General features: G+C 58.4%; 50 protein-coding genes and 10 pseudogenes (1 of these 60 only partly in view). 30 read left to right on the top strand and 30 right to left on the bottom strand.

All coding sequences use genetic code 11. The annotated features are described in order from the left end of the window. A protein-coding gene (locus tag QDY28_RS23560) for an aminotransferase (protein ID WP_331383993.1) crosses the window boundary here: on the top strand, positions 1-310 show its 3' end. Its footprint begins 854 nt before the window's first position; the window shows 310 of its 1,164 coding nt (coding positions 855-1,164); the start codon falls outside the window, past its left edge; its stop codon occupies positions 308-310. A 382-nt stretch (positions 311-692) separates the two neighbouring features. On the opposite strand, the pseudogene QDY28_RS23555 reads toward QDY28_RS23560, so the two are convergent. Further along, positions 693-976 (bottom strand): annotated as a pseudogene (locus QDY28_RS23555) (cation diffusion facilitator family transporter); the annotation flags it as partial. A gap of 137 nt (positions 977-1,113) precedes the next feature. On the opposite strand from QDY28_RS23555, the gene QDY28_RS23550 reads away from it, so the two are divergent. From QDY28_RS23550 to QDY28_RS23510, 9 genes are all read left to right on the top strand, one after another. Further along, complete coding sequence (locus tag QDY28_RS23550; protein WP_331383992.1) at positions 1,114-1,389, top strand: type II toxin-antitoxin system ParD family antitoxin; 276 nt, start codon at positions 1,114-1,116, stop codon at positions 1,387-1,389. Next, complete coding sequence (locus tag QDY28_RS23545) at positions 1,376-1,720, top strand: type II toxin-antitoxin system RelE/ParE family toxin (protein WP_331383991.1); 345 nt, start codon at positions 1,376-1,378, stop codon at positions 1,718-1,720. Before QDY28_RS23550 ends, QDY28_RS23545 begins: the two co-directional genes overlap by 14 nt. Positions 1,721-2,060: 340 nt before the next feature. After that, positions 2,061-2,690 (top strand): sigma 54-interacting transcriptional regulator, encoded by a 630-nt coding sequence (locus QDY28_RS23540; protein WP_331383990.1) that lies wholly within the window; start codon positions 2,061-2,063, stop codon positions 2,688-2,690. Positions 2,691-2,890: 200 nt separating this feature from the next. Then, a complete protein-coding gene (locus QDY28_RS23535) occupies positions 2,891-3,928 on the top strand; it encodes a LacI family DNA-binding transcriptional regulator (RefSeq protein ID WP_331383989.1) in 1,038 nt (345 codons plus the stop codon). A 19-nt stretch (positions 3,929-3,947) separates the two neighbouring features. After that, positions 3,948-4,898, top strand: coding sequence for an ABC transporter substrate-binding protein (locus QDY28_RS23530; protein ID WP_331383988.1), 951 nt, complete (start codon positions 3,948-3,950; stop codon positions 4,896-4,898). Next, positions 4,895-5,704, top strand: coding sequence for an ATP-binding cassette domain-containing protein (locus QDY28_RS23525; protein WP_331383987.1), 810 nt, complete (start codon positions 4,895-4,897; stop codon positions 5,702-5,704). Before QDY28_RS23530 ends, QDY28_RS23525 begins: the two co-directional genes overlap by 4 nt. Continuing rightward, entirely contained in the window at positions 5,701-6,705 is a 1,005-nt protein-coding gene (locus tag QDY28_RS23520) for an ABC transporter permease (RefSeq protein WP_331383986.1), read from the top strand. The genes QDY28_RS23525 and QDY28_RS23520 overlap by 4 nt, the downstream gene beginning before the upstream one ends. Beyond that, a complete protein-coding gene (locus QDY28_RS23515; protein WP_331383985.1) occupies positions 6,705-7,775 on the top strand; it encodes a phosphotriesterase family protein in 1,071 nt (356 codons plus the stop codon). Before QDY28_RS23520 ends, QDY28_RS23515 begins: the two co-directional genes overlap by 1 nt. A gap of 28 nt (positions 7,776-7,803) precedes the next feature. Continuing rightward, complete coding sequence (locus QDY28_RS23510) at positions 7,804-8,574, top strand: glutamine amidotransferase (protein ID WP_331383984.1); 771 nt, start codon at positions 7,804-7,806, stop codon at positions 8,572-8,574. A 2-nt stretch (positions 8,575-8,576) separates the two neighbouring features. Here the strand turns inward: QDY28_RS23510 and QDY28_RS23505 are convergent, their stop codons facing one another. Beyond that, entirely contained in the window at positions 8,577-9,479 is a 903-nt protein-coding gene (locus tag QDY28_RS23505) for a ribokinase (protein ID WP_331383983.1), read from the bottom strand. Positions 9,480-9,505: 26 nt separating this feature from the next. On the opposite strand from QDY28_RS23505, the gene QDY28_RS23500 reads away from it, so the two are divergent. Together QDY28_RS23500 and QDY28_RS23495 are read left to right on the top strand one after the other, a co-directional pair. Then, positions 9,506-10,348 (top strand): BtpA/SgcQ family protein, encoded by an 843-nt coding sequence (locus QDY28_RS23500; protein ID WP_331383982.1) that lies wholly within the window; start codon positions 9,506-9,508, stop codon positions 10,346-10,348. 5 nt (positions 10,349-10,353) lie between these two features. After that, positions 10,354-10,995, top strand: coding sequence for a TenA family protein (locus QDY28_RS23495; RefSeq protein ID WP_331383981.1), 642 nt, complete (start codon positions 10,354-10,356; stop codon positions 10,993-10,995). Between the two features lie 200 nt (positions 10,996-11,195). Here QDY28_RS23495 and QDY28_RS23490 read toward each other — a convergent pair whose 3' ends face one another. The 4 genes from QDY28_RS23490 to QDY28_RS23475 form a co-directional block, all read right to left on the bottom strand. Further along, positions 11,196-11,753 carry a hypothetical protein gene (locus QDY28_RS23490; RefSeq protein ID WP_331383980.1) on the bottom strand — a complete coding sequence of 186 codons (558 nt, stop codon included), beginning with the start codon at positions 11,751-11,753 and terminating at the stop codon, positions 11,196-11,198. 228 nt (positions 11,754-11,981) lie between these two features. Then, positions 11,982-12,506, bottom strand: coding sequence for a hypothetical protein (locus QDY28_RS23485; protein ID WP_331383979.1), 525 nt, complete (start codon positions 12,504-12,506; stop codon positions 11,982-11,984). 115 nt (positions 12,507-12,621) lie between these two features. Next, positions 12,622-13,026: a hypothetical protein gene (locus tag QDY28_RS23480; RefSeq protein WP_331383978.1), complete on the bottom strand. Its 405-nt coding sequence runs from the start codon at positions 13,024-13,026 to the stop codon at positions 12,622-12,624. A 40-nt stretch (positions 13,027-13,066) separates the two neighbouring features. Beyond that, positions 13,067-13,696: an alpha/beta fold hydrolase gene (locus tag QDY28_RS23475; protein WP_331383977.1), complete on the bottom strand. Its 630-nt coding sequence runs from the start codon at positions 13,694-13,696 to the stop codon at positions 13,067-13,069. 625 nt (positions 13,697-14,321) lie between these two features. On the opposite strand from QDY28_RS23475, the gene QDY28_RS23470 reads away from it, so the two are divergent. The 5 genes and pseudogenes from QDY28_RS23470 (at position 14,322) to QDY28_RS23455 (ending at position 16,865) form a co-directional block, all read left to right on the top strand. Beyond that, positions 14,322-15,533 carry a serine hydrolase domain-containing protein gene (locus QDY28_RS23470; protein WP_331383976.1) on the top strand — a complete coding sequence of 404 codons (1,212 nt, stop codon included), beginning with the start codon at positions 14,322-14,324 and terminating at the stop codon, positions 15,531-15,533. 131 nt (positions 15,534-15,664) lie between these two features. Further along, positions 15,665-15,922, top strand: a complete 258-nt coding sequence (locus tag QDY28_RS23465) for a type II toxin-antitoxin system VapB family antitoxin (RefSeq protein WP_331383975.1) — start codon at positions 15,665-15,667, stop codon at positions 15,920-15,922. 67 nt (positions 15,923-15,989) lie between these two features. After that, positions 15,990-16,043 (top strand): annotated as a pseudogene (locus QDY28_RS31045) (hypothetical protein); the annotation flags it as partial. 2 nt (positions 16,044-16,045) lie between these two features. After that, positions 16,046-16,273, top strand: a pseudogene (locus tag QDY28_RS23460) (integrase); the annotation flags it as partial. A gap of 388 nt (positions 16,274-16,661) precedes the next feature. Next, positions 16,662-16,865 (top strand): annotated as a pseudogene (locus tag QDY28_RS23455) (cold-shock protein). A 760-nt stretch (positions 16,866-17,625) separates the two neighbouring features. On the opposite strand, the gene QDY28_RS23450 reads toward QDY28_RS23455, so the two are convergent. The 7 genes and pseudogenes from QDY28_RS23450 to groES all read right to left on the bottom strand — a co-directional run bounded on the left by QDY28_RS23450 (position 17,626) and on the right by groES (position 27,664). Continuing rightward, positions 17,626-19,965, bottom strand: a complete 2,340-nt coding sequence (locus QDY28_RS23450; protein WP_331383974.1) for a PBP1A family penicillin-binding protein — start codon at positions 19,963-19,965, stop codon at positions 17,626-17,628. A gap of 547 nt (positions 19,966-20,512) precedes the next feature. Then, a pseudogene (tnpC, locus tag QDY28_RS23445) lies at positions 20,513-22,079 on the bottom strand (IS66 family transposase). A gap of 389 nt (positions 22,080-22,468) precedes the next feature. Beyond that, positions 22,469-23,725: an IS1182 family transposase gene (locus QDY28_RS23435; protein ID WP_331383972.1), complete on the bottom strand. Its 1,257-nt coding sequence runs from the start codon at positions 23,723-23,725 to the stop codon at positions 22,469-22,471. A gap of 234 nt (positions 23,726-23,959) precedes the next feature. Beyond that, on the bottom strand, positions 23,960-25,054 hold the full coding sequence (locus QDY28_RS23430; protein WP_331384000.1) for a glycosyltransferase family 4 protein: 1,095 nt from the start codon (positions 25,052-25,054) through the stop codon (positions 23,960-23,962). Positions 25,055-25,140: 86 nt separating this feature from the next. Then, positions 25,141-25,566, bottom strand: coding sequence for a hypothetical protein (locus QDY28_RS23425; RefSeq protein ID WP_331383971.1), 426 nt, complete (start codon positions 25,564-25,566; stop codon positions 25,141-25,143). 96 nt (positions 25,567-25,662) lie between these two features. Beyond that, entirely contained in the window at positions 25,663-27,291 is a 1,629-nt protein-coding gene (gene groL / locus QDY28_RS23420; RefSeq protein WP_331383970.1) for a chaperonin GroEL, read from the bottom strand. A 58-nt stretch (positions 27,292-27,349) separates the two neighbouring features. Beyond that, entirely contained in the window at positions 27,350-27,664 is a 315-nt protein-coding gene (groES, locus tag QDY28_RS23415) for a co-chaperone GroES (protein WP_331383969.1), read from the bottom strand. Positions 27,665-28,121: 457 nt separating this feature from the next. On the opposite strand from groES, the gene QDY28_RS23410 reads away from it, so the two are divergent. Both QDY28_RS23410 and QDY28_RS23405 read left to right on the top strand, forming a co-directional pair. Next, complete coding sequence (locus tag QDY28_RS23410) at positions 28,122-28,412, top strand: hypothetical protein (RefSeq protein WP_331383968.1); 291 nt, start codon at positions 28,122-28,124, stop codon at positions 28,410-28,412. A gap of 215 nt (positions 28,413-28,627) precedes the next feature. Then, positions 28,628-28,939 (top strand): DUF982 domain-containing protein, encoded by a 312-nt coding sequence (locus QDY28_RS23405; protein WP_331383967.1) that lies wholly within the window; start codon positions 28,628-28,630, stop codon positions 28,937-28,939. Positions 28,940-29,273: 334 nt separating this feature from the next. On the opposite strand, the gene QDY28_RS23400 is transcribed toward QDY28_RS23405, so the two are convergent. The 5 genes and pseudogenes from QDY28_RS23400 to QDY28_RS23380 all read right to left on the bottom strand — a co-directional run. Further along, positions 29,274-29,639, bottom strand: a complete 366-nt coding sequence (locus tag QDY28_RS23400; protein ID WP_331383966.1) for an SPW repeat protein — start codon at positions 29,637-29,639, stop codon at positions 29,274-29,276. An 82-nt stretch (positions 29,640-29,721) separates the two neighbouring features. Beyond that, positions 29,722-30,225 (bottom strand): Hsp20/alpha crystallin family protein, encoded by a 504-nt coding sequence (locus QDY28_RS23395; RefSeq protein ID WP_331383965.1) that lies wholly within the window; start codon positions 30,223-30,225, stop codon positions 29,722-29,724. A 98-nt stretch (positions 30,226-30,323) separates the two neighbouring features. Next, on the bottom strand, positions 30,324-30,794 hold the full coding sequence (locus QDY28_RS23390; protein ID WP_331383964.1) for an Hsp20 family protein: 471 nt from the start codon (positions 30,792-30,794) through the stop codon (positions 30,324-30,326). A 784-nt stretch (positions 30,795-31,578) separates the two neighbouring features. Then, positions 31,579-31,761 carry a hypothetical protein gene (locus QDY28_RS23385; protein ID WP_331383963.1) on the bottom strand — a complete coding sequence of 61 codons (183 nt, stop codon included), beginning with the start codon at positions 31,759-31,761 and terminating at the stop codon, positions 31,579-31,581. Then, a pseudogene (locus QDY28_RS23380) lies at positions 31,755-32,166 on the bottom strand (IS110 family transposase); the annotation flags it as partial. The pseudogene QDY28_RS23380 and the gene QDY28_RS23385, both read right to left, overlap by 7 nt. Before the next feature lie 407 nt (positions 32,167-32,573). Between QDY28_RS23380 and QDY28_RS23375 the strand changes: the two are divergent. From QDY28_RS23375 to aqpZ, 6 genes and pseudogenes are all read left to right on the top strand, one after another. Then, positions 32,574-33,656 carry a substrate-binding domain-containing protein gene (locus tag QDY28_RS23375; RefSeq protein ID WP_331383962.1) on the top strand — a complete coding sequence of 361 codons (1,083 nt, stop codon included), beginning with the start codon at positions 32,574-32,576 and terminating at the stop codon, positions 33,654-33,656. Between the two features lie 74 nt (positions 33,657-33,730). Continuing rightward, on the top strand, positions 33,731-35,986 hold the full coding sequence (locus tag QDY28_RS23370) for an ABC transporter permease (protein WP_331383961.1): 2,256 nt from the start codon (positions 33,731-33,733) through the stop codon (positions 35,984-35,986). Then, positions 35,979-36,761, top strand: coding sequence for an ATP-binding cassette domain-containing protein (locus tag QDY28_RS23365; RefSeq protein WP_331383960.1), 783 nt, complete (start codon positions 35,979-35,981; stop codon positions 36,759-36,761). The genes QDY28_RS23370 and QDY28_RS23365 overlap by 8 nt, the downstream gene beginning before the upstream one ends. A gap of 383 nt (positions 36,762-37,144) precedes the next feature. Further along, a pseudogene (locus tag QDY28_RS31040) lies at positions 37,145-37,771 on the top strand (autotransporter outer membrane beta-barrel domain-containing protein); the annotation flags it as partial. A gap of 58 nt (positions 37,772-37,829) precedes the next feature. After that, a complete protein-coding gene (locus tag QDY28_RS23355; protein ID WP_331383958.1) occupies positions 37,830-38,312 on the top strand; it encodes an invasion associated locus B family protein in 483 nt (160 codons plus the stop codon). Between the two features lie 142 nt (positions 38,313-38,454). Further along, positions 38,455-39,180: an aquaporin Z gene (gene aqpZ, locus QDY28_RS23350; protein WP_331383957.1), complete on the top strand. Its 726-nt coding sequence runs from the start codon at positions 38,455-38,457 to the stop codon at positions 39,178-39,180. A gap of 974 nt (positions 39,181-40,154) precedes the next feature. On the opposite strand, the gene QDY28_RS23345 is transcribed toward aqpZ, so the two are convergent. Further along, the gene (locus QDY28_RS23345; RefSeq protein WP_331383956.1) at positions 40,155-40,619 is read right to left on the bottom strand and encodes a BA14K family protein; all 465 of its coding nucleotides are present in this window, start codon (positions 40,617-40,619) and stop codon (positions 40,155-40,157) included. 338 nt (positions 40,620-40,957) lie between these two features. Between QDY28_RS23345 and QDY28_RS23340 the strand changes: the two are divergent. Beyond that, a pseudogene (locus QDY28_RS23340) lies at positions 40,958-41,212 on the top strand (two-component sensor histidine kinase); the annotation flags it as partial. A 230-nt stretch (positions 41,213-41,442) separates the two neighbouring features. Here QDY28_RS23340 and QDY28_RS23335 read toward each other — a convergent pair. The 9 genes from QDY28_RS23335 to QDY28_RS23295 all read right to left on the bottom strand — a co-directional run bounded on the left by QDY28_RS23335 (position 41,443) and on the right by QDY28_RS23295 (position 49,684). Further along, complete coding sequence (locus QDY28_RS23335; RefSeq protein WP_331383955.1) at positions 41,443-43,224, bottom strand: adenylate/guanylate cyclase domain-containing protein; 1,782 nt, start codon at positions 43,222-43,224, stop codon at positions 41,443-41,445. Between the two features lie 472 nt (positions 43,225-43,696). Next, positions 43,697-44,461 (bottom strand): bestrophin-like domain, encoded by a 765-nt coding sequence (locus QDY28_RS23330; protein ID WP_331383954.1) that lies wholly within the window; start codon positions 44,459-44,461, stop codon positions 43,697-43,699. Continuing rightward, on the bottom strand, positions 44,458-45,735 hold the full coding sequence (locus QDY28_RS23325) for an alpha/beta fold hydrolase (RefSeq protein ID WP_331383953.1): 1,278 nt from the start codon (positions 45,733-45,735) through the stop codon (positions 44,458-44,460). The genes QDY28_RS23330 and QDY28_RS23325 overlap by 4 nt, the downstream gene beginning before the upstream one ends. Positions 45,736-45,815: 80 nt before the next feature. Beyond that, positions 45,816-46,532 carry a hypothetical protein gene (locus tag QDY28_RS23320; RefSeq protein ID WP_331383952.1) on the bottom strand — a complete coding sequence of 239 codons (717 nt, stop codon included), beginning with the start codon at positions 46,530-46,532 and terminating at the stop codon, positions 45,816-45,818. A 55-nt stretch (positions 46,533-46,587) separates the two neighbouring features. Then, entirely contained in the window at positions 46,588-46,866 is a 279-nt protein-coding gene (locus QDY28_RS23315; RefSeq protein ID WP_331383951.1) for a hypothetical protein, read from the bottom strand. Positions 46,867-47,324: 458 nt separating this feature from the next. After that, positions 47,325-47,957, bottom strand: coding sequence for a TetR/AcrR family transcriptional regulator (locus tag QDY28_RS23310; RefSeq protein ID WP_331383950.1), 633 nt, complete (start codon positions 47,955-47,957; stop codon positions 47,325-47,327). Then, the gene (locus QDY28_RS23305) at positions 47,954-48,493 is read right to left on the bottom strand and encodes a hypothetical protein (protein WP_331383949.1); all 540 of its coding nucleotides are present in this window, start codon (positions 48,491-48,493) and stop codon (positions 47,954-47,956) included. The genes QDY28_RS23310 and QDY28_RS23305 overlap by 4 nt, the downstream gene beginning before the upstream one ends. Before the next feature lie 148 nt (positions 48,494-48,641). Next, entirely contained in the window at positions 48,642-49,166 is a 525-nt protein-coding gene (locus QDY28_RS23300) for a hypothetical protein (RefSeq protein ID WP_331383948.1), read from the bottom strand. Beyond that, on the bottom strand, positions 49,166-49,684 hold the full coding sequence (locus QDY28_RS23295; RefSeq protein ID WP_331383947.1) for an MFS transporter: 519 nt from the start codon (positions 49,682-49,684) through the stop codon (positions 49,166-49,168). The genes QDY28_RS23300 and QDY28_RS23295 overlap by 1 nt, the downstream gene beginning before the upstream one ends. 570 nt (positions 49,685-50,254) lie before the next feature. Here QDY28_RS23295 and QDY28_RS23290 point away from each other — a divergent pair. The 4 genes and pseudogenes from QDY28_RS23290 to QDY28_RS23275 all read left to right on the top strand — a co-directional run. Beyond that, positions 50,255-51,379, top strand: coding sequence for a calcium:proton antiporter (locus QDY28_RS23290; protein ID WP_331383946.1), 1,125 nt, complete (start codon positions 50,255-50,257; stop codon positions 51,377-51,379). A 182-nt stretch (positions 51,380-51,561) separates the two neighbouring features. After that, positions 51,562-52,800 (top strand): MFS transporter, encoded by a 1,239-nt coding sequence (locus QDY28_RS23285; protein ID WP_331383945.1) that lies wholly within the window; start codon positions 51,562-51,564, stop codon positions 52,798-52,800. Positions 52,801-52,871: 71 nt separating this feature from the next. Next, positions 52,872-53,981: an FUSC family protein gene (locus QDY28_RS23280; RefSeq protein WP_331383944.1), complete on the top strand. Its 1,110-nt coding sequence runs from the start codon at positions 52,872-52,874 to the stop codon at positions 53,979-53,981. Between the two features lie 450 nt (positions 53,982-54,431). Beyond that, positions 54,432-54,844, top strand: a pseudogene (locus QDY28_RS23275) (ABC transporter permease subunit); the annotation flags it as partial. Positions 54,845-55,196: 352 nt separating this feature from the next. On the opposite strand, the gene QDY28_RS23270 reads toward QDY28_RS23275, so the two are convergent. Both QDY28_RS23270 and QDY28_RS23265 read right to left on the bottom strand, forming a co-directional pair. Next, positions 55,197-55,814 (bottom strand): hypothetical protein, encoded by a 618-nt coding sequence (locus QDY28_RS23270; protein ID WP_331383943.1) that lies wholly within the window; start codon positions 55,812-55,814, stop codon positions 55,197-55,199. A gap of 697 nt (positions 55,815-56,511) precedes the next feature. After that, positions 56,512-56,673, bottom strand: a pseudogene (locus tag QDY28_RS23265) (IS5/IS1182 family transposase); the annotation flags it as partial.

The following is a 56,673-nucleotide window of genomic DNA, read 5'->3' as shown; positions in this document are numbered from 1 at the left end:
GCGCTTAGCCGCATGGCGGGAGGAAAACCGGCGGGAGATTGCATTGCGGGCGGAAACCCTTCGGCTCACGATGGCACAGGTGACGAAATGGAAGCTTGGTGCGGTTGGCGCCTATTTCGCTTTCGTACGTCATCCCTTCAACCGGCGTGATTCGACCGAAGTCGCCGAAACGCTCGCGCGCGACGCCGGCATTCTCTGTGTGCCTGGTGCCTATTTCGGGGAGGGCCAGGAAGCCTATCTCCGTTTTGCCTTTGCCAATGCGGATGCTCAAACCATCCGCATGCTCAGTGGCCGCCTCTCGCGATTTTGACCGGGCTCCGAATGGACAGGCTTGTCGCGCGTGAGTGTGATGAAGCCCGTGCCCTTGCCGGTTTCGGGGCCGACCCCGGTGTCTGAGATCGTCAGCGAGGAACCCGCCGATAGAAGATCATCAATTGCGGCGCGATGATTCAAGTGCGCGCGCAGTTTCATCGTAGACGAAGGAGCTTTCCCGGCTGGTGATGCCGAGCCGCTTCATCGAGTCCTTCGACGGTCTATTCGCAAGAGTGACGCTGTACCATTCTGCCCTTCCTGCGGCCGTGTCCATCGAATGGAGCGTCGGAAATGCGTGCCGAGCGGCATTTGCGGGTCGGCAATGCCACTTCTTCGCAACGGAAAGCTCGGCCTGAAGCTTGCCATCAAGATCCCGTTCTGGCCGTAGCGGCGTCGCCGACGTTATGAATAGTGTCGGCGAGAAGCGCGACACTACCCGAACAGAAGACGACAACGAGCTGTGGCGCTGCGGTGATCGCCAGAATGACGAAAGACGACTTGGTCGCCCAGATGCCGCGCTCCGAGGAGGCGATGCTCGGATCGACGACGCCGTGCGTGTGGCCATGTCCGCCCTCACCATGCGAGTGCCCGTGCGCGCCGTGGTGTGCGAATGCGCCTGGCCTGCCTTACCGAAGCTGAACAATTCCTTGAGAGTCGAAAGCACCAGCTTCCGGCATGCAACATCGTCGCGTCCTCGGCAACAAAGCCATCTAGCTGCCGGGCCCGAGCCTGCGCATCTATCTCGTCAGATTGACAAATATGCTACTGAGTAGCAAACTTAGACACAAAGGAGTTAAACCGATGAGTGTCAAGTCGTCGATCTCGCTGACCGCCCAGCAGGATGCGTTTGCCCGTTCGCTGGTGGAGAGCGGCCGGTATTCCAGCATGAGTTCGGTTCTGCAGCAGGGCCTAGAACTTCTTCGCCAAAAGACGGAAACTGAGACCCTCGAAACGGCAGCGCTTCGCGAATTGGTCCAGCGGCGATTGAACGGAGCGATGATTTCTGCGACGGAAATGGAAAGCCGCGTCGCGGCCATGATTGAGCGGAAGCGACGGATCGTTCGTGTGGACCCTTGAATATTCTGAGGATGCCGAACGCGATTTCGAGTTGATCTTCGACCACCTGTTCGACGCCTATGTCGAATTCGGGGACGCGCCTCACCAGGCCGTGGAGCGTACCGCTGAACGAATCCACAAATTGCGTGCCGCAATCGATCGACTCGTCGAAACGCCTTGTAGTGGGACTCTGCGGCCCGACATTCATCCCGGAATCCGGTTTCTTCGGCGGGACAAGGCGGCTATTTGGTTTCTACCGTTGGAACATCGTCGCACAATCATTGTCGCGGCAATTTTTTACGGCGCGCAGGACCACATTAGAAATATGCTCGCACGCATGCTGGCGGGATGAGGTCCTACAGCCCCGAGGCCTTCGTCAGATTAGTCCGGAAGCGGGCTCGCCGACGCTGGCATTTGCGGGTCCTTGACCTCAACACCCGAATATAGAATGCCTCATCAGGTCCGCTAGGTGAAGCTGCCTCTATCGAAATCTAAGGTCTCTTATCACAGTTCTAGCTACTGCCGCCGCCGCCGCTCGACGGCGCCGTTTCTTTTGACCGGCCGGCAAATCCCAACTCGCCCGACCGCATCTACGAGCTGAAAAAAAGCCAGCGCAAAATCAGCGGTCCCTTCATCGAGGTGAACTGCGCGACCCTACGCGGCGACCAGGCCATGTCCACCTTGTTCGGTCATTGAAGGGGGCGTTCACCGGTGCTGCCGGCGAGCGCGCCGGCCTGCTCAAGTCCGCCGACAAAGGCGTTCTATTCCTCGATGAAATTGGCGAGCTCGGCCTTGACGAACAGGCGATGTGTCTGCGCGCAATCGAGGAAAAGAAGTTTCTGCCCGTGGGCTCCGACCGTGAGGTGGCCGCCGACTTTCAGCTGCTGGCCGGCACCAATCGCGATCTCGGCGAGGACGTTCGCAAGGGAAGGTTCCGCGAGGATCTCTATGCCCGCCTCAAGCTTTGGACGTTCCAGCTGCCGGCGTTGCGCGAACGCAAAGAGGACATAGAGCCCAATCTCGATTTCGAGCTGAAGCGCCATCTGGAACGGGAAGGGAAAAACATCACCTTCAACAAAGAAGCTCGCGAACGCTACCTGACCTTTGCCACCAGCCCGCAAGTCATCTGGAGCGCGAACTTTCGTGATCTGTCGGCCTCGGTGACACGCATGGCGACCCTTGCGCCGCATGGGCGCATCACGACCGACGTCGTTGATGGCGAAGTCCGGCGCCTGAAGACCTTTTGGCGAGCACGCCACGGCAAGTGCTGCCGGCAGAGCCCTATTTGCAAACTCGCGGCTAGAGAAGAAGAGCAGCAATGATGCCGATCGCCTAAGCAAATATCTCGCTCGCTTCGGTCTTCGGTTCGAGGATGTTCGAAAACAAGGATAGCTTCTTCAATGTTGCTGAGCCACATGTAGTTTGGCTCCCTTAGAAGCTGTGCGATCATTGCTCTTGACAGCTCATGCTCTGCCGAGGAAAGTAAACCGCTTTACTAAAGCGCTTTACAAGAGTCAGCTCGATGGCGCAGGAACGAACCCCAGGGCTAAAGGACGTTGCGAAAGCCGCCGGTGTATCGGTGACGACGGTCTCGCGCATGCTGAATGGCTCACTGGATCTGCCAGCTCTTACCAAGCAGCGCATCGAAAATGCCATTGCCTTGCTCAAGTACCAGCCGAACCCGCACGCTCGGCGGCTAAGCCGCGGCCGCTCCGACATGATCGGGCTGGTCGTGCCCGATATCGCCAACCCGTTCTTCGCGACCATGGTGGCGGCGGTCGAAGAGGAGGCAAACGATCGGGGGCTGGCCGTTTCGCTCTACGCGACACTCAACCGAACCGGCCGTGAAGTTACCTATCTTCGGCTCCTCGAGCACAATCACGTCGACGGCCTGGTTTTCGTCACCAACCATCCCGACAACGGAGATCTCGCAGCTCTCATCAATCGAACAGGCAAAGTCATCGTCGTAGACGAAGACGTTCCGCTTGCCAGTGTCCCGAAGCTCTTCTGCGACAACTTTCAGGGCGGCCATCTGGCGGGGCGCCATCTGGCGGAGTTCGGCCATCGGACCGTGCTCTATGTGGGCGGTCCCAATGCCATGATCAGCACGCAGCGCCGTTTCAACGGATTGCATAGGGGCCTTCAGGATCATTTCGGCGGCGATGCCTCGATCAGGCGCTACAGCGGCGAATATACGGTCGCCTGCGGGCGAGACATGGCACGCCGCTTCCTGGAAGAGGGCAGGCCTGCGACAGCAATCTTCGCGAGCTCCGACGAAATCGCCATCGGCATGATCGAAATCTTCAGAGAGAAGGGAATATCGATCCCTGAAGATCTTTCGATCATCGGCTTTGACGATGTCAGTCCGCTACGTCTTTTTGCGCCGCCTTTAACGGCGATCCGTCAGCCGGTGCGCGCCATCGGCCGGCGTGCCCTGTCCCTTCTTCTTGAAACAAACTGGCAGGAAGGCAAATCGCTCGCCAGCGAGGAACTCGTGCCAGTCGAAATCGTCGTGCGGAACTCCGTTGCGCCGCCGGCGACCCATAAAAAGCAACGATAACGAACCAGAGGACGAGAACATGAAACAGATCAGACGTCGGGCGTTTACAGCCGCTCTTGCCTTCACCGCGCTCGCCAGCGCCACACTCGGCGCATCTCTTGCGCAGGCGGCCGGCAAGACCTATGCGCTTGTGCAGATCAACCAGCAGGCGCTTTTCTTCAACCAGATCAACGAAGGTGCCCAGAAGGCGGCCGATGCATCCGGCGACAAGCTGGTCATCTTCAACGCCAACAATGACGCCTCCGCCCAGAACAGCGCCATCGAAAACTACATCCAGCAGAAGGTCGACGGGCTCATCGTCGTGGCGATCGACGTCAACGGCATCATGCCGGCCGTCAAGCAGGCATCGGATGCCGGCATCCCGGTCGTTGCCATCGACGCTGTCCTGCCGGAAGGTCCTCAGAAGTCACAGATCGGCGTCGACAACGCCAAGGCCGGCGCTGACATGGGCGCCTATTTCCTCGACTATGTGAAGAAAAATATGGGCGGCAAGTCCAAGGTCGGCATTGTCGGTGCCTTGAACTCCTATATACAGAACCTTCGCCAGAAGGGCTTCGAGGACGCCATCAAGGGTAACGGCATCGAGACGGCAGGGGTCGTTGACGGCCAGAACATCCAGGACAATGCGCTGGCAGCTGCCGAGAACCTCATCACCGGCAATCCGGACATGACGGCAATCTACGCAACCGGCGAGCCGGCTCTCCTTGGCGCGATCGCCGCCGTCCAGAGCCAGGGCAAGCAGGACAGCATCAAGGTCTTTGGCTGGGACCTGACCGCGCAGGCGATCTCCGGCCTTGACGATGGCTACGTCGTCGCTGTCGTCCAGCAGGATCCGGCCGGTGAAGGCAAGGCGGCAGTCGAGGCTCTCGCCAAGTTGACCGCAGGTCAGAGCGTCGAAAAAAGCATTTCAGTCCCGATCACCATCGTGACGAAGGACAATGTCGAACCGTACCGGGCCGTCTTCAAATGATGAGTAACAACCGGCCTGTTGATGCCGGAGCCGGGGAGGCGCAAGCCTCCCCTCCTTCCTCCGGCTCGTTCGCGCGGACGCCAGCTGTGTCGCTCCGGGGTATCCGCAAGACCTTCGGTTCGCATCAGGCGCTGCGCGGCGTCGACCTCGATCTTTTCCCTGGCGAGTGCCTTGGCCTTGTCGGCGACAATGCTGCCGGCAAGTCGACGCTGACTAAGATCATTTCCGGAACCTACCTGCCGGACGAGGGTACGATTTCGCTCAACGGCGAAGAGGTCCACTTTTCCGGGCCCGCGGATGCGCGTGATCGCAATATCGAAATGGTTTTCCAGGATCTGAGCCTGTGCGATCACATCGATGTCGTGGGCAACCTGTTTCTTGGGCGTGAGCTCACCAGAGGTCCGTTTCTCGACCGTCAGAAGATGATGAGCGAGGCCCGCCGGATGCTGGATGCGCTTGAGATCCGCATCCCACGCCTCTCCGCCAAGGTGGAGAAGCTGTCGGGTGGCCAACGCCAGGCGATTGCGATCGCCCGAGCGGCATCCTTTAACCCCAAGGTGCTGATCATGGACGAGCCCACCTCCGCCCTTGCCGTCGCCGAAGTCGAAGCCGTGCTCGCATTGATCAACCGGGTCAAGGCAAAGGGCGTCTCCGTCGTCCTCATCACTCATCGCCTGCAGGATCTGTTCCGCGTCTGCGACAGGATTGCCGTCATGTATGAAGGCACCAAGGTTGCCGAGCGGGACATCGGCAAAACCAATCTAGAAGATCTCGTCAAGCTCATCGTCGGGGGAGAAAGACATTGACCGTCTACACCGAACGCGCCAAGGGCTCGCCGATGGCCGACTTTCTGGGTGAGAACGCCCAGGTTCTGTCGATCGCCTTTTTCTTTCTGGCATGCCTCGTCTTCTTTTCGCTGACGACGACCACCTTCATGACGACGGGCAACATGCTGAACATCGTGCGCCAGGCAGCTCCCATCCTCGTGGTCGCCATCGCCATGACCCTCGTCATCGTCACCGGCGGCATCGATCTGTCGGTCGGTTCGATGCTGGCTCTGATCAACGCCGTTGCCGCCATTACACTGGCGACAGGCATACCCTGGCCCATCGTCTCGATCGGCATGCTCGCCTTCGGTGCTATCGTCGGCCTGCTGCAGGGCTGGTTCATTGCCTATCAGAACATCCCAGCCTTCATCGTCACCCTCGCGGGGCTTTCCATCCTGCGTGGCGTGGCCCTCTATCTGACGCAGGGCTATTCCATACCGATCAACAACGAACCCGGTTTCTTCTACATGGGGCGCGGCGAACTGGCGGGATTTCCTGTCCCGGCGCTCATTGCGATCCTGGTCGCGATCGCAGGATACGTCATAATGGCGGTCACCAAGTACGGACGGCAGATCGTGGCGGTAGGATCCAACATGGAAGCAGCGCGCCGCGTCGGCATGCCGGCCAAATGGATCGTCGCCTCGGTCTACCTGGTATCAGGCGCCGCCTCGGCACTCGCCGGTCTTTTGATCGCGGCTCGCCTCGGCTCCGGCTCGTCGAATGCCGCTGTCGGCTTCGAGCTGCAGGTTGTCGCCGCGGTCGTGCTCGGCGGTACCTCGCTGATGGGCGGGCGCGGCACGATAATCGGCACTGTCCTGGGGACGATGACCATTGCCGTCATAGGCAACGGGCTGATCCTGATGCATATCTCGCCCTTCTTCACCCAGATCGTCACCGGCGCGATCATCCTTGTCGCCATCTGGTTGAACACGCGCATCTTCACAACCACCTTCCGCTTGGCGGGCAGGAGGAAGAGCTGATGGCGGCGAATGAGCTTTCGCCGGGTCACATGCGATCCGGCAACGTGATGACGGTCTCCGGGCCGGTTCCAGCGCCGGAGATCGGCATCACGCTGATGCACGAACACATCCTCAACGATTGCCGCTGCTGGTGGCATGCGCCGAAGACGCCTGAGCGGCAATATCTTGCCGAGGGGTTTGTCTGCATGGAGATCCTCGGCGAACTCAGGCAGGACCCCTTCGTCAACAAGCACAATATCACGCTCGACGACGAGAACCTTGCCGTCGCCGAACTCGGGGACTTCGCCAGTCTCGGCGGCCGTACGGTCGTCGAGCCCACATGTCAGGGCATTGGTCGCGATCCTCTCGCCTTGCGGCGGATTTCTAGAGCGACAGGGCTGAACATTGTCATGGGCGCCGGCTTCTATCTAGGCTCGTCGCATCCGGCCAAGGTTGCCGGCATGTCCGTCTCAGAGATCGCCGACGAAATCGTCTTCGAAGCGACGGTCGGGGCGGATGGTACCGATGTGAAGATCGGCCTGATCGGCGAAATCGGCGTATCCTCTGATTTCACAGCCGCCGAGGAAAAATCGCTACGGGGTGCCGCGCAGGCACAGGTGCGCACCGGCCTGCCATTGATGGTCCATCTTCCCGGCTGGTTTCGGCTGGGCCACAAGGTCTTTGATATCGTCGGTTCCGAAGGCGCGGATCTGAGACACACCGTGCTCTGTCACATGAACCCGTCACATGACGATCTCACCTATCAGTCGGAATTGGCCGCCCGCGGCGCGTTTCTCGAATATGACATGATCGGCATGGATTTCTTTTACGCCGATCAGCAGGTGCAATGCCCGAGTGACGAGGAGGCGGCGCGCGCGCTCGTCAAACTCGTCGAGATGGGATATGCGGATCGCCTCCTGCTCTCCCACGACGTCTTCCTGAAGATGATGCTCAAGCATTATGGGGGCAACGGCTACGCCTATATCCTGCGCCACTTTCTGCCTCGCCTGAAGCGTCACGGTCTCGATGATGCGATGTTCGACATCTTCATGCGCGCCAATCCAAGGTCGGTTTTTCAGGCCAGCGCCTAACCGCCACATAAAAAGAAATGGAAACATCATGACAAAGAAGGTTCTTCTCGTCGGCGAAAGCTGGGTCAGTTCCGCCATGCATTATAAGGGTTTCGACCAGTTCGGCAGCGTCACGTTTCATCTCGGCGCCGAACCGCTCGTCGAAGCCCTCAAGGACAGCGAATTCGAGCTCACCTACATGCCGGCCCACGAAGCCGTTGAAAAATTCCCCTTCGACATGGCAGGGCTCGATGCCTATGACGCGATCATTCTCTCCGATATCGGCGCCAACTCTCTGCTGCTTCCCCCGGCGGTCTGGCTGCATTCCAAGACCGTTCCGAACCGGCTGAAACTCCTCAAAGCCTGGGTCGAAAAGGGTGGCGGGCTGCTGATGGTCGGCGGTTATTTCTCGTTCCAGGGCATAGACGGCAAGGCGCGCTGGCGTCGCACGCCGGTCGAGGATGTCCTGCCGGTCACGTGTCTGCCCTATGACGACCGTGTGGAAATTCCGGAGGGAACGACGCCTGTCCTCGTCAAGCCCGGTCACGATACTGTCGCTGGTCTGTCAGGCGAATGGCCATTGCTGCTCGGCGTCAACGAAGTCGAGGTGCGCGAGCGTGCCGATGTCGAAGTCATTGCCCGGCTACCGGAAGCGGAAGGTGGCCATCCATTGTTGATCACAGGCCGCTTCGGCAAAGGTCGAACTGCCGCCTGGACCTCGGATATCGGTCCGCATTGGCTCTCGCCGGCCTTCTGCGAATGGGAGGGCTACCGGCGTCTTTGGAAGAATATTCTCGGCTGGCTGACGGAGGCAGAATAGCCTCATTCGCCCGCGAGAATGCCGGCGAGTTCTGACCTGGTCGGGAAGGCCGAACGCGTCCCGCGGCGGCTGACGGTAATGGCCGAAGCCGCAGTTGCGTGATGGATCGCCTTCGCATCGAGCCTGGTCGATCGGAGGGCAGCAGAGGCAAGGGCGACCGCCATGAAAGTGTCGCCGGCGCCGGTCGTATCGACGACCTCCGTGGCACGGGCAGGAACGGTTGCCAGCACCTGATTTCCGCTGGCAAGGATTGCCCCATCGCCGCCGAGGGTTAGTACGGTCTGTGACACTCCGGCTTCTGCCAGACGCTGGATCGCAGCCTCGCCGGACGATCCGGTCAGACTTTCGGCCTCGCTCCTGTTGAGGAAGGCGATGTCGATAAGCGGCCAGAGCTCGGCGAAATAGGGCCTGAGCGGCGAGGGATTGAAGGCGGTCGTCAGGCCACGGCGTCTGGCTTCGGCCAGAATGCCGCGGGTCACGTTTTCGCTGAGGTTGCCTTGCAGCACAATGAGGTCGCCGACCGCTGCATCATCGAGCGGTGCAAGTGCCTCGGGCAGGGTCAAGGCTTCGGCCGAGTCCGTCGTCGTGACGATGGCGTTTTCGCCGTCCGGCGTCGTGAAGATGATGGAGAAATCGCTGGAGCGGTGAGGACTGCCCAACAATCGGGCGTCCAGCGCTTCACCAGCGAGCTGGTCGCGGATCGTCTGGGCGCGGAAATCCTCGCCGACGGCCGTGACAAGCGTCGTGGGAAGGCCTGTGCGGCCCATCACGACGGCCTGATTGGCACCCTTGCCACCGAGATCGCGGGTTTCCTCCCGACCGAGGATCGAGGCGCCTGCTTCGGGCATGGACATTACGGAGATGGTTTCGTCGATGGCGACGTTACCGATGACATAGGCACGCATGGCTGGCTTTCAGAGAGGAAAGAAAAATGCAGCAGATATCGGATAAGGCCATAAGCGCCATACGGGAAATATTCGGCACTGACAAGGCGCTGATCGGGATGATCCATTGCCCGCCCTTCCCGGGGGCTCCACGCTACCGCGGCACGGCAATGGATGTGATCTATGACGCCTGCATGCGCGATGCGGAGGCGCTTGTCAAAGGCGGCATCCACGGCTTGATCGTCGAAAATCATGGCGACATCCCGTTTTCCAAGCCGGAGGATATTGGCCACGAGACCGCAGCCTTCATGTCGGTTGTGACGGACCGCATCTCTCGTGCTGTGGGCGTACCGCTCGGCATCAATGTGCTTGCCAATGCGCCGATCCCCGCTTTCGCGATCGCGGCAGCAGGCGGCGCGCGCTTTATCCGTGTCAACCAATGGGCCAACGCCTATGTCGCCAATGAAGGCTTTATGGAAGGTCGTGCAGCCGAGGCGATGCGCTATCGCTCGGCTCTGCGCGCCGAACATATCAAGGTGTTTGCCGACAGCCATGTTAAGCATGGCGCGCACGCCATTACCGCCGACCGGACGATCGGCGAACTGACGCGCGATCTGGCGTTCTTCGATGCCGATGCGGTGATCGCCACCGGTCAGCGAACGGGCAACAGTGCGACAATGGAGGAGATCGAGGAAATCGGTGCTGCGACCCATCTTCCCTTGCTCGTCGGGTCGGGCGTGACCAAGGATAATATCGTCGAGATCCTCAAGCGCACCAACGGCGTCATCGTCGCCTCGTCGCTGAAGGAGGACGGCGTCTGGTGGAACCCTGTCGAGCCGGCTCGCGTCGCAGCCTTCGTCGAAGCCGCAAAACCCGGTCTGGAGTCGTGACGACCATGGTATCCCTGTCCGAACAGATGCTCGACGAGAACAGCGACGTCTTCCAAGCCATGGTGCACCACCGCTTCGTCAAAGACATCAAGGCTGACCGCCTCCCGAAGGAGGCCTTCGAACGATATCTCGTCTTCGAGGGCGCCTTTGTTGAAACGGCGATTGCAATCTTCTCCTATGCCACTGCAAAGGCCGGGACCATCGAGGAGAAACGTTGGCTGATCGGCGTCCTGGATGCGCTTGCGAACCAGCAGATCGCCTATTTCGAAAAGACATTTGCAGCACGCGGCGTCGATCCGGCTCGCTATGATACCGAGCGGCCCGATGTCGCGGCCTTCCGCAACGGCATGCTGGCGATTGCCCGTGACGGCGGTTTCCTCGATACGATTGCTGCCATGTTCGCCGCCGAATGGATGTACTGGACCTGGTCGACTGAGGCCGACCGGACTGATATCAGCGATCCGCTTCTTAGGGAATGGGTCAAGCTTCATGCAGAACCGGAGTTCGAAGCGCAGGCGCGCTGGTTGAAGGCGGTGCTGGACGAGGCTGGGGAGACGATGGATCCTGCCGAACGTAAGCGATTAAGCGCCATTTTCGGCCGTGCCCAACGCCTTGAGATCGACTTCCACGAAGCAGCTTATTCCTGAGAGCCTGCGCAATGACCGGCAATCCCGACGTCAATGGAGAACGCCTGCTGATCCGAGGTCGATATCCGCCGTTTGTTGCCCCGCCATGACCGTCACGGCGGTTGCTTGCTCGGCAGAATGCAGCAATCCGGTCGCGGAAGAATTGATGTTTGGTAAGAAACAGCGTCAGCCATGGCTCCTCTAGATGGCGCAAATGGCCGTCAATACGCCCTCTCAAAGGATTCGCCCGCGAGAATATTCTCTAAGAGCCGCGGCACGGCGGAGGGGCCGCCGTGAGCTGCAATCCACCTGCTAACCCGGCAGGCAGCTTTCGCGTACAGGCTGGTCGATGCCGCACTTTCAATCCAGGCGCTCCGCGTCGTCGGCAGCTCGCTATTCGGTTCCACTAGGCAGCGATCGGGCGATGATGTTGGCCTCAAGTAGCGTCCGTCATCCGAAACGAGGACAGCAACACCCTCATCAAACCACTGCGGGACGTCGCGACGAACAGTCGCGATCAGTCCGATCCGGGTATGAAGTTCGATGTGCGACATTTCGTGTGATGCAATGGTGACGGTCATTCCTTTGGCGGAGAGAAATAGCGCGAGATTGAGGAGCGTCATGCCACGCGATTTGCCTCCACCGATCTTGCGGTAGCAATTATCATTGCCGCAGACGAAGACTTTGGGATCACTTTCCGTCGCCCCGTAGAACTCGCGAAGCCGATCGCGCGCGATCGCGATTGTCTGGAGCGCTGCCGCCTGCTGCTCAGGAGCCATCCCATCCTCGGCGTAGACTCGACCAGTGACCCTTTTGAACCCCAGGCAGCTCGGGCACGCTGCAGCGGCTGCCATCGGATATGCGGCCGCAAGGCCGCCGAGTGTCGTCGCAATCAGAAGGATAGCGAGTGCCGGTGCTTTCATTAATCTTGACGCCATGCTTCTTATAGTCCCGCGCGGGTATGAGCTTCTACACTGGCTTTCAGGACGACCCCGGTTGGCGAGCGATCACGACCCGGCCGCATCGCCGACGCCGGACGAAACTGCGTTCAACTGAGAACGCGCAAGCAGATAAAGAGCGGTGAGGTGTGATATCATCTGCAATGGCATGTAGATGATCAGGAATGCGTATAGCGCGCCGAGTTCGCCCGCAACTGTGGGAAGGTTGATCTGGACCGCGTGGTAGAAGTCGCGGGCAATATCCGCCACTCCTACAAGGTTGAAGGCGACCACGAGCAGCCAAAACAGCGGACGTATCCTGACAGCGAGCAGCGCCAGCATGGCCAGCACCCCTGTCGCAAAGTTGCCGTAGGCGGCGAACATCGCGAAACCAGCAGGCAGTTTGGGGCCGACGACGGCGGGAAGGAGAAAGGCAAGCCCGAAGAAGCGGAAGCTGTGCAGGGCCGCATTGGCCCGTTGCGCATCGAACTGTTCCATCGTGTTGAGCTTTGGCCAGAGGTATGCACCAAAGAAAAGCAGCCATTGGACGCAACCCAGGACGAGCTGGGTTAGAAACACGATTTGCGAAGACATCTGAGCTCCTATGAGATGGTTTCGTTCGTCAAGCAGCCAGTCTCAAACGTCGCGCCCGGTGGCCGAGCCGGCCTTATCGGCTAAAGCGTCCGAAGGAATTCGATCATGGCGGCATTCACCTCCGGCGCACGTTCCTGCTGGGTCCAATGACCACAGCCCGCAGCATGATCGCTGGCCGGAGTTTGGGAACCATTGCCGACTGCTTGGCAATGATCGGCTGAAACGCTTCGACGATGATGTCGCGATCGCCTGCGATATAGAGGGCCGGAACAGTTACCTGCGCCTGGCTAAACGCGCCCATGAGCTCCCAGCTGCGATCGATGTTGCGCCACCAGTTCAGAGAGCCGCGGAATCCGCTCCGCGTGAATGCCTCAACATAGATATCTATGTCGGACTCCGTGAGCCAGGAAGGCAACGATACCGGGTTGGTTAGGAAATCACCGTTGCGACGCACCATCCCGGCGGCCATTCCTTCGGCCTTTGCCGGCGGCGGGCTGTCGCCGGAGAGGGAGTAGAACATAGACCGGAAGGTGCGACGCAGATCGCGTCCAAGCTCCGCCTCAGCCTCTGCGGTCTGGAAGTAAAGCTAATAAAACACGGCCTCCTTGGTTCGCGGCATGAGCGTCGTCGGCGGCCCCTAGTCGCCAAATCCACGCGTGCGAAACGGCGGGCTGAATGCGATCACAGCGCGAGCGGTCGGGGCGCAGAAGCGCCGTTTGCCAGGATATCGCGGCGCCGATGTCATGGCCGGCGATCACGGCTCGTTCGGCGTCCAGAGCATCGACGAGGCCCACCATGTCGCCGATGTCATCGAGGATCGTATATTTCTCTACCTCGGCCGGGCGGTCGCTCCGCCCGTAGCCGCGCAAGTCGGGCGCCACCGCATGGAACCCGGCCTTCGCCAGCGCGCCAAGCTGATGGCGCCAGGAATACCAGCATTCGGGAAAGCCATGACAAAGGATAATGAGCAGACCTTCCCCCTGTTCGGCCACGTGCAACCGAATGCCGTTCGTTTCTACCATACGATGCGTAACCTCGGGCATTGCAGAATCCACCCAGGACGTCGGCTCTGTGTCGCCTTCGCCGAGTTCAGCGGCCGCGGCTTTGAGCGGTTCAGCGAAAGCGGCGCCGGCGACAAGCGCGCCCCCCGCCCAAAGGATGTCTCGTCGGGAAAATGTCGCGTCTGGCATTGTCTCTCTCTTTCTCTACGGATCATCGCGCATCTGAAACCTCGATTGCTCCCCAAGCTACTGAATTGTGGCGCGAGTTCAGATTTGCTCCCCAGATGTACCGCTGCTCCCCGCGCGCGACTATCGGCGATAACGTCGATGGGTTATGAAGCAGCCGTTCACAATCGGGCAGGACGCGTTTGACGACGTGAATTGCATCGGGCGCCCAGCAGCGCCACAGCTTTCGCAGAGGGCGGACCGCGGGTGGCACCATCGGTCATGGAACCGAATCCATCCGACGAGAACCCTGGCCGCACTGCTTTATGTTTGGGGATTACGCCAGCGGATTTCTAGCTGATCATCGGCCGCATAGCGGCGCTTGGTTCTTCGGAGGCACCACCGAGCGATTGCCAAGACTGTTGGGCGGCAATGCCTCTCCAAGGCAGTCGTTGCCACATTCAATCTTTCTTTGCCTCGGCCTGCGGGAGGTCGAGAATTCCTCCCAATTGACCGCCCGTCAGTTGTAGTGTCTATTGGTCACCAGCATCCCGGCCCATAGCGTTTTGCTAGTTCGGCCAGTATTTTATTCCCGATCTGTCATGTTCATTTCAAGGAATGGCTACTTTCCCGGAGGGGTGGCGCAATCATGGAACTGGATAGATGTCGAGGACTCGCGGCAGCAATCGTTCTTTTTGTCACGGGCACGGCGTTTGCCAGCGAAACGCCCACGCAAACTCAGCGCGTACAGAAAGCGCTGGACGCCTGGCTCGCGGAACGCTCACCACTCGAGGGTGTCACCGGCATCGCGGCCTATGTCAGCCTTGGCGCATCAGGTCCGAACATCGAAGCCTTTGCAGGCAAGACCGGAAGAGCCGATGACGATCCGCCGGTAGACCAGAATACCCTCTTCGCCATGGGTAGCACTTCGAAGTCCTTCGCTGCCGCAGTGATCCTGAAACTGGAAGCCAAAGGGCTCCTCTCCATTGATGACACGGTCGGAAAGTGGTTGCCGCAATATCCCGCCTGGGGCAACGTCAGCATCCGCCGCCTTCTCGATATGACCAGTGGTATCCCGAACTATTCTGAGACCCAATTCATCTCGCGTAGCTGGGTAGAGCAGCCGAAACGCGACTTAACCGCGGAAGAACTGATCGCCGCGGCATATCCCAACGGCAGCAACAACCTGCCGGTGACTGCGGGGTACCACTACTCCAACACCAACTACATTCTCGCCGGCCTGATCGCAGCCAAGGCGACGGGCAAACCCTATCAGGAGCTTGTCCGTGAACTCGTTATCCAACCGCACGGCCTCCACTCCACCTTCTACTCTCCGGGGGCCTACCCACCGGAAGTGATCGCCCGATTGGCGCACGGCTATTTCGAAAACACCGCTTGCGCCGAATACCAGCCACCCGACTGTAAGGAAAGTTGGAACAAGCCGATGATCGGTCGCGACGTGCGCGAAGACAGCACCTCTTGGGCTCAGGCCGCGGGCGGCGCTATCTCCAACGCGCGCGATGTTACCCGCTGGATGCGCGCCGTGTTCGAAGGCCGTGTGGTTCCGCCGAAGCAACAAGCCGAATGGATGTCGATGGTTTCGACCAAGACAGGGGAACCGATCACCGAGATCAGTGAGGAGCATCCTCAGGGCTTTGCCCTCGGCCTCGTGCAGGGCATGATACCGGGCGGCCCGGCCTGGTTCTATCAGGGCATGACCCTGGGCTATCGCACTCTTTATGTGTGGTACGAGGAAGATGGCATTCTAATCACTGTGCAGACCAACAGCCAGCCGAACGACGAGGCAAACAAGCTTTCCGAGGCCGCCGAAGCAATCCATGCCGCGATCAACACGCCATAGACAATGGGTCTCGATAAAGGTTGGGCGGCCTAATTGGCCTGTAGGGCAGTCGACGCGTGCTCAGGCGAGTTTCTTGCCATCCGGGCTCCAGCGGCTATGTTGAAGGCACGATTTTAGACTTGGAGCAAACCGTGGCCGAACCGCAGCTCTCCGTCCGCAGCACCAAGGCCAGAGATCTGGCGCACGCGCTGGCGCGCCGCACCGGTCAGCCGATCAACAGGCTCGTAGAGCAGGCACTCGAGCGTTATGATCTCGAACTGCGCCAGCAGAGCCATAGCCATCCACTGGATGCCGTGTGGGAACTCGCCGCCGAAGGCCGGCGCAGCGTGCCGGCCGGCACCACATCGGCGCATGACGATCTCTACGACGAGAATGGGTTGTCGAAGTGATCGCTGTCGATACCTTGGTTCTTGTCGCGATCATGCTCGATGAGCTGAAACCGAAACATTCAAGGCGGTGTTGCGGCAGGATACGATCAGTGGCCAGGGGCGGCGGGTGGCGAATTTCCTACTCGCCTGGTGGAACGCCGGGGCAATGTCAGCCGCCGCGCGCTCGATCCGAAGGCGGTCAATCATATCGTCAAGCAGAGGGTGAGAATGGCTGGGTTGGAGGTTGGGGAGTTTTCGGCGCATGGTTTGCGATCGGGCTATCTGACGGAGGCGGCCAACCGGAGCATCCCACTCCTCGAAGCCATGGAGCAATCGCGACATCGTTCCGTTCAGCAAGCATCCAGCTACTAAAAGGATGCGGAACGAAAGAACGGGCGTGCGGCGCGGTTGGTCATTTGGCGCGTGGAGACGTTCAACTCGCACGCTGGATTAGCCACCATGATGCATAAGCTCAATCTCTCCGACCTTTGAGAGCAAATCAATCATCTTCAAGCCGGCGGAGGACCGGCGTTCGCCCCGGGGCTTCTGGCCCGCGAAAATATTATAACGGACCCATCAACGACACTGAGGACAAGTTTGCTGGCAAAACCCGAGCCACAGCATAGCAGCAGAAGACATGCCCAGCGGTACGACGGTCCCAAAGCCGCGCGGCCGAGCGCTTGTAACCAATCGGCTTGATCTAGCGATGGTTGGTCGCTAGGTTGCCGCCGCAACCAACTTACAAATCACGAGGAATGTCATGCCGACTGGCAAGGTTAAGTTTTTCAACACAGACAAAGGCTTTGGTTTCATTACACCGGATTCCGGAGGGACTGACGTTTTCGTGCATGTCTCCGCCCTCCAATATGGCGACGCGCTCAGATAGGGGCAGTCCGTTTCCTATGATCTTGGCCAGGATCGAAAGACCGGCAAGTCCAAGGCGGAAAACGTCAGACCACTCTGACGCCGATCGGAAAGGCCAGTCTTCGCAATGTGCCACACGCTTGATAGGTGGGCACCGACAGTCGAGGACATAGCGCTGATCTTCCGCAAACAACCGATTTTACGAAATTTCCCCCTTAGTCCGGCCACTGACGCGCTTTCAGCGGCTGTGACGGATGGGGAAAAAGCGCGCCCAGTGGCTCTCGATTTTGATCACAAACTCGCTTGTAAAGGATCGGTTATCTTCATCGTCTGCATTTAGAACATGTCGTTCATCACGTGATTAGAATCTATTTCGCAGAAGTGCCTCCCCAATCATCGGAATTCATTGCCGCTGATCGAATTTCATGAGAGCTTCGCTCCAAAACTAATTTTCAGAAGCGGATATCAGGATTCATGAAGCAGGGACAAAGAAAGACGTTTTGAGGCGCGGTCAGCACTTTCACGGCCGCTGGATGCCAGAAGCCGCTATCCCCGTCGGCTATGCGGCCTTCATCGATGCATTTGAATTACCGGCGCCCGTGCCAATCGCCCTATCAGCGATCGGTCCGCACCACAAAGTCTATCGGGCTGAGAGTTGGAACATTTACACGCCGCGCCACCAGTCGGACAACGACCTTGCCGGACAACTAGCCTTCGCGCTGCGCTATGAAGGACCTTGCCCGTGTTCCAGCGGTTTCCCGTGCAATTATAATGTCTTTGCAAAAACATCATAACTGATACCAAAGGACAAAAAGCGGCCGCATTCTCCAATTCGCTTCGGAGGTTCGCCAAAGTGATGGTCACTTTTCACAAAGTCGCCGTCGGCCGGCATAAGGCTGGTAGGTGCAGTCGGCAGGCCGGAAGGAGCGATAGGTGCGGGAGCAGGCAGCGATGTTGCAGACCTGCGTTGCTCCTGAGTTGTCGATCGCCGCTTCTTTCGATTGCGGTGAATTTGGCGCGGGCTCAGTCATCGCCTCCCGCATGAAGTCCCGCCAAATATGCGCTGGCAAGGCACCGCCGGTGACACCGTTCATCGGCGTGCCGTCGTCATTGCCTACCCACACGCCAGCAACGAGCGGTTCCGTGAAGCCGATGAACCAAGCGTCACGGTTGTTCTGGCTGGTGCCGGTCTTGCCGGCGGCAAACATGCCGGGGTCGGCTCCTCGTCCAGTGCCGCGTTCCACCACCAACTGCAGCAGGCCAATGAGATCGGACTGGTAGGGGGAAAGGTCGACACTCGACTTTACTTGTGAACCAACTCGAAACGTCTTTGCCTGCCCTGCAGCTTGAAAGTCCATGATGCCCCAGGGCTCGACAGGCGCTCTGCCGAGATGGACGGATGCATAGGCGCTGGTGAGATCAAGCAAGTTCACCTCGGATGTGCCAAGCGTCAGAGACGGCGTGTTGGCAAGCGGCGTCTTGATGCCGAGTTCACGCGCGGCGGCGATCACCTTGTCGAGCCCGACCTCTTCGGTGAGCGCTACCGATGCGGCATTGAGCGACCGCGCGAAGGCCTCGGCAAGCGTGACCCAGCCATGATAGCCGCCGCTGGAATTTTCCGGTGACCAGCCGTCGATGTCGATTGGCGCGTCTAGAATCCGGTCGGAGAGGGTGAGTCCAGCCTTCAACGCTGCGTAGTAGACGAACAGTTTGAAGGCGGAACCCGGTTGCCGCATCGCGGTGACGGCACGGTTGAACTGGCTTGCCTTGTAGTCGCGCCCGCCCACCATGGCAACGACCGCGCCATCGGGTCTCATCACAACCAAAGCGGCCTGCGATGCGCCGACTGACTTCCCTTCACCATCCAGGGCTTTTCTCACGACCCCTTCGGCGATCTGCTGGAGCCGCGGCACCAGCGTCGTGCGCACTGTGGTTGACCCCGGCCAGGTGCCGGCGATTTCGCTCGCCTGCGGCGAAATCCAGTCGGCAAACCAGCTGCCGGAGCGCGGTGTCGGCGTCGTCGGATGCAGTTTGGCGAAGCTCGCCTTGGTCGCTTCCGCCTCCGCTGCGGTGATTTTGCCGTTGGTCACCATCGCGTCAAGAACAACGGCAGTGCGCTGCCACGCGCCTTCGAAATTGTCGATCGGATTCCATTGGCTCGGTGCCCGCAGCAATCCCGCAAGCATCGCCGATTCCGGTAGATTGAGAGCCTCGATATCCTTGTTGAAGTAGATCCGCGCGGCTGCCGGCATGCCGGTAGCGCCGGCACCCAGATAGACGCTGTTGAGATAGCGTGTCAGGATTTCCTGCTTGCCGAGCTTCCACTCCAGCCAAACGGCTATGATAACCTCCTGAATTTTTCGTTTTATCGTCCGATCGGCATCTAGGTACTGAAGCTTGATGAGCTGCTGGGTAATCGTGCTACCGCCCTCTACCACGGAGCCTGCTTCGAAGTTTCGCAGAAGCGCTCTTGCAATCCCTCTGGGATCGACGCCGAAATGATCCATGAAGCGTCGATCTTCAACGGACAGGACAGCATCGCTCAGATGCGGCGGAAACTGATCATAACGCGCATAGGGCTCTTGATAAGGGCCTTGTCTCACCAATGGCGCACCGTCCGCGGTTTCCAGCACCACGACGGGCTTTAACGTTCCATCCCGGATTTCGCCCCAGGGCACGTCTTTCAGTGCCCACACCAGTACACTTCCGACAACGAGGCAGGCAAGAAAGGCCAATCCTACGGCGATTTTCCACCATGTTCTATGCGGTGAAGCAAGCCGCTCGGTTTCGAGCGGCTTTGTGTGCGGACCACGAATACCGTTTCCCAATTTAGCCCAAGCAGTTGCGACCCATCTGCCAAAACTGCCGACTATTGATGGGCTTTCCGGCCCGCTCAGCGTGTTTAGTTTCGTGCTCACGTACGAGGCGGCCGTTTTAGCCCTAGCTTTTGCGAAGATCGCGCTTGCGCGCAAATCATAACAGAGTGCCCGCAGTAGATTGTGCTTGTGCGTCGCCTGTCTGCTTTGGACAAAGGCTACGTCAGATTGTCGCGCAGGATCGGCCGATGAACTGGACGCCGAGTCCGGCGAGGGCGCCGGTGCCTCAACTTTGTCGGCAGCGAATTCCGAATCCGACTGGCGATTGGCACCCGTGTTGGGGTCGCTGGTACTTTGGGCTGAGGAATTGGAAGGGTTTGGCATCGGTACCCGCTAAAAGGCTCTTTTCCCCAATGTAGGGCGAGCTTCTAATGTCGCCACGTGGAATGCTCCATCGCAAAACCGGCCCTCCAGTAGCCAACTTTGGAACTTGGAGATCGCCTCACGATCGATGGAATGCCTGATTGGGTGACGCAACAACATTGCGGTTCCATCAGCAAGGGTCTTCCGATTATAGTTCCAAACCAGCCTTACCAGCAACAATAGGTATAAACCGTCTATTCTGCCGACAAATGGCAACATTGATTGATACGCCCAATTGAGGCTTCGAAGCGCCACCGTACATGGGTGCTCATTGACACCGTTATCTTGACGCGCCTCCTAGCTACACTCCAAGCGTGGTTGGCATCGAATAAGTCGGCATACCCTGCTTGGTCCTTCTGTGCTGGTTGGTTGGAATCGCCGAGAGAGATGAAGATTAAATGCCGAGGTGCTGTTGAGGAACTGCCCGTACCAACAACGTAAGCGCTAATTTCCATGCGCGTTGACGCGCCCCGTTTGACGGGAGAGCCTTTCGGCCGGTCGCATCGGATCAGGTGACGGTGGTTTTGGCGAAGTTGAATGGCAAGAGATCGGTGATATCGACGTCTTCGGCGCGCTGCGGCAATTCGGTGAGGATGTGGCGCACGTAGGCCAAGGGTTCCACGCCACATGCGCGGCATGTCAGCATGAGGCTGTAGACCACGGCGCTGGCCCTGGCCCCGTCCATGGTGTCGCTGAACAGCCAACTTTTTCTGCCAGTTGCAAAAATTCTGATATCCCGTTCAAGAAGGTTGTTATCGATCGGCACCCTGCCGTCGTGCACATAGCGCGTCAGATATTCCCATTGGTTCAGGGTATAGGAGACGGCGTCGCCGATCTTGCTATCGGGCAAGACCTTCGGCGCGATGTCGTCGAGCCATTTCTTCAGGGCGGAAAGGATGGGCACGCTGTGTTGCTGGCGAAAGCGGCGAATGCAGCCGGCTTGCGTTTCACCTTTGTCCGGTTTTTCGTCCCGCGCTTGCTTTTCAATCCGGTAGAGCTGTTCGAAGAACTTCAGCGCCTGCTCCGGCGGCCCACCGGGTTTGTTTCTCGTCTTGAGAGCATTGACAAAACGCCGTCTTGAATGGGCCATGCATCCAATGTGGGTGGCACCTGCAAGCGTGCGCCAGGCGGAATAACCGTCGCTCATCACTATGCCGCGGTAATCGCCGAGGAAGGTCTGCGGATGGATCTGTCCGCGGCCCGACTGATAATCGAGAAGAACGATCGGCTCATCACTGTCTTCGCCACTGCGATATGCCCACATATACGATGTGTCGGTCGCCGCTCTGTCCTTTTCCTTCAGGACCTGAACCGTCGTCTCGTCGCCATGGATGAGAGGCTGTGACCGAAGCCGCAGCTTCAGGGCATCATAGATACGGGAGAGATGCTTTTCGCTCGATCCGATCACCCAGTGTCCCAGAGCGCCACGGCTGACGGGAACGCCGGCGCGCTCGAAGGCCTGAGCCAGACGGTAGAGTGGTGTGCCGTCGACATATTTATGAACCAACGCGAAGGCCAGCGTCGAGGCCGTGGCGATGCTTCCCGGCAAGGGTTGTGCGGGCATCGGCGCGATCACCACCGGCGTATTGATGCCGGTCCGGTCGCAATGGCGGCAAGCATTATTTGTATCGAACATTCTGCAGGACCTTCGCCTTCACCTCGATATGAAGCTGCTCGGTGACGGCCTCGCCAATGCGATGCATGTGGTGACGGCAGCAGGGGCAGGCCTTCTGATCGTCGGCAAGGTCATATTCGACCCGCTCGCGCGGCAGGTTTTCCGGTAATGGTCGGCGGACGCGTTTCTTGCCTTCCGGCTTTTCAATCGTCGGAAAGCCAGTGTCCGGCAGGTCGACGACATCGCCTTCTTCGCCGTCATCCTCGGCGGCAGTCTTCTCGGCTTCATTGAAGAGGCGATCAACGTGTTTTTCGCTACGCGGCGCAAAGCGACGCAGCCGTGCCAGTGCCAGCTCTTCCTCGAGTTTGATGACGCGTTCGGAGAGCTGACGGTTCTCCGCCTGCAGCGCGGCAATGCGCGCCATCAATTCTTCAACAGTCGGTTCGCCGGTTCGATTCATCAGATTCAGACCGTCTAAAAACCCTGTGCCTGGAGCACTCAGCAAGCTGCGGTCAAAAAAAGGTGCCGGCTCTCCTCGAAATCCAGCACATTGGTTGAAAACTCCTACGATGTCGCGTTAAGCGGCCTTGTCATGAGCTTTTTGGAGGTTTTCGGTACGATCGAAGCGTATTTCGACCGATTAGGTGGAGAGAGCGGCGACCAGACCCGATACGCCGACGATCGTGATGGTTCTTTTCATGTTGTAGGCGAGCGCGGTCAAACTGAATTCGCCGCGCACATTCTCCAATCGACGCATCAGAAACGCACCCTGATACATCCACTGCTTGATGGTTCCGAAAGGATGCTCGACGCATTCCTTGCGTTTATCCAGAATGTTAGGGTGGGCTGCTAGCCTTTCGGGGTCATGCGGTCGATGACCGCCTCATTTGGCCGGCGGCTGACCTGGCGAGATGCCGTGTTCGTGCATTGGCTTCTCAGAGTGCACTCTTTGCAGGCAGCACGGTTTTGATAATAAATCATCTCTTTGCCGCGCGCCAAGCCATGAAATACGACCGGCAGGCTTGCTCCACTCGGGCAAATGTAAACGTTATTCGCTGGATCGAAGCGGAATTCTTCCTTGGAGAAAAAGCCCTTGCCAACGGTCTTTCCGCCGATTGGCTTCGCCACATAGGCAGTAATACCCGCCTGTTCGCAGGCCTCAATGTCATCGATGCTGAAATAGCCTCGATCCGCCACTGCGTCGATCTGCTTGGCACCCAGCGCTTCCATCGCCACCTTGACTGTTGAGGCAAGCAGCCCTCTGTCGCCGACATCATTGCTGACTTCCTGTCCGGCGATCAGCTTGTGCTTAGCGTCAACAGCCAGTTGAATGTTGTAGCCGACGCTCACCTTCGCCCCGGGCGCCATGCGTCTGCTGTCCGGGTCAGTCAGCGATATCTGGTCTTCGCCTGTCTTGTCCAACTCTTCCAGAAGTGCTTTGTGCCGGTCGCGCTTACCTTGGATCGCCGCGATCTTCTCTGCCAATCTGTTGTCGCTGCCGCCAGAGTCACCTCGATTGCTTCCGACCTTATCGTCCCCAGCATCGCTTTCATCGAGCCGCTTCATGTAGTCGGCGAGTTTCTCGTCTGTCTTTTGTACAATGATCGAAAGCACCTTGCGGGTGAAATTGCGGGCCGGATTGTTCACTGCCTTGATCCGCGTTCCATCCACAGCAAGCAGCTCCCTGCCAAACAGGTCGAGTTGACGGCAAAGGATAACAAACTCGCGAAATACCTGCTTGAAGGCTGCGCAGTTCGCATGGCGGAAAGCAGCAATGGTACGAAAATCCGGCGTCAGATGGCGCAGAAGCCAGATCACCTCAATATTGCGATGAGCCTCCGCTTCCAGCCGCCGGCTTGAGCGGATGCGGTTCAGATAACCGTAGATGTACAACTTAAGGAGATCAGCAGGATCATAGCCCGGACGTCCGGTTTCCTTCGGTTTGACTCGAACAAATCCGGCCACGAAAAGATCCAGGCCATTTACGAAAGCCTCGATGAATCGAACCGGATTCTCCGGTCCCACATAATCGTCAACAGCTTCGGGCAGAAGCAACAGTTGAGAGCGGTTTCTTCCAGATAAATGCGCCATGGTCAAATCTACCATCAATCGCAACCGGCTGGAATCGTTGATGGAGTTTTTAGACGGTCTGATGGTGATGGATGCTGGCTATGAACCGGAAGCGCCTCATGAGACTTGAAGCTCCGAAGCACAGGAGGCTGACAAAGACAGGTGCCCCAAGAGAGGGAAACCTGTCTGCTCAGACTGAGCCGATTGTGCCGAGTGGAAAAAGCCAGCTCAAGGCGGCGCGGCCCCTCAATTTTCTCTCCGCTCCGTTTCCTATGCCACGACTTGAAGATCTAGGGACTGACCATTCGCGCGGCGAAGCGGTGCAGCTTGCGTCCGCGTGCCAGGCAATTGCCGATAGATGTTGAGATAGTCTCGAGCCATCCGTTCGGCGCTGAAGCGTTCCTCGAACTTCTCCCGTACTTTGCGCCGATCAAACCGCAACACCCACTCGATATTTTCCACTGCTTCCGTCACGCTATCGACCAACACGCCGGAGATGCCCTCATCGATTACTTCGGGAGCGGAACCGCAACGGAAAGCAATAACGGGTGTGCCACACGCCATTGCCTCTATCATGACGAGACCGAAGGGCTCAGGCCAGTCAATCGGGAAGAGCAGGGCGCCCGCATTGCCAAGGAAGGCTGCCTTCTGATGCTCGTTAATCTCACCAACGAATTCTACATTCGGTTGGTTTTTCACCATCGGCTTGATCACGGTTTCCCAATAGGCCTTGTCGGCATTGTCTATTTTGGCCGCAATCCTCAGCGGCATTCCCATCTTAGCGGCAATTCGGATGGCGCGATCCGGGCGCTTTTCCGGAGAAATTCGGCCGAGGAAGGCGAGATAGTTTCCGGCTGGTTTTTCTGTGAAGGGAAGCAGATCGAGGGGCAAGCCGTGATAAACTGTTCCCGACCAGTTGACGGGCGGCATTGGGCGACGCTGGTCGTTAGAGATGGACACCAGCGGAAGATCGGGGAAAGCCCTGTAGATCGGACGCAGATCTGGCAGGTCAAGACGCCCATGCAGCGTTGTCACGGTTCGGTCTGCAAACTCCCTAATGAGCGGGAAATGCATGAGATCGATATGGAAATGCAGCACGTCGAATTCGCGCGCCCGCTGGCGGACTTCCTCCAACATGATCACCTGGTGCGGTAGGGGATCCTTCACGGTGGGGTCGAGCCTGAGCGCGACGCCCGAGCACGGCACCAGTTCTGCGCTGGTAACGGAATCACCACTAGCAAATAGTGTGACATCGTGGCCTTGGCGGACGAGTTCTTCAGTTAGATAGGAGACAATACGCTCGGTTCCCCCGTACAGTTTCGGTGGAACACTTTCGGCGAGCGGTGCGATCTGAGCGATCTTCATCGGCAAAACCTCCTGGAGAAGCAAAGAGTCGTCGGCAAAAACCATGCCCGCGTCCCTAAAAGCACGCAGGGGCACAGATGGAGCTTCTAAATCTCGAACGGTTGTCTGGCACGTCCTCCTTTCCAATAGCTGCACAGGCCGAAGCCGACCGATTGACGTACTTGTAGTCTTCGGCGGTTCGTCTTTTTGGTGTCGATGGAGGGGGATGAATTTTGCGTCGCGTGGCTTTGATCGTCGCCGTCCAACGCTTTCAGGGCCGCAAGGATTTCGTCGTAGGAGACGATCTCGCTCATCCCGGGATAACGCCGAAGGGCCGGTATGGATTCGATCGCGGATATGTCGGACGCCCATGAGGCAAGGATTGCTCGCTTCTCATCCTTGCTGATGTTTTCGTTCGTCAGAACCTCACGCGGGTGACCGAAGTGCATTGCTGGGTGCAGCAGATGTCCGGCGCTGATCGCTGCCGTGGCAGCTTGTTGAGATACGGAATTCGTGTCGTTTACCTTTCGCATCGCGTTCGCCTCCTTGCAGAAGATGATTATTATGGTTTTTCATCCCGTTCGTTGCGGGGTAAGGTCCGCCCACCGAAGCGGGCGGACCATAGCCCCTTAGAAATCCATCCCAGCCCCTGCCGGCAAAGCAGGTGCGGTTTCCTTCTTTGGCTTCTCGGCGATCATAGCTTCCGTCGTTACCAGCAGACCGGCGACCGAGGCTGCATCCTGAAGCGCGGTACGCACGACCTTGACGGGGTCGATGACGCCTTGAGCATAAAGATCCCCAAATTCGTTGGTCTGAGCGTTCCAGCCGAACGAAAAATCGGCTTTTTCGCGCAATTTTCCTACGATGATCGAGCCTTCGGCACCGGCATTCTCGGCGATCTGCCGAACCGGTGCTTCAATGGCGCGGCGGACGATATCGACACCAACGCGCTGGTCGTCGTTTTCGGTCGTGAGATTGTCCAGCGATTTGATGGCGCGCAGCAGCGCCACACCGCCTCCCGGAAGAATGCCCTCTTCAATGGCCGCACGGGTTGCGTGCAGTGCATCATCGACGCGGTCCTTCTTTTCCTTCACCTCCACTTCGGTCGAGCCGCCGACGCGGATGACCGCGACACCACCGGCGAGTTTGGCAAGACGTTCCTGCAACTTCTCGCGGTCGTAGTCCGACGTGGTTTCCTCGATTTGGGCTTTGATCTGGGAAACCCGGCCATCAATCTCCGATTTCGAACCGACGCCATCAATGATCGTCGTATTCTCCTTTTCGATCGACACCTTCTTGGACCGTCCCAGCATATTGAGCGTGACGTTTTCCAGCTTGATGCCGAGATCTTCGGAAATGACGGTGCCGCCCGTCAGGATGGCAATGTCTTCCAGCATCGCCTTGCGGCGATCGCCGAAGCCAGGAGCCTTGACAGCCGCGATTTTCAAACCGCCGCGCAGCTTGTTGACGACGAGCGTTGCGAGTGCTTCGCCTTCGACATCTTCGGCAATGATCAAAAGCGGCTTGCCGGACTGTACGACCGCTTCGAGAACCGGCAGCATCGACTGCAGATTCGACAGCTTCTTCTCATGAATGAGAATGTACGGTTCCTCGAATTCGACCCGCATCTTTTCGGCGTTTGTTACAAAATACGGGCTGAGATAACCGCGGTCGAACTGCATGCCTTCCACGACTTCGAGTTCGGTCTCGGCGGTCTTTGCTTCTTCAACGGTGATGACGCCTTCGTTGCCGACTTTCTGCACCGCTTCAGCGAGATACCGCCCAATCTCTGGATCGCCATTGGCAGAAATGGTGCCAACCTGAGCGATTTCGGAATTGTTGGATATCTTGCGTGCATTGGTCTTCAGTTCCTTGACGACGGCGTCGACTGCAAGATCGATGCCGCGCTTCAGGTCCATCGGGTTCATGCCGGAGGCAACGGCCTTGGCGCCTTCGCGAACGATGGCCTGAGCAAGCACCGTCGCAGTCGTCGTCCCGTCGCCGGCAAGATCATTTGTTTTGGAGGCGACTTCACGCAGCATCTGTGCGCCCATGTTCTCGAACTTGTCTTCCAGCTCGACCTCCTTGGCGACGGTGACGCCATCCTTGGTGATGCGCGGAGCGCCGAAGGACTTATCGATGACCACGTTGCGGCCCTTCGGACCGAGCGTCACCTTGACCGCATTGGCAAGGATGTCGACGCCCCGCAGCATACGTTCACGAGCGTCGATGTTGAATTTGACGTCTTTAGCAGCCATATCTTCACTCCTCGTTAGGCAGCTTGGTTTGACTGGTGAAAATTTGCCCTGCGCCGTTTCAGGCCGCCTCTTTCTCGGCTGCCTTGGCATCAATGATGCCCAAGACGTCGCTTTCCTTCATGATCAGCAGATCTTCATTGTCGATCTTGATCTCGGTGCCGGACCATTTTCCGAAGAGAATCCGATCGCCGGCCTTGACATCGAGCGGCTGGATTTGTCCGGCCTCATTGCGTGCGCCGGCACCGACGGCAATGACTTCGCCCTCCTGCGGTTTCTCCTTGGCAGTGTCGGGGATGATGATGCCACCTTTTGTCTTTTCTTCAGACTGGACGCGGCGGACGAGAATGCGATCATGAAGCGGTCGGAACGACATGCTTTCCTCCAGTACATAAACGATGACGATGTTGTTCCCCTGTCCGGACCGGATAACCAGTCCGGGCGGGTGCAAAACCTCACACGAGCGCCTTGCGCGAAATGATCTGGTTTCCGGAATTTTCGATTTCAAGAGGAGAAAACGAAAAAATTAGCACTCTAGAGTGACGACTGCTAAACCAATGAAAAGGGGCAACAAACTCCCCTTTTTAGCCCGCAACTTCGCTCGTAATTGGGGTAGGGACACTGGCGTGTAAGGAACCGGCGTCCGCTACCACATTCCAATTCTGAAAAGCCTGTGGTCGCGTTCGCGCAGCCATGTCGTTGCGGAGGAGTTGTCCGGCGGCGAGTCAAGCGGCAATGGGACTTGAATCCAGATTTTCGCATTCCTAGCTGTTAGCTAGCCGAGGCTTGATGAGCTCGGTTACTATCGCACGTCTGTTCGGAGTGAGATCGATATGAAAGAAAAAATCGAATTTATCAAAGACCTCAGCATCGAGGAACGGGAAGAGGTCTTCGTCGACATCGCCCGCACCCTGGAGGGTACGGCACGCGAAGCCCTTTTCGACGGCAACAGGCACTTTGCCGCACTTTCGGCCAATATGGCAGAGGCAATCCGCGTCAATGCCGATGAACTCGCCCGCGACGAACCCGAAAATGCCGCGCGCGTACTGCAACAGGCAACTGCGATGATCTCGCAGTTCAAGGCAGTCCATCCTTACCACATGATCAGTCATTCCGTGCACTAAAACGCGCTTCGGCGCTCGCCGTCCGTTAGGATGACGAGCGCGCAACAAGAAGCCCGGATTGCTCTAGCTCGGCTTCGTATGGAAGCCCGAATCGGCAGAGATAAGCCGGCCGCACTCTTTCATCGCTCACGTCTACGCGCAGGATCTTGAAGGAGCGGTGAGCTCGCACAATATCAATTTCAGGCGAACATTGGTGGCATGAAAGGAGGAAAAATATGCCGCTGAACGATGTCCCTTGGACCCGGCCGGTAACCATCCGGCTCCAGTGTGGCCTGGAGCGCACTTTCACGGGCGTCTATGACGCATTGGATTTTTTGGAGAACGAGTGGCCTTTGCGCAATGGCGAGCGCCACGAGCGGGCGGTCAAGAACTGCCGCGGCGCAATCAATGGCGTTGTTCCCGCGGTCTTAGCGCGGGAGGCGTTCATAGCCGCATGCCTCGAGGCAGGAATGCCAGCCGTCATGTTGCCCTGGAAGGCTAGGCCGAACAGGCATCCGATGCGACCCCAGCGCACCGCTTCTCTGTAACTCTTGGCGGTACGATCCGCCTATACCAAACTAGGGATTGTTCGGCAGCGTCGTTCGATGCGGCGCTGCTCCGCGCGGGGCGGCTAGAAGTGTGGACTGCTCGTAAAGCGGCGATGGTCTGCCGCATGCGTCGACGCTAGAGCCACGGTGAGTTGCTTTAAGGTGGCAACTCCGTACCTCTGTGCTCATTCCGGCGGCCTTATCCATGAGGATTCACCGATCTATAGGAGGACCATCCGCGCGGTACGCAGGTCTTTGCATACCACCTTCCCTCACGTTTTGGCGCCTAAAGCGTTGAAAAGAACCGGGCCCGAGACGGGCCCGTCCTTATTTCCTAAGTGGTGGATAGTGGATGGTTATGGTTAAACCAGATGCTGCCGGCCGCCAGGACTGCGACCGCAATACCGGCAATGACATGCACCCAGGTTGCCGCTGTGATTGCGGAGAAGCCGAGGGCCCATGGCGCGATCACGGCCCAGATGCCTAGCACCACATTGATCCATTCCTCGGGTTCATAGAAAGCATATAGTGCCACGGCTGCGATCACCGCGATCGCAATGCCGACGATCCAGGCATTCCAGGCGGCGGAGGGCTCGCCTGTAAAGCCGAACAGCCAGGGCGACAGCAACAGAACCAGACCGGCAACGATATTGACGATATCGAAAGCGGTCCGGTTGTTCGAAGACAGGGACTCTAGCATCGTTCATTACTCCTTATCGGTCGGTTGCACATTAACGTGGGCGGCGGCTGCCAAACTGGCCGGCCGCCGCTCATTCGTTAGATCAGCTCTTGATGGTGATGCGCTTGACCTGCGATTGCGCCTTCGCGGTTTTCGGCAAGGTGACGGTCAGCACGCCGTTCTTGAACGTGGCGTTCACCTGATCGTCCTCGACTTCGGCACCCAGCGGAATTCGGCGCTCGAAGCGGCCGTAATAGCGCTCGGAGAACTGCTTTTCCTTGTCTTCGGTCTCCGACTTCTTTTCGCCCTTCAGCGTCAGGACGCCGTCCTCCAGCAGGACCTCAACGTCCTTCTCCTCAAGGCCAGGCATCTCGGCCGTCACTTTAATTTGGTTGTTGGAGTCGGAGACCTCGACACTCGGCCAACCGGCCCCGAACTGGGAGCCGCTGCTGAAAGATGTCAGGCCGGACCCAAAGCCGCGAAAGACGTCGTCGAACAGCCGGTTCACCTCGCGATGTAGAGACAGAAAAGGATCACGTTCGTCATCGCGAACAACAGCCTTTCCGCCATCGTTGCGGCGCATGGGGATTAGGTCACGAACACTCATGGTTTTTCTCCTTTCCGTAGGTTCAACAAGCAAAGCGCTGTCCAAAAGCGTCGGGCGAGGCCCGGCGCCCTGGTGCGTGCCTTGCGGTCGAGCAAGCCTTAGGCCGCCTGGTTGTCAGCCTCGATCTGCTTGGTTTGCGGCATCGCCACATCGGTTCCGATCGCGATCTGACGCGGCTTCATCTCCTCAGGGATTTCAAGCTTGAGATCGATCGTAAGCAGACCGTTGACCAGACCCGCGCCCACCACCTTCACGTAGTCGGCCAGTTCGAACCGACGCTGGAACGAACGGCCGGCGATGCCACGATGCAGATAGTAAGCCTCTTCACCATTCGCCTTTTGCCCCGAGACGATGAGCAGGTTCTGCTCCTGCGTTATCGCCAGCTCGTCCTGCGAGAAGCCGGCCACAGCCATGGCGATGCGGTAGTCATCTTCACCGTTCTTCACTATGTCGTAAGGGGGCCAGTTGTCGACCATCTCGGCGCGGCTTGCGGCCTCGAGCGCGTTTAACATACGGTCGAAGCCGATGCTTGACCGAAACAGGGGAGAGAAATCGAGGTTTGTCCTCATAGCCATATCCTCCTTATAAGCAACATGGATACAAGGAGACGCCAAGAGCGACCGGCGTCTCCTGGACTTGTGTCAATCCCCATAGGGCGATCAACAATTTGTATGTAATTCAGCGCCTTAAGGATTCAAGGGGGAGTGGAGTTTCCCAGGAGAAAAATTTATTTACCATGACGCCGAGACATCCGAGCTCCTGGCGGGCGCTGCTAGTGCGATCGAAACTTACGGGGGTGGCCAGTATCTTACCATAGGCGGTGCGAAAAGGGCGGTGGAATACATGTTGGAGGAGCGGCCGGGAAAAGAAACGAGCAAATATTCGACCCAAACAAGCACCGATGAATGCGCATGACGACAAAATCTCTGCCGGCGAAACACGGCGGGCGTTTTGGCCGAAGAAGCTGAAATACCTTTCTTTAGCTAAGGCGGTGGGAAACGGTACTTGAGCGGGACGCACGGTCTGGCTCAGCGATGACTGTGACTGGGCCAATCGCGCCGTGGCGCGTGAGGCTCCGCGACGGCGAGGAAAACGTTCAGGTCGCCGAGATCATTCCGCTGCATTTATCACCTTACCTTACAGGCTCAAGCACAATTAAGCATCTAATCGCTAGAACGTTTAGTTAAGGAAAAGGCCGTCAAGCTTAAACTGAATGACGGGGGCAGCGGCACCAACGCTGCCCCCGTCGAATTCTCGGTCGAACTAGTTCCGTTTCAGAGCCGCAGATCGCCAAGATAAGGAACTATGATCTTCAATGTCTCTTTGCGCCTCATGACCACTTGGTTTCGTTCATCAAAACTCCTTCCAGTCACCCTTGGCAGCGAGCGCAGCGTTGCCCGAGAAGGCGTTTGAGAGCCTGCGGCCGAGCGCGCGCGCCGGTGAAGCGACCGGACGGTTGTCCAACGTGGCGCTGCGCGGCACCGATTGTCCACCGTCAAGCTTGAAGCGGGCGATCAGCCGCGCGAGGTTTTCCATGCAATCAAAGCGCGGATCAGCGTCTCACCGTCGATGCGGTCGGTCTTCGCCCGCCGATGCCGGCGCGGCAAAAATCGATGCGGCTTCTACAATGTGGCTCTCTATCCAAGCTTCCTTGCTCAGCGCCCGTCCTAACCAGAAGCCATCCAGCCCGACCTCTTGGATCACGACCAATGGGTACAATGKGTTCTTTCGCCGTTTGACCTTCTGGCGAAGTGYTGCAAAGCACGCAAGCAAACCGGCGATATCGCCTCCAGTGACAGTGTGGCGGGACATTTTCTTGCTGACAGGTGACAGAGCCGTCACCAGCCATGTTGACTTGCTTAATTCCAACGAGACGAAAATTGCGCCAAGATCGACGAGAGTAGCGGTCTGCGCTTGAGATTGATCTGCTGTCATCGGCATGGTTGGCCTCCAGAGAGTTTTCTAGCGACCTCACTCTGCCACCGGGCAGGCCGCTACTCACCCCTGATGGGATCTCAACTGCAAAACCAGCCGACGTGTGTCCATACCGAAGACAAGTCACAGTTTGCCCCTAAGGAATGAGTGCCAACGTCCTGCGGAGCGGGCGGTCGGACCTGAGCTGCCAGGATATTCCCCAGCTTTACCGAGAGTTGACCAGTCGGATTCCGCGAAAAAACGATCATCGGATGTTTCTGAGGCGAACAAGTTCGCCAATACGATGAGTTCATCGTTTACTTGCATCGGAATAGCGCAGAATATTAGCAAGTTAGGGAGGAAGCCTTCGGCCCCGCTCTCGATAAACTGCGCTCGAACGGCTTTCCTCCTTTGGTTTCATGGGAGGACCAAACATGAGGCGGATTTTGCTGTACGCGGCATCGGCCGCGGCACTATCACTTGGCAGCTCGCATGCATTTGCGCAGTCCGGCAGCGTCGAGAAAGCGGTTGGCGGCTACAATTTCGCTGAAGCCGCCAAGGAAGACCCCGGCACGAAGAATTTCCATTCGGCTGATGGTCATTTGACCTTCGCAATTGTAACGCATACGGCGGGCAATGGCTTTTTTGACCCTGTCTATGTGGGCGCGACCGTCGCCGGCAACATGATCGGTGCCAAGATATTGTTGCTCGGTTCGGAATCGCCTGTGGACGATCCCGCCCGGGAGATCGAGATCCTCAACCAGATCGTTCAAGATCCGACCATCGACGGGATTATAATGACGACGCCGCAGGTCGGCGCCTATAACGATATCGTCAAGGCCGCTGAAGCGGCCGGCATCCCAGTCGCTACGACCAACTCGTTCGATCCGAACATCCTGGACCGGAGCCGCATAAGCCATACTGGTCAGGACGCATCGGCCGCGGCAATCGGCGGCGAGGCGCTGGCAAAATGCGTGCTAGCGAGCGGAGCGACCAGCGGCTCGATTGTGCTGCCGTCCTCCACTGCGATGGGCAACATCGAGGTGAACAACCGCGTGACCGCCGCTTTCAACGCGATCGTCAAGACGCTGAAGGACGCCGGCAAACTCGACGCCTTCAAAGTTGACGCCGGTCCGGAGAATGTCGGCATCGACACCAATCCGAACGATCCGGTCAACGCACTTGTTTCGCTCTTCGAGTCGCGTGGTGACGTGGTCGGCGCCTTCACAGCCAACAACGTCTTTACGCCGCCGCTCGTCAAAGCCGTGGCTCAGATGGGGCGGACCGGCAAGTTCTGTACTTTCGGATTCGATCTCGGCCCGGCGCAGCAGGAAGGTATTGCCGCCGGAAATCTGACCGGCTCGCTGGGGCAGCAACCTTTCCTGCAGGGCTTCTGGCCTGTCATGCAGCTCTACCTGCAAATTGACCGTGGCATTTCGGCCGCCAATCTCGACACGCGAGCCCAGCTCGTGACGAAGGATACGGTCGCAAAGGTTGGCAAGCGCTTCGAAAACTAAACCGCTCGAAGCATCTGGAGAATGCAGGAGGGCACAAGCCCTCCTGCAAGGCGGGCGGCAAGGATTGGTAGATCATGGCGCTTACTGCGACGACATCGCTGGGCCGTGCGCCACCTCAGCTCGCTGGCGGCTGGGAGGTCGGGCTGCTGATCTTCCTTGCGTTGCTCTACTTTGGCGGCGCTCTCGTCAATCCGGCCTTCTTCGGATCAACGGAAGCCCTGCACGCGCTTCTTCGTGACACTTCCCGTGTGGGAATCATCGCGGTTGGGATGACGTTTGTGATCGCCAACAGGGATCTCGATCTTTCGGTCGGATCGACGTATGGGTTGGTCGCTGTGGTCTTCGCTAGGCTTTTTGCACCGAACTTTCTCGATTTCAGCGTTACGACGTCGGTGATCCTCTGCGTGCTGTTGGGTACGGCAATTGGCTTGATCAACGGCGCGCTCGTTACGATCCTGAAGGTGCCTGCGTTCATAGCGACATTGACAATGCTTTTTATCGGTCGCGGCTTCGTGCTCGCGTTCACGCATGGACAAGCGATCTACTACTCAGATAAGACGAAAGACCATCCGCTGCTCTTCCACCTGGGGGAGACAAATGCTCTCGGCTTCAACAATCAGATTGCGATCTTCTTCCTTATCGCTTTCATCGGGGCCTATGTGCTTGCTGGAACCCGCTGGGGTTACGAGACTTTCGCCACCGGGGGAAACGAGCAGGCGGCAGTCTATGCCGGCATTCGCACGCGCTGGGTGCGCATTCGCGCATATCTGCTCTCGTCGCTCTGCGCCACTCTTGCGGCTCTGCTGTCGGCTGCCCAGGATAAGGGGGTGACCCCTCTCTACGGCGTAAGCTGGGAGCTCACCGTCATAGCATCGGTCATCATTGGCGGCGCGTCGATCCTTGGCGGGCGCGGGCGCGTCATCGGATCGTGCCTTGGCACTGCGGTCGTCGTCCTGATCGATAAGGTCTTGCGCGAAGGCTGGCCGATCACGCGGACTGTTGTCATCGACGGTGAAAGTATTGCGGTCGGCGCCAAGTTCACGCTGCCCGCGGGCGCAGTGCTGGTTTTCCTAGGTCTCCTTCTTGTCATGGCCGTGCTTGTCGAGCCAATCCTCATTCGGCGCCAGATCGCGGGCCGACTTTGGGCGTGGCTGCGCCGCCGCCCGCCGCCACCAGCTTATGAAATGGGTGGCGTGGCACTTGAGGGCGTCCAGACCAAGGGCGCCATGGCGACCGACACGGCACTGTCTGCCACGGGACTCGGCAAATTTTTCGCCCGCCGCGACGCTCTCGCGATTATTCTCACAGCCGTATTGTGGCTGACGGGGCTCGCCCTAAGGCCGGACTATTGGTGGTACCTGTCCAACACCTTCGCCATCCTGCTCAACTACACGGAACTGGCAATCATTGCAGTCGGGCTCACCTACGTCATCGCAGCCGGCGACATCGATCTCTCGGTTGGCGCAGTGCTCGCCCTGGCCGGCAGCACCGCAGCCTATTTCTTGAAGGTGCTGGGCGCCGATCCGTTCACTGCAGTTGCGATGGCTTTGCTGGTAGGGATGGTCGCCGGACTCGTCAACGCCGTCGTGACAATCGGCTTCAAACTCCCCGCCTTCATCGCCACGCTCGGCATGTTTTACATTGCGCGCGGCATGGCCGCTTGGTTTGTCGCAGGACAACAGCTGACCGGCTGGCCAGAAGGTTACAACCTTCTTGGTCGTAAAATGAATGACGTTCTCCTTCATTTTGGTCTGATCCTGCCGCCGGGAATTTTTCGGACGGTGGCCGAGGTTGTTAGCGTCCAGACGATCTGGATGTTTTTCGTCGCGCTCCTCGCCGGCATCGTACTAGCCTTCACACCGTTCGGGCTGAAGGTTTGCGCCGCTGGCGGCAACGTTCGTGCCGCTGCCTATGCCGGCATCAACACGAACCGGGTTCGCTTCATCTCGCTCATGCTTTCGGCGCTCTGCGCAACCATGGCCGGCATCATCAACGTCGCATACTTCCGCAGCTTCAACCCGGTTGCCGGTCAGTTCCGTGAGCTGGACGCCATAGCTTCGGTAATCATTGGCGGCGGATCGATCTTCGGCGGCTATGGTACGGTGATCGGTTCACTGGCTGGCGCGGCGGTAATCACGCTCGTCCGGGCACTTCTTCAACTCAACGTCCAGGGATTCAGCATGCCGCAGCACTGGATCAACGTATTTATCGGCGTCATCCTCATTGTCGCGGTGCTGATCGATATATGGGTGCGCCAGGCCAATATTTTCGGACACCTGCGGGCGCGCCTCGCAAGGGGCGCGAGAACAGGGGAAGGCATCCATGGCTGACGCGACACTACGAAAGCCGATTGTGGAAATGCGGAGCATTGAAAAAGCCTTTGGAGCAGTGCAGGCGCTCCGCAAAGTCGACCTCGTGCTCTATCCCGGGGAAATTCTTGGCCTGGTCGGCGACAACTCCGCCGGCAAATCCACTCTGATGAAAATCCTGACCGGTGCCTATCAACGGGATGCGGGCGAAATCCTTGTTGCCGGGCAAGCGGCGCATTTCAAGAGCCCGCACGAGAGCCGCGATGTCGGCATCGAAATGATCTACCAGGACTTCGCGCTTTGCGGGAACATGGACGTCGGCCAAAACATATTTCTTGGCCGCTGGCCGCTTAAAGGCCCCTTTGTCAATCGGCGGAAGATGTATGCGGAAGCCGATGGCGTGCTGAAGCGGCTCAAAGTAGACGTCAACTCCGTCTATCAAAAGGTTGAGAGCCTGTCTGGCGGCCGCCAGCAATCCGTGGCGATCGCCCGGGCGATCTCGTTCGAACCGCGTGTGGTGATTCTCGACGAGCCGACCGCCAACCTGTCCGTGATGGCAACCGAACGGCTGCTTGAAACCATGCTGGAGTTGAAGAAACAGGGTGTTGCCCAGATCATCATCTCGCATCGCTTGGTCGACATTTTTGCTGTGGGTGATCGCGTTATGGTCCTCAAGCGCGGGGAGTATGTCGGCGACCGCTATATCAAGAATACTGACGAGCACGAGGTCTTGGAGATAATTGTGTCCGGCACGCGGGAAACCGCGCTGACAGCTGATGAGGCAAGAGGCATCTGATCGGCCGCCGAGGCCGCGAGGAACGAGCGACCATAACGCCTCCGCCCGCGGGTAGCTTGCGAGGACAGCTTGTAAATTTGCGTTGTACGCCGCCTTTTTGAGCACGACGGGTTCACGGTGGTGGTAGTGAACAGATAATTTGTCGCGGTGCGAGATAGGTCACCGGCATCAAGCCTCACGAAACACCGCAATGGATGGCTCGATGGTTAACAGATATATTCGAAACCACGATGAAATCTTGGGACAGCGCGACCTTTCGGGCAGGTCCTCTCAATATTGAATCTGAAGAGTTCAGATGAAGCTGAGCGAGCGGCGGCAATCGTTGTAACTCTTTATGAGCAAGGAGTTCACAACGAATATCACCTCGCAAAGCTGGCCAGCGCATGGCCGCTATTAGCGAACCCGTTCGTGGTCAAGCACTTGCCAATAATCCCTCGTCGGAAAAAGACAACACGCGGCCATTGATGCCTCATCGGGCACGAGACCGATTTCAAAGGGCTGTTCGCAAAGCCCGCGCTAGCAGGCTCACTGGCGAAGGAAAAAGACACCGCCCATTACCGACAGGCTCGGCATACGTGCGGCGCCCAATGCTGGCTCGGTTCCGGGGCCGTCATAGATCCCCCTTCTTTATCTGCACCCAGCCGCGCCCGATGCCGGCTGATGGGGACTGGTATCTGCGCTCCACGTACAGCACTGCTGCCAATCCTACCGATCCACTGTCGGATCCGCAGCAGCAGCCGCTTTATGCGCCAAGGGTGCCGCTATACGAGGCCTATGCCGGGGTGCTGCAGAGCTTCAATGAGCTCGGTACCTTGCAGCAACGTACCGGCAATCGGACATGGGGCACCGGCGAGACCATGCCTCAAGGTGCCGATATGCTCGACCAGGCGCCGGCAGGCGGCAAAGCCATCTGGGCGCGCATCGAGGCGGCTCATGGAAATTTCGAGCCTGAGACATCGACCGCGGGAGCCGACTATACCGCCACAACTTGGAAGTTTGAAGCCGGGCTGGATGGATCGTTCGACGACGGCGACGCCGGTGCGTTGATCGGCGGGGTCTCTGCTGGCATTGGCTGGGTCTGCATCCGCCCAAGACGGTGTTTTCAAGCTGCCGAACGGTGCCTCATCCCTGCAAGAGACATACCAGGATTGGAGTCTTGCTTGCCACGGTGTGCCTCAGACCGATTGTGCCGTTTCCCAGCAGCAGACACAGCAGAATGGGCAGCGGATGATGGCGATCGAACTGCGCAGGAATGCCGATGGAACGCTCGCCGGAAACCTCGTCCTTCCGTTTGGGCTTGCCCTCGATGCAGGTGTCGTTCTTCAGATTGATGATGCCGCGCCACAGAAGCCTTTAAGGTTTTCGACCTGCCTGCCGGCAGGGTGCCTCGTGCCTCTGAGCTTTGACGCAAAAACGGTGGTCGCCCTGAAAACCAGCTCGTCGCTCGAGATCAAGCTCCAAAGGATGGATGCGAAGGAGGTCACCCTCCCGATCTCTCTCAAAGGCCTTGCGGGAGCCGTTGGCCGCCTCGCAGCACTTGGAAACTCGTAAGCAGCGGGCTGCCATGACTCTTGGTTGAGGGTGCCGTCCTCGAGAGACAGGCAATGGTATGCCTCGCGCAATTTATCAGGGGTAGGTTGCATCCCGCTTCTGCTGCGATGGCGAGGCATTATCTTGGATTGAGAGGGTTGCTATGACGATGAAGAAATACACAGCTGAAGCGATCGGTACGTTCTGGCTGACGTTCGGTGGTTGCGGCAGCGCCGTTATCGCGGCGGGCCTACCAAATGTCGGGATCGGATATCTTGGCGTGGCGTTGGCATTCGGCCTGACGGTTGTGACGATGGCTTATGCAATTGGCCATATCTCTGGCTGCCATCTCAATCCCGCCGTCACTATCGGCCTTGCAGCGGGCGGCCGGTTCCCGGTAAACCGGATCGTTCCCTACATCATCGCTCAGGTCGTCGGCGGCATTGTCGGCGGCGGCCTGCTTTATCTGATTGCCAGCGGCAAAGCCGGATTTGACCTCTCCGGGGGCTTCGCGTCAAACGGCTATGGCGAACACTCGCCCGGCCACTACAGCATGTTCGCGTGCTTCCTTGCGGAACTGGTGCTGACGGCGGTGTTCCTGTTTATCATCATGGGTGCAACGCATGGCAAAGCACCCGTTGGCTTTGCGCCGCTCGCCATCGGTTTCGGACTGACGCTCATCCACCTGATCAGCATCGATGTCACGAATACGTCCGTAAATCCGGCACGCAGCACGGGCGTCGCCATTTTTGCTGGCGGCTGGGCCATTCAGCAATTGTGGCTGTTCTGGCTGGCGCCGATTGCCGGCGGCGTGATCGGCGGTATGCTTTACCGTTGGCTCAGCACCGAACCTGATGGTGTCATCGTCGGAACCGCCCCGGCTGAATAGGTCAAAAAATCTGGCCGAGGAGGAGTTTCGGTAGTCGGAGAGCTTGGCCGGCGTTCAATTCCTTCTCTCCTGGCAAAGCGGTCGATCTTTCCGCCCGCACGTGAAATTGCATTGAACTTGTCTTGATGTCTCAATCGTCAGGCCATGCGGTCTCCGCCATAATGGCGGCCGGCGGCGGCATTGGTGTCACTCGCACCTTTGTTGCCGCACCCTATGCCCGACGCGGAGAGCTCGTGCCGCCGCTGCGGTAAGATTTGCGGCCCCGCGCCACAATCACCGCTCCTTTGCCAGACAGTCGGCGCGATAGCCCCAACGTCAAGGCGTTCGTTGCCCATCTATCGAGTGTTTTTGCTTCGCTAGAAATCTCTAAGCTCTGTGCAGGACGATTTGATCGCCGTTTGAGCATATATCCTAGTGAGACGAGAATTTTTTAGAGCTCGTTGAAGGGCTTCATTGTCCCCCTGCGGCGGTGAAATAGCCTTCAAGCTCATCCTCAAGCTGACGGCAGAGTTGCTCGCATTCCGCGATCAGCTGTCCGTCATCCCCCTCGACCCGCAGTTTGTCGCGGAACCGAACGGCGTCGGCATAATTTTCGACAGCCTCGCTCCACCATGGGCGGTCTTCGCATGGCAACGGAGATGTGGGCGCCTCACCAGAAGTGTCGCTAAGCCGTATCGGAACTTTTCGATAGGCCGGTATTCCATGCCTTTTGAACCACCCAAAGTGCACAGAACATTCTGATATACAGCATTCAATGCCGCGCGCCCCGGTACACGGAATGCGGCGGCCGAGAGCACGGGCTGCTCATAGTGCTGCAGGACGAGCGCCAGGATATCGATTATTTCGCGCCGCGCCCTGTAGTACCGCCATAATCACCGGACAACCGCCGCTGGCCTGATGATCAGGTTGGAGGGCACTCTATCCGGAGATCACCGGAAATCTTATGCGGACTTTTCCGAAACCCGCAGTTCACATCAATGATAAGGCGAGTAGCATTGCCGCCGGGGACCGTTATAGGGCTGGAACGTATTGTCGTAGGCCCGATATGATCTATACCGCGAGTAGCACCAGCTCGTGTGCCCGCCTCTGCCGACATAGGCGCGCTGTTGTGAGGCGATGATCCCACCTATGATGGCGCCGGCTGCGAGACCGCCGATGATCGCGCCAGCATTGTCATGATGGTGATGGCGATAGTAGCGACGGCCATAGTATCCTCCCCGGCCGTAATATCCGCGATGGCGGTCGCCGTAATGCCGGCGGTGCCAGTAGTCGCGGTTCCATTCGCCGCGCATATTGCCGCGATCGCCTCTGTACTGGACATTCAGAACGTCGGACGTTTGCGCCTGGGGTGGATTGCCGATTGGGAAGGCTTCGGCGGGTGTGACAACACTGTTGAAGGCTGTCACACACGACAAAACTACAATAGCGAGCCGGATCATGTTCTTTTACCGCCTTTTTCTAAACGTGAGACATTGTTGGAGGTTCCGATTTTGCAAACCGACTTCTCCGTCGCTGAAGACCGTATCATCTCGGCGTTACCCGGCCGGCATTGGCGGTGGCGCAGCACACACCGGTCGGAGAGCAGGCCGGGATCATCCTCGCCCGGCAAAAGCGCCAGATCGATCTCTGGTGGCGGCATCATGAAACTGCGGAGCGGCAGTTTCCTTGCCGAGCCAGACCAGCCGTCTCGTCGCCGACCCTCTTGCAAAAGGTAACAGATACGAACTCGTCGTCCGTGGCGAGTTTGGAAAGCGTAACTTATCACTGAGATCGACCGCAGGAAGCCGAGGCGGCGAAGATCCAACGCCTCGACGGCATCATGCGCATGACCCACCAAGTCAGCCACGAAGCAGGCGTCAATCACAGGCAGCCTCGGCCTGCTGAAGCGCGAAACCGGCTTCAATGACCGGCAAAAGCGGCACTCGCCCGCGTCCGTAAGGCTGCCGACCGCGGCAGGTCGCTGGCCGGCAGTATGCTTTTCATCGGCAGCCAGCAGCCGATTCGTGCGGGTGCGGTGGAAATCGGCACGGTGTCATCTCGGTCGAGGATCTCCCACCGAAGTCCTCCGATATGGCGGCGCTTTCCCTCGTCAGATTGGTTGAAAATAGAATCCGTGCCTTCGTCACGTGATGTTGTTGTGCCCTAAAGGCATCGGGTGCGGTACAAATCCGGGTGCCGCGGCTTCGTATCCCTTCAACGGCTAAACCAGACGTCAAATAACAGCGTTTCAGGTTCGACACACCGTGCCAGTTTAATCTTCGGTCAGGCTGGCAAGCCCGCGCGCCTCAGTCCCTCGCGCAACCGAGAAACATCCCGCTCTTGGCTCAGATAGGACACATCGACGAGCCAGTTCACGTAATCAGCTGTACTGGCAGCCTCGTCCCCGCGCCACCGCGAGCCGACCAATTTGAGAAAGGCAATGGCACATTTTTCCGCATCCTCGATCCGGCCGAGATGAGCGTAGGATGCGGCGCGCCAGGCCATGTCCCGCGGCTCTCTTTCCGGTGTGTCAAATGTTCTCTGTTCCAGAAGGAGCGCCGCTTCGCTGTACCTCCCTGAAAGAAACAGTAATCGAGATTTATAGTAGTTGTACCAGCTCGGATAGAGCGGGTTCAGCCGGTAGGCTATGTCAGCGCCGGCGAGGCCTTTGTCGGGCCGCCCGAGCGAACCTTGCATCCATGCCCACAGGATCAGAATCGTCGCATCATTGGGATTCATTGATTTCGCCAGATCGAGATGGTGCTCGGCTCTTTTGAAGTCTCTCCAGGTCAGGCATATATAGCCCAATGTGCACTGAACCCGAGGATCACTTGGATCGAGAGCAAAAGCTGTCTCTGCTGACCGCAGGGCCTTGATCCGATTCTCATCACAATCCCTCGGAACACCAATGTCACCATCCGATGCGCGATTGAGATAGATGTAAGCCAGACCCGTATGGGCTCGTGCGAAGCTGGGGTCCGTCTCGGCAGCGCGTTTGAACAGCGCCTCTGCGCTCTCCTGAGCACCTGCCCTGAAATCATCAGAAAGACGATTGCCCTGTAGGAAGAGATCATATGCGCGCATGTCCTCCGGACGGCGTCTGCGAGAGGTCAGCTCGTTATTATCAATGACGCGTTGCGCCACCATCGCAACGATGCTCTGAGCTATCTCTTCCTGCGCGGCGAAGATATCTTCGATGGACCGGTCGTAGCGATCCGCCCACAGATGCGTCCCGCCGACCGTTTCGACGAGCTGCACCGTGATCCTCACCCGGTTGCCGGCACGCCTGGCGCTGCCCTCGACAACGTAACCAGCATTAAGAAGCCGCCCGATCTCGCGCAAATCCGTCGTCCGGCCGCGAAGTGCAAATGACGAGATTCTTGCGATCACCATTAACTCTGTGAAACGGGCAAGTTCCGTGATGATATCTGCGGTGATGCCGTCGCTGAAATAGAGCTGTTCCGGATCGCCTGAGATGTTTTCGAACGGCAGGACGGCGACCGCCGGTCTGCTCAAAGTCGAAACTCTGGGCGAGACGAAAGCGGACCCACTGAGCGGCACATGGTAGGCTTTGATCGGCCTTGAGATGTTCTTAAGTTGCTGCTCTCCTACATATTCGATGGTCGCGGCGATCTTTCCGGCGATATGTTCATATGCGTTACCCGAAATCAGTATGTCCCCCGGCGGGCAGATTTGCTCCAGCCTTGCCGCTACATTCACGCCATCGCCGAGCAGATCCTCGCCTTCGACGACGACATCACCGATATTGATGCCGATGCGAAAGACGATGTTGCCGCTGGTATCAGATGGGTTCTGTTGCGCCGCGATCGCATTCTGAATCTTGATCGCACAGAACACGGCCTCAACGACCGAGGCAAATTCGGCAATGATCCCGTCCCCCATCAGTTTGACGATGCGTCCGGCATGCTCGGTGAGCTGAGGCTCGATCAGCGTACTTTGCAAATTGCTCAAGGCCGCGAGCGTCTTGCCTTCGTCCTGCTCAACGAGCCGAGAATAACCGACGACGTCGGCCACCAGTATAGCTGCCAACTTTCGTTGCAACATGTGCCCTCCAGTCCATGGTCAAAACCGCGACGCGGAGCGTTTTCATTTGCCAGCATAATAGCTGATCAGCGACGAAGGGCGGAATAATAACTGCGAGATCGAAAGCTGGCGAAAATCGTCGTGCAATCAAGATGCCGTTCAAGTCAGTACTGCGGCAAATGGTGCGAGCAATGGCGTTTCCGTCATTGCAGGCCTCCTCCCTGAACGCACCCAAGCTGCAGGCTGGCGGGCGGCGGTGCCCGATCGGCAGACAGTTTCGAGGAGTTCAGGCTCCACAGCTAGACCGGCGCCTGTTTCGAACAAGGGGCTCGCTGCAAGGATCCGCGGTACAAAGAATGCCGGCCAACAATCCAATTTGCGGTGTTCAGGGTTCCAGTCAACTGCACTGCAAACAGCATCGTTCTTGCTCCCCGGTGCGGGACGCCGCCCGATTCGGGATCTCGATTGGTCGTAGGCGGTGAGCTCGCTTTCCTCACGCCTGACCAAGCCGCTCCATTGTTATCTGCAATGGCTCAAGAGAGACCCTGATGACCCCAGCATAGGGATTTGCCATGTCGGAGATGACGAAGACTGCACCGGCCACGGACAAGGCCGAAACAAGGATGACGGTCAGGACAGTTCTGTTCGGCGGTGCTTGCAGGCCGAAAGTTGCGAATAAAAGCGCCAGCCAAGAGGTCATGACCACGAAGAATGGCCATGGCAATCCTTCCTCACCGGAATCGATCTTTAGCCAATGGCCTTCCGCGATCATGCCGCTGACTTCAAGCGCTCGAGCGCGCACGAGGTTTTGTGCCTGGCCGTTGGGGATCAATCGTCGCAAATCGTCCTGTACCGTCTCGATATCACGGTAGGCTGGGGTGCTTTCTTTGCCATCGTCGTCTTGCGCGGAGGCGGACCATCCACGATCAAGACGCTGTTGCACCAGTTCGCGCAGCTTTTTCCGATCTGCATCTGTTTCCGGGCCATAATGGGCAAGCAGCCGGTCAAGCAACAGGACATGCCCGGCAGTCGTCTCCATCTCCGAGTGCGCGTTGTCGAAGGTGGCCTTCGCTGAGGCGATCAATAAGCTTAGCGCCAGAGCGGAGAGCGTGCCGACAACGGCGGTCGCTAGCCGGATCACCTCCTTGGATTCCAGGCTGAGATGATGAGCTGGCAAGCGATCGCGGACGATGATGCCGCATGTGGTCGCCGCAACCAAAATGACGAAGACCAACGCACCAAGCAGGATCGAGGTCATGGCTGTTCACCCCCCTCGTGTCCCAAGATTTCCGCAACCGGTTCACCAGCAACACAATTGCTCTTAGGGACGCGACCGGCGAATCGATCCGCTATCCAGTCGACCGCCTGATCAGCAGCGTCATGGGCGATGAAGCCGTGGCCGATGCGCGGTATCGTCAGGAACTCTACCTTGTCGCCGTTAAGGCACAGACGGCGAACATAGGAAGCCGTAACCTTCGGACGGACGATATCGTCGTTCATTCCTTGGGCAATGAAGACGGGATAAGCAGGCGGTACCGGCGGGGGAGAGTTCTCAACAAGGAGCCTGTTCCATGGTTCGGCGGCCGTCGGATCCGAAATCGTCAGGAAGGTCTTGCCGAGCGGCCGCTCCTCTATGCGTCTTGCAAGGAGATCGAAGATAGTTTCGATGCAGCCGTTCGCGAGACGGTCCATCGTCGGCAGAGCTGTCGGAACGACCAGGGAGTCCAGCGGGATGTCGAAGACCCGCGACCATGAGGACAGGGTCAGAGCCGTAAGGCCTTTGCCGCCGCTCGTCGCAAAATCATCCTTCATTAGCGTGCGAAGATCGGTTGCAGGAGCGGCCGCTGCAACACCCACGAGATCGAGATCCGGCGCGTAAGGGCGGGCAAGCAATCCGGTATAAAGTGCTGCCTGGCCCCCCTGGGAATGGCCCCATACCGCAAATCTCGGCCTCTCCTGGCCGAGCAAATGTCCCGCGGCGCGAACGGAGTCGAGAACCGCGCGGCCTTCGCTGTCGCCGATCAGATAGGGATGGACGCCTGGACCTCCGAGGCCGGGGTAATCGGTGGCAACGACCGCGAAGCCATCCGAAAGCATCCGGTTCAGACCCTGGACCTGGCGGAAAACGGAGTTGCGCAACGAAGGCGCGCATTGGGTTGCAACGCCGGTCGTTGGATGCGCCCAGGCAACGATCGGTCGGCTTTGGTTATCGCCCTCCTGCGGCACTATAAGGACGCCGGAAACGGCGATCGCCTCGCCATGCAGGCCCCTCGACCGATAGAGGATTCGATAGGCATTCGTACCCTGCGGTGAAAATGGCATCTGTTCGGATCTTATGATCGTCCCCGGACGCCCATCGATCGCTTGAGGATCGGCAAGGTAGAATGAACCGGCGGCCTGTTCCCGGCCTTCGGTATCGACGGCCAGGACGAGCGAGAGCACGGATGATACGGCGAGCAGGGCTGCGATTGCGACACCGGCGCGCAGATACCAGGGCGCACGCCGGCGCCCCGCATAGCGGATAGTGGTCATGATCGTTCTCTGTGGATGTCAATTTGGGGGGCATCGGCCGACCGCAATTGGGTCGGCCATATTGTTCGAAGCCAGGAGGTCTACTGCCAGGCGCCGTTCGGCAAACGTCCGTGATAGGGCGTGTTGCGGCAATGACCCCAGGGGCCAATCCAATACCCGGGAGGGCAAGGCGAAGCTTCAACCACCGGCGGATAATAATAGGGGTAATAATAGGCCGGGTAGACGGGGTGGCTGGCGGCGGCAACTCCAATCACCGCGCCCGTTGCCAGGCCGACGCCATACCATGCGCCGCCGTGCCAACCGCGCCAATGATCGATAAAGAGGGCGGCCGGACCTGTGCCCGACAAGCTTCCCTCCAAAACTGTGACGTCGAAGGTCAGGGTCGTGCCATCGAACTTCGGTGATTTCAGGGTCACGACGGCATCGCTGACATCGTGTCCTTCGCCGAGCACGGAAATGGTGGCATTCGGCGGGTCTTTGTCGAAGCTGTCCGGTCCCTCGGACCATTGCCCGATGAGTTCATCGGTTGCCAGATGACCGGCCGCTCTGACCGGCCGATCGGCAAAGACGATCGCGTTCTTGGCGACACCCGTCAGGATGAGCTTGTCGCCGTCCAGCCTGGCATTCTCGGAATTGATGATGAGCAGCGAAGCGATCGGATTCTGTGTCGATGGCTGGCCAATGGTTTTTTGCAGCGGAACGTGCGGCGCATTCGGTTCGGCAGCGAAGGAGCCGCCGGGCTGCAAGGCGTAAAGAGCGCCCGCTACAAGAAGATGAACGGCAATTGAGGTTTTCATGATTGTCTTGTCCTTTGCGTGAAGGATGTTTGATTGATCGGGAATTTTCGGGCCTTTAGTCGTCAGCCGCCGCCGTGGATGGCGGCATAGTCATTCCGGCCTGGACCTCGGCCATGGCCTCTTCGATGAGCTGCACAGCCCGCGCCTTGTGGCCGCCCCTGTTAGGCGTCGCGCGATGAAGTGACCGAAGCGCGCTGTTCAAGGCGCGCATGGCGGCTTCCATATTGCCCTGCTCGGCATGGGCGGGAGCGGCGATCAGGGCGGCCGCGGGCATAATGACGGTGCCGAGGGCTAGAGACGCTACAAGACGGCGCCTCTCGATAGTGGTGTTCATTTTGATTTCCTTTCCACAGGGCGCGAGCGGGCTCGGGCCTCTTTGAGAGCCCGAAACCGATCACGCCTTTTTGGGCGTCCAACTGGACTTGAGAAAATTCCGGCAAGGTCTCGCATCCGCAATGCGAACGACCGCGCCCGGCGATATCGTCTGTTTGATCGGTATCGCGAGATCATGTTTACACTGGTAAGTTTACAGTGTCAACATTATTTGCTGAATTTTTTAGCCGCGTTTTCGGCGCCGGAAACCCCTGCTCGCAATGCTCCCAACTATCGACACTCAATGCATGAAGATAGCCGTGACCGCCACGCGCTTGAGGAGGCACGCCGGTCAATTCCATTGACCGGGTGGTGCGCAGATTCGCTGGCAGACAGCCCGTCGCCTGAACACAGGCACTGTGCTCAGCAAATAACCGAGGAAGGCTTTCTTTAGGGCGTGTGGGGAATGTTGCGGAGAGCCTAGTCGATGCCCGCGAAGGAAAGGCTGTCCATGACGGCGTCAAGCAGGGTTACCGCATCCGCTCCCGGAACCGATGCCATCACGCCGCGAAGGCGGTTTTCGAGAAGCAGGACGACGAAGCCATGTACCAGGGATCTGACCGCGACCAAGCGGGCGGCCTGCGCCAGTGGCGACACATCGTCCGCTTCGCGGGTCCTTGCCGAAACCGCCTGTTCCACAGCCGAGCGCGAGGCGGCAAGAGCGTCGAGCAGAGCCGGGCGGCTCGTATCGAGCTGTTCGGATCTGAACATGAGAGTGAACAGGCCGGGGTGGGTGATTGCAAAACCGAGATAAGCTCGACCCATTGCACGCAGGCGGGAACGCGGGTCGTCTCCTGCTGCATCGGCGCCTTTCCGCAATGCGTCTGCAAAGCGTAGATAGCCCTCTGCCGCCAATTCGCTCAAGAGACCGGTCATGTCTCCGAAGTGATTGCGCGGTGCGGTATGCGACACGCCCACCCGCCGGGCAGCTTCGCGAAGCGAGAGCGCCTGGATTCCATCTTCTTCAAGGATGAGCTCCGCGGCTTTCAGCAGTGCTTTCTTGAGATCGCCATGGTGATAGGATTTGGTCGCTGTGTCTTCATTCTTCTTCATAATTTTCCCGCTGAAACCTTCGGCAACCAGGAAGTAAACCAGAAAGCGGCTGCAAGCGCGGCAATGATGACCGCTGTGCCAAGACTTGTGGTAACGCTAGGCAGATAACTCATTGCAGCGTCGGCGGCAACGATGACGGCGAATGCCGCGGCCCAGGCAAGAGCGATGCGTGTTGCCGTCTTCCTGAAGCGCATAGTAGACGCGATTTCCGGCGACACTCGTTCGCGCGCATATTGTAGCGTGAAAGGCTTGCCGACAGCGATCGAGCCCGCGACGATCGCCAGCAGTCCGATGTCGACGAGCAGGCGCACCTGAATCACCGACGGCGCAAAAGCCGTAAAGATCGTCGCGCCGCCAAGGGCGCCGAACAACAGAAGGGAGCCGACCTCAAGGATCTTCGGAGGCTTTTTTAAGATCAACTGGTCTCGCAGGACGATGGCGAGCGAAGCCAAAGCGGCGGCTATCAACGAGGGAGATATTCCGATCCGCTGATCGAGCACGGCAAAGAGCAGAAATGGAACGAAGGCCAGCAGCATGTTCTTACTCCATGAATGTTTACGGCGGTAAGTTACCATTGACAACATTTCTGTCAAGCTTTATCTACGGGGAAATCTTATCCGAGCCTGTCGCCAACGGCCTCGATCTGACCACAGCATTATCGAAGGTGAAGTTTGATGAGCACGATCACGACCAGTGCCGGGGGCGAAGCGGATCGCCGGAGCCAATTCTCGTTTTTCCCGAATAACATACAGTTCTGGGGCTGGTGACGAGAGACTGCAGCGCGGGCGCGCCGATCCCTCCCAGGCAGAAGAGCGGCATGAGCAGAAAAGCCATCCAACCGTATGAGACAAGAGCAATCGAAATATAGGCTGCGCCGTCAGACGCTATTCCGATCAGCAAAGCTCGTCGTTGCCCCCACCGCTCGCTTATGGGACCGGCGACGAAGGCCTGTACGACGGCGTGAAAGAATCCGAACGCGGCCAGCGAGATGCCGATAATCATCGGCGACCAGGAAAATTTGTCCTGACCATAGAGCACCCACACCGTGCCGCCGACCTCGCCGACCAGAGCAAGAATGAAGAAGCCACCAATGAGCGGCAGGATCTGGGGGAACTCCAAGATCCACGTGAGATTCGCAAGCGGATTGAAGCTCGGCTTCGATGCTGCGACCTGAAGTCTCCGCGTTTCCGGCAGGAAGACGAAAGCCATCAGAAGATTAGCTGCAGTGAGGATCGCGGCTGCAATGAAAGAAGGCGGAGCGAGTATTCTCCCAGCATTCCACCGACCGCCGGACCCGCAATGAAGCCGATACCGAAACAGGCACTCAGCTGGGCGAAACGACGCGTCGGTTCCGCTTCGCTCGTCATATCGGCGACATAGGCGCAAGCCACAGCGTTGCTGGCACCGGTTATCCCGGCGATCGTCCTTCCGAGAAACAGAAGCCACAGCGAAGGGGCTGAGGCCATGAACAGATAGTCGATCACCGATCCCCCTAGGGAGAAGATCATGACCGGCCTCCTGCCTATTCGATCGGACAACGAGCCTAGCACCGGCGAAAACAGGAATTGCATGAGCGCGTAAATCGCGAGGAAGGCACCGAAGCGCCAACCGAGATCATCGGAATGCCCGACCTCCTGAAGAAGCCGCGGAAAAATAGGAAGCGTCAGGCCGATACCGGCGGGGTCCAGGACGCCGGTGGCATAAACGACAGTGAGTGCCTTTCTCATCGGAACACCTGCAAGCGGATTTCACCGCCCGCCAACGCGGATTTGGCGCGGCGACAGAGGCAAGTCGGCCGCCGCGACGCCAGAGGTGCATGCGGCACGGCGGGGGCCAATCAATCAAATCGGCGTGCCGAGCTGATCTCGTCTCGGGAGGATAATTTATCTTTTTCATTTTTGTATCTTTACACTGTAAACTTTCCACTGTAAACATCCGCCTGCTCGAAAGGCGATAAAAACCTTTGTCTTCACGTGCGTTCGGTTTCGCTATCCGCTTTGCGGCCTCACTGTTTCAAGCGGAGTGGCATCGATAGGCCGGCGAAGACCGTTCACGCGCTCACATCGAAATTCCCGATAGGCGGACGCTTTCGAAGCGGCCGTAGCACCGCTCGGTCGTGCGTGCATGTCTGGCCGTCGCAATTTTGAATGTTCAAAACCAATGAGGTTCATCATGAGGCAACGGACAGCCTTTTCGCATCGCCCGCCGTGCGCCGCCTGCGGCTGCATATGTCCGTTTAGGAGCGCCCGACGGGCCTGCTTTCACCATCCTCGTCAAGTCACCCGAAAGAAATCCCAATGACTGCTCATGCATCGTCTCCTTCCCATGTGCATCGCTTCATGCGTGAGGAATGGTTTCTTCCCATTGTCGCTCTCAGCGGTCTTGCTTTCATGTTTCTCGATGAAACCCTGTTTGCGGCGTTGTCGAAGCCGTTTGGGTTCGCCTTTATCTTCATCTGGCTGTTCGCCTCGGTACTTGGAGCGGCTCTCTGCGTCGTGCGACACGCCGATCATCTGGCCGAGCAGCTGGGAGAACCTTACGGAACCTTGATCCTTACCTTGACCATCACGTCTATTGAGGTGATTGCGATCTCGGCGGTCATGATCCATGGCGGGAACAATCCAACGCTTGCCCGCGACACGCTTCTCGCCGTGATCATGATCATCCTCAACGGCATGGTTGGTCTGTCGCTCTTGATAGGTGGCTGGCGGCGGCGCGAACAATCGCACAATATGCAGGGTGCAAACGCCTATCTTGGTGTCATCGTGCCGCTCGCGACCCTCGACCTGATCTTGCCCTCCTTCCTTCCTTCCGACGGCAGCCAGGCTTCCGGCATGAGCCAAATGATTCTCGGGGTCGTCTCCTTCGTCCTCTACGGCATCTTCCTCATGCTGCAAGCCGGCCGGCACCAGCACTTCTTCGCGGAGGAAGGCGGGCTACTGACCGAGACAGAACGAACGACAGCGCGCTCCTCCATCCTGCTGCACTCGCTGCTGCTCTTGGCCTATATGGCGCCGGTAGTCTTCCTCGTTGAAAAGCTCGCAGTTCCCGTCGACTACGTCATAGAGACGGTGCACGCGCCAGCCGCCCTCGGCGGCATCATCATGGCCGTGCTTGTGGCGACGCCGGAAGCGATCAGCGCCGTGCGTGCCTCCATCGCCAACCGTCTGCAGCGCGCCGTCAACATCTCTCTAGGCTCGGTGCTGTCGACGATCGCCATCACAGTGCCCGCGATGCTCTTCATCGGCCACATTAACCAGCACCAGCTGACGCTCGGCCTAACCGGCAGCGATCTTGTGATGCTCATCGTGACGCTTGCCGTCAGCATTATCACCTTCGCCAGCGGCCGCACCCACGTGATGCAGGGCGCCGTTCATCTCGTGCTCTTCCTCGCCTACGCCCTGCTGATCTTTCAGCAATAGCTCAGTGGCAGGCGCTTTCCGCAATCTGGAGAATCCCATGCAATCTCGACGACCATCACTTCGTTGGAGCCGTCCGCAGGCACTTCCGCCTGTCATAGACCGGCAGCCGGCCCATACGCAAACCCTGCAACCCAGACATTCTGAACGGGTACTTTCGAAACGTTGAGAATTGAGAAACGGAAATGAAACGACGCGCAGATATCAAGACGGTGCTGCCGCTATACATCGTCACCTTCATCGGGTTCTGCGGCTACTCTTTGATGATTACGCTGTTCATCCCGATGTTGATGGGAGACAATGGCTTTCTCGACCCGGGCACGACGGCTGGCCAACGCAGCGCGGTTATCGGGGTCSTCCTYGCAATTTACCCGCTCGGACAATTTCTGGGGTCACCGGTGGTCGGCGCGGTGTCCGACCGGTACGGGCGCAGGCGCGTGCTCCTGGTCTCTCTGTTCGTCACGATTGCTGCCTACGTCGTCATCTCGCTCGGTATCGAATGGCGTTCGCTTGCGCTGCTCGCGGCCGGCTGTCTGATCGGTGGCTTAGCTGAGTCCAACATCGCCATCGCGCAGAGTGCGATTTCCGACGTTGCCGGACCGGTCGAGCGGCCGCGCCTGTTTGCGCGGGTTTATTCCTCGTCAAGTCTCGGCTACATCGCCGGTCCCGTCGCCGGAGGTCAGCTGGCGCATTATCTCGGCTGGAGTGCGCCCTTCTGGCTGATGATCCCGCTGCTGGCCGCTACTGTTCTCTGGATCTGGCTCAGTTTCCGAGAGACGCTGCAGCCGGGCMCRGGCCAGCAGTTCAAGGCCCTCGCGGCTCTCGTCAATCTCGGAACGGTATTCACCGACCGTCCGATCCGGTTGCTCTACCTGATCAACTTCCTGCTCTATCTCGGCCTGTTCGGTTACTTCCGTATGGTCCTCGTCTACATGGTTGAGCGCTGGCATACGACGGTGGACCAGACGACACTGATTTACTCCGGTCTGGCCGCTATTTCGGCAATCGCAAGTTTTGGGGCGATAGCGCCAATGGCGAAATACATGGGCCTGCATCGGCTGGCTGTCTGTGCCGCGATGGCAGCGGGTTTGACCATGATGTCGGTCACTCTCCCGGCGGGGCTCAGTTCGATCTGGATCACCGGCGGATTGACTACCTTCATGGGTACGCTTGCCCTTGCGGCATGCCCGACGCTGCTTGCCAATACCGTCTCCGGGGAACGGCAAGGTCGCGTGATGGGCAACAATCAGGCGCTGCAGGTCGGGGCAGAGTCGTTAAGCGCGGTCGGCGGCGGCGGATTGGCCGGATTATTGATCCCGCTTCCGCTTCTTGCATTCGGGATATTGCTAATCGCTGCCGCAACACTTCTGGCGTTCGTCCCGGCTTCGACAGCAAAAGGTGTCGAACCAATGGAGCATTCGTAAAGCCCATCTCGCTTCCACGTCGGCCTACAATGTGCCGAGGGCTATCGTAAATGGCCATAAGACGATCAACAGTGCCGAAGCCCGCCAATGAGCATGCGCTTATCTTTATCTTTGGAGGAATCATGCTGAGCTCAATTGCGCGGCGGCTGGAGAAGGTGGATCCAGGAAGCCACCGTCGGATCAAAGGAATCCGGCTTGTAACCGCCTTCGGCCTCGCGGCGCTTGCCGGAGCACACTACGCGAGTGCCTATTCCGTCCCTAAAGGCAATGCCTTAGGCGTTCTCGCCGCGGGTTTTGCCCTTTGGGGCAGTGTGTCCGAGGCGCGTTCCGCCCGGCTCGAATCGACGAGAGATCTGCTTTTCCTAGCGATGGCGGCGGTCGCAGGCGCGATTGTCACGGCAGCCATAGTTCCGGTGGTGAATTTCTGGGTCCCCGCAGTTTCCGAGATCGTGCTGGTGCTAGGGGCATTTCTTGTCGGCTATCTTCGACGACTTGGAACAACGGGGGCGGGCATCGGCTCTCAGTTCTTCATCGGTCAGCTTCTTGCCTATGGCGCAGGTCTCACCGAAAACGACATTGGTCTGATCCTAATATCCGGAGCGATTGCGGCGGTCGCCTCTATCATACCAAGGGTTCTGAGCGGACCATCCGAACATCCGACAGCTCCGATGCCTGTGCCGGTGGTTCTGCCAGGCAGGATTTCGCCCGAGCTGGCCATGGGGCTCCAGGGAGCCACCGCTGCTCTCGCAATTGTAATTCTGAGCGCCATCCTCGGGCTCGAGGAGTCGATCTGGGCTGTCACGGCAGGTGCGTATGTCGTGGCGGGATCGATGTCGGGAACGATGGATCGGGTGCGCCGGCGTATCATTGGCACAGCAGTTGGCGTCCCGATCGGCCTGGCAATGCTGCCTGCCGCGATCGACTATCCGCTCGTCGTCTGGATGGCCGCCGGGCTCGCCATGGTAGTCTATGCAATGGCGCTGCCGGAACGATATGACATCGCATGCGGCGCTTATGCCTACGCGTTGGTTGTGACGTTGGCGGCCACGGGAGAGCACTCCTATACTCTTCTCGCCGCGCGGCTATGGGAGACGGCATTGGGCGGTATGGTTGGTTTACTCGCCGCCGCTATCGTGTTCCCGTTAAGAACGACGAAGGCCGACCTGAGGTACCGAATTTGAGGAGTCATTGGTCAAGTTGTGAACGAGACGGTTCAAAATCGCATGGACGTCCATGAACCGGTCGCCCGCCTACTCCGCTCAGTGCCGGCACCCCTGCCGCGTTTTGGAGCCGAACTCCAAGCGTCACAAGAAAGCACCCAGTCCCCTTGCCGCCCGCTACGGCCTGAACCCGAGAAGGTGGCTAAATGGCGCGAGCGGACTACGACGGTCGATGCCCGGCGACGAGAGCGACGCTCTTGGAACTGGTTATGACATCTTCTCCATTCTGTTGGGCGATCGCTCAGCTGGCGCCGAATAACGTTGAAGTTTCCACCGGCCACACCGTTGAATCGGCACTTGTTATGGATGACAGGTCGAGGCTATCTGGCGAGAAGGCATTATGGTGTGATAGCGCCCGGAAACGTCGTATGGCGAATTGTAACGAGCGGCGATAATTTTCGCACCTCCAGGAACGGTCACTCGACGCCCAACCGGGTGACGCTCATTGTGGCCCTGACCGCTTGCGTCGCGGCCTTCCAGCCGGAGGTGATCAAGGGCGGGCTGAACTCTTTCGACACGGGGCAGACGGATGCCGCCTATTTGCTCGGCTAGAAGAAAAGCCAGCTCTTCCGCCGGGTCATGCTGCCGCAGGTGATCGTCGCGGCCATCCCGGATCTCGCCAACTCCCTCATGGTGATCATGGAGGCACTGTCGCTCGGCTTCGCTATCGAAGTGGTCGGCTCGCACAGTCGCAACTGACCGCCGCGCTGAGCTTTTACTACCCCGAAGCGTTCCTGGTCGCCGTCGTGATCTACATGGTCATCGCCTACGTCGTCACACATGTCGCTGACAAAACGGAGAGAACGCCTCGAGCCAGGACATAGCGGTTTTTAGCCGCCCCCACTCCCGGTCGAGTTGGTCTCTTTCAGGAAACGCGGCGGGCCGGGTCTTGAGTTTTGTCTCAAGAAGTTCAAGCAGCGGCTCTTGTCCCCTCCGCCGCGAAGCCGCAATTCGCCACCTTTCGACAAGTGGGTCGATGCAAACGAGCCAAGCCCGATGTCCGCTGGGAAGGCTTTCTGCCCACAGGGTCGTAGGTTCTGATCCCTTCAACTGCGACCAACAAATCAGAAGAAAGTTCCCGGTGCGTGGCAACTGGGGTGCTATCTCATGCGTATGTCGCGCGTGGAAGCGGCCCGGATATAATGTGCTTTCCTCAGTTGATGATGTTGTCTTCACTTACAAGATGTTCGCTAGAACCTCGGAAATGACGGAGAATTTCACAGCCTGCCAACGTCTGTAGTCGAGCACCAGTTGAGTGGAAATCCAGCAGTCGCCACTCTTTTTCGCAGGCTCCCAACCCAACAATCCCTTTTCTTCGGCGGCCGCTAGCATTCTGCCGGCATGGCTGCGGGAGATGACGTACTCTGTCGCGGCAACTCGTGCCGAGACAGCACCGACCCACACGCGCTCACCCGTCGCTTGCGTTAGTGGCACGCGCGACATGAGATCATGCAATATGTTACTTCCGGATTCAGACTTGACGAACAGTGCGATGGTTTCCGGAGGCCGGGACCAGTCGGAATGGTTAAATAGCCGACGTGCGACTTGTGGCTGGGCACGAAAGAGAATCGTCGGATCTGCCTCGGAGCGGCGATACCGATCTCCCCCGTCCATGCTATCGAGCGAGCGAAGGTGTCCGTCGAACCATTGGCGAATTAGCTGTTCGGCATAGGCGGTTGCTTGCAAGGGGCTGGCGCGCCGATCTGTGGTCTCCACTGGCTCGAACAAGCCATAATGCGCCATCTCCTTTAGATGCGAGATTGCAGTGTTGTGGCTGGCGATGCGATTTTCCATCAAGAATTTCGCGAGGCTCGAAGCGGTTAGAGGCGACAGGAGGGGTAGAGGCTTCGCTCGAAATGCAATGCTAACGCCGCCTGGCTGAGCAGCCACTTCTGCAGATCGGCGACATAGCGCACCACTCTGGGCGCTCTTCGGTGGATTGCCAATAACTCCAGCGCGGCTTCACGAAGAGCAGCGGCGAAGGAGGGGTCGCCCATGAGATCATCAACGCTGAAGCTGCGGCATCTATTTAGCAAGGGCCAGAATCTGAAAGAAGAGACATTCTCTGAAACGGGAGCGTTATAAGGATTGCATTAAGGCTAGAATGGCAACTTCGAAATAGTACAAAAACGAATGAACGAAAATGCGAGCGCGGGAGACAGCGAACGCGTCAACTCTACCTATAGCTGCACAAAAGCGGAAGTAGGCTTTTGCATTGTAGCTTGCAGCGGGACGCCGGGCCCAGGCTTTGCAGCGGTTATAGGATCACGCGGATTGGTGGATCTTGGGTTGAAGACATGGCGAGGCGATCGAGACGGCGGAAAAATCTGACAAGCTCAATTGCGTAAAGTCAAAAAGAGACGGCAGTAAGCCTGCGCCGAAGCGGCAGAACCCTCGCCGACTCCGGTTTCTGGGTCGTGGCGCTCAATCACTCCGACGACTGCGCCGATCTCAGCCGCGCAGGCAATAGTCGATCGTGAAGAACTCGCTTTCAGGGAGTTTGCTGGGGTATTGGTCGGCTCTGGAACGTGATGAAGAGTGCGGCGAACAGACGCAAAAGCTTCCTGAACCATCGCAGCAGGAGAGAGAAGTTGTATCCGGCGGCGGCCAGAACGGCATTGACGGCATCCCCCTGTTCGCCCGCGAGATAATT

The organism is Rhizobium sp. BR 362, from assembly GCF_036528765.1.
GTDB lineage: Bacteria > Pseudomonadota > Alphaproteobacteria > Rhizobiales > Rhizobiaceae > Rhizobium.
The sequence above is the reverse complement of the archived record's forward strand: the minus strand, read 5'-3'. Positions and strand labels throughout refer to the sequence as shown.

What these genes read in the sequence shown, in the direction of transcription:
- QDY28_RS23550 (WP_331383992.1), top strand. Translation starts at nt 1,114, where the DNA reads ATGAGTGTCAAGTCGTCGATCTCGCTGACCGCCCAGCAGGATGCGTTT.
- QDY28_RS23535 (WP_331383989.1), top strand. Translation starts at nt 2,891, where the DNA reads ATGGCGCAGGAACGAACCCCAGGGCTAAAGGACGTTGCGAAAGCCGCC.
- QDY28_RS23530 (WP_331383988.1), top strand. Translation starts at nt 3,948, where the DNA reads ATGAAACAGATCAGACGTCGGGCGTTTACAGCCGCTCTTGCCTTCACC.
- QDY28_RS23525 (WP_331383987.1), top strand. Translation starts at nt 4,895, where the DNA reads ATGATGAGTAACAACCGGCCTGTTGATGCCGGAGCCGGGGAGGCGCAA.
- QDY28_RS23515 (WP_331383985.1), top strand. Translation starts at nt 6,705, where the DNA reads ATGGCGGCGAATGAGCTTTCGCCGGGTCACATGCGATCCGGCAACGTG.
- QDY28_RS23510 (WP_331383984.1), top strand. Translation starts at nt 7,804, where the DNA reads ATGACAAAGAAGGTTCTTCTCGTCGGCGAAAGCTGGGTCAGTTCCGCC.
- QDY28_RS23505 (WP_331383983.1), bottom strand. Translation starts at nt 9,479, where the DNA reads ATGCGTGCCTATGTCATCGGTAACGTCGCCATCGACGAAACCATCTCC.
- QDY28_RS23500 (WP_331383982.1), top strand. Translation starts at nt 9,506, where the DNA reads ATGCAGCAGATATCGGATAAGGCCATAAGCGCCATACGGGAAATATTC.
- QDY28_RS23495 (WP_331383981.1), top strand. Translation starts at nt 10,354, where the DNA reads ATGGTATCCCTGTCCGAACAGATGCTCGACGAGAACAGCGACGTCTTC.
- QDY28_RS23490 (WP_331383980.1), bottom strand. Translation starts at nt 11,753, where the DNA reads ATGGCTCCTGAGCAGCAGGCGGCAGCGCTCCAGACAATCGCGATCGCG.
- QDY28_RS23485 (WP_331383979.1), bottom strand. Translation starts at nt 12,506, where the DNA reads ATGTCTTCGCAAATCGTGTTTCTAACCCAGCTCGTCCTGGGTTGCGTC.
- QDY28_RS23480 (WP_331383978.1), bottom strand. Translation starts at nt 13,026, where the DNA reads ATGTTCTACTCCCTCTCCGGCGACAGCCCGCCGCCGGCAAAGGCCGAA.
- QDY28_RS23475 (WP_331383977.1), bottom strand. Translation starts at nt 13,696, where the DNA reads ATGCCAGACGCGACATTTTCCCGACGAGACATCCTTTGGGCGGGGGGC.
- QDY28_RS23470 (WP_331383976.1), top strand. Translation starts at nt 14,322, where the DNA reads ATGGAACTGGATAGATGTCGAGGACTCGCGGCAGCAATCGTTCTTTTT.
- QDY28_RS23450 (WP_331383974.1), bottom strand. Translation starts at nt 19,965, where the DNA reads ATGCCAAACCCTTCCAATTCCTCAGCCCAAAGTACCAGCGACCCCAAC.
- QDY28_RS23435 (WP_331383972.1), bottom strand. Translation starts at nt 23,725, where the DNA reads ATGGTAGATTTGACCATGGCGCATTTATCTGGAAGAAACCGCTCTCAA.
- QDY28_RS23430 (WP_331384000.1), bottom strand. Translation starts at nt 25,054, where the DNA reads ATGAAGATCGCTCAGATCGCACCGCTCGCCGAAAGTGTTCCACCGAAA.
- QDY28_RS23425 (WP_331383971.1), bottom strand. Translation starts at nt 25,566, where the DNA reads ATGCGAAAGGTAAACGACACGAATTCCGTATCTCAACAAGCTGCCACG.
- groL (WP_331383970.1), bottom strand. Translation starts at nt 27,291, where the DNA reads ATGGCTGCTAAAGACGTCAAATTCAACATCGACGCTCGTGAACGTATG.
- groES (WP_331383969.1), bottom strand. Translation starts at nt 27,664, where the DNA reads ATGTCGTTCCGACCGCTTCATGATCGCATTCTCGTCCGCCGCGTCCAG.
- QDY28_RS23410 (WP_331383968.1), top strand. Translation starts at nt 28,122, where the DNA reads ATGAAAGAAAAAATCGAATTTATCAAAGACCTCAGCATCGAGGAACGG.
- QDY28_RS23405 (WP_331383967.1), top strand. Translation starts at nt 28,628, where the DNA reads ATGCCGCTGAACGATGTCCCTTGGACCCGGCCGGTAACCATCCGGCTC.
- QDY28_RS23400 (WP_331383966.1), bottom strand. Translation starts at nt 29,639, where the DNA reads ATGCTAGAGTCCCTGTCTTCGAACAACCGGACCGCTTTCGATATCGTC.
- QDY28_RS23395 (WP_331383965.1), bottom strand. Translation starts at nt 30,225, where the DNA reads ATGAGTGTTCGTGACCTAATCCCCATGCGCCGCAACGATGGCGGAAAG.
- QDY28_RS23390 (WP_331383964.1), bottom strand. Translation starts at nt 30,794, where the DNA reads ATGAGGACAAACCTCGATTTCTCTCCCCTGTTTCGGTCAAGCATCGGC.
- QDY28_RS23385 (WP_331383963.1), bottom strand. Translation starts at nt 31,761, where the DNA reads ATGGAAAACCTCGCGCGGCTGATCGCCCGCTTCAAGCTTGACGGTGGA.
- QDY28_RS23375 (WP_331383962.1), top strand. Translation starts at nt 32,574, where the DNA reads ATGAGGCGGATTTTGCTGTACGCGGCATCGGCCGCGGCACTATCACTT.
- QDY28_RS23370 (WP_331383961.1), top strand. Translation starts at nt 33,731, where the DNA reads ATGGCGCTTACTGCGACGACATCGCTGGGCCGTGCGCCACCTCAGCTC.
- QDY28_RS23365 (WP_331383960.1), top strand. Translation starts at nt 35,979, where the DNA reads ATGGCTGACGCGACACTACGAAAGCCGATTGTGGAAATGCGGAGCATT.
- aqpZ (WP_331383957.1), top strand. Translation starts at nt 38,455, where the DNA reads ATGACGATGAAGAAATACACAGCTGAAGCGATCGGTACGTTCTGGCTG.
- QDY28_RS23345 (WP_331383956.1), bottom strand. Translation starts at nt 40,619, where the DNA reads ATGATCCGGCTCGCTATTGTAGTTTTGTCGTGTGTGACAGCCTTCAAC.
- QDY28_RS23335 (WP_331383955.1), bottom strand. Translation starts at nt 43,224, where the DNA reads ATGTTGCAACGAAAGTTGGCAGCTATACTGGTGGCCGACGTCGTCGGT.
- QDY28_RS23330 (WP_331383954.1), bottom strand. Translation starts at nt 44,461, where the DNA reads ATGACCTCGATCCTGCTTGGTGCGTTGGTCTTCGTCATTTTGGTTGCG.
- QDY28_RS23325 (WP_331383953.1), bottom strand. Translation starts at nt 45,735, where the DNA reads ATGACCACTATCCGCTATGCGGGGCGCCGGCGTGCGCCCTGGTATCTG.
- QDY28_RS23320 (WP_331383952.1), bottom strand. Translation starts at nt 46,532, where the DNA reads ATGAAAACCTCAATTGCCGTTCATCTTCTTGTAGCGGGCGCTCTTTAC.
- QDY28_RS23315 (WP_331383951.1), bottom strand. Translation starts at nt 46,866, where the DNA reads ATGAACACCACTATCGAGAGGCGCCGTCTTGTAGCGTCTCTAGCCCTC.
- QDY28_RS23310 (WP_331383950.1), bottom strand. Translation starts at nt 47,957, where the DNA reads ATGAAGAAGAATGAAGACACAGCGACCAAATCCTATCACCATGGCGAT.
- QDY28_RS23305 (WP_331383949.1), bottom strand. Translation starts at nt 48,493, where the DNA reads ATGCTGCTGGCCTTCGTTCCATTTCTGCTCTTTGCCGTGCTCGATCAG.
- QDY28_RS23300 (WP_331383948.1), bottom strand. Translation starts at nt 49,166, where the DNA reads ATGGCTTTCGTCTTCCTGCCGGAAACGCGGAGACTTCAGGTCGCAGCA.
- QDY28_RS23295 (WP_331383947.1), bottom strand. Translation starts at nt 49,684, where the DNA reads ATGAGAAAGGCACTCACTGTCGTTTATGCCACCGGCGTCCTGGACCCC.
- QDY28_RS23290 (WP_331383946.1), top strand. Translation starts at nt 50,255, where the DNA reads ATGACTGCTCATGCATCGTCTCCTTCCCATGTGCATCGCTTCATGCGT.
- QDY28_RS23270 (WP_331383943.1), bottom strand. Translation starts at nt 55,814, where the DNA reads ATGGAAAATCGCATCGCCAGCCACAACACTGCAATCTCGCATCTAAAG.